This window comes from Herbiconiux ginsengi, assembly GCF_900107435.1.
GTDB lineage: Bacteria > Actinomycetota > Actinomycetes > Actinomycetales > Microbacteriaceae > Herbiconiux > Herbiconiux ginsengi.
On record NZ_FNPZ01000002.1, the window covers coordinates 168,907 to 225,926 of the forward strand.

Annotated in this window: 50 protein-coding genes and 4 tRNA genes (2 of these 54 only partly in view); 36 read left to right on the forward strand and 18 right to left on the reverse strand. The window is 68.2% G+C overall.

Translation table 11 applies throughout. The features are described from left to right. Positions 1-707 carry the 3' end of a hypothetical protein gene (locus BLW00_RS09095; protein WP_092552646.1) on the forward strand. 745 nt of this gene lie to the left of the window's left edge, so only the last 707 of its 1,452 coding nucleotides appear in the window; the start codon falls outside the window, past its left edge; the stop codon is at positions 705-707. Here BLW00_RS09095 and sucB read toward each other — a convergent pair. The 3 genes from sucB to BLW00_RS09110 form a co-directional block, all read right to left on the reverse strand. After that, positions 704-2,164, reverse strand: coding sequence for a 2-oxoglutarate dehydrogenase, E2 component, dihydrolipoamide succinyltransferase (sucB, locus tag BLW00_RS09100; protein WP_092552649.1), 1,461 nt, complete (start codon positions 2,162-2,164; stop codon positions 704-706). The two genes, BLW00_RS09095 and sucB, sit on opposite strands and share 4 nt — an antisense overlap. 49 nt (positions 2,165-2,213) lie before the next feature. Then, complete coding sequence (lpdA, locus tag BLW00_RS09105; protein ID WP_092552652.1) at positions 2,214-3,587, reverse strand: dihydrolipoyl dehydrogenase; 1,374 nt, start codon at positions 3,585-3,587, stop codon at positions 2,214-2,216. A gap of 89 nt (positions 3,588-3,676) precedes the next feature. Continuing rightward, complete coding sequence (locus BLW00_RS09110) at positions 3,677-5,230, reverse strand: leucyl aminopeptidase (RefSeq protein WP_092552655.1); 1,554 nt, start codon at positions 5,228-5,230, stop codon at positions 3,677-3,679. Between the two features lie 120 nt (positions 5,231-5,350). Between BLW00_RS09110 and BLW00_RS09115 the strand changes: the two genes are divergently transcribed. The 5 genes from BLW00_RS09115 (at position 5,351) to BLW00_RS09135 (ending at position 11,173) form a co-directional block, all read left to right on the forward strand. After that, positions 5,351-6,283: a proteasome assembly chaperone family protein gene (locus BLW00_RS09115; protein WP_092552658.1), complete on the forward strand. Its 933-nt coding sequence runs from the start codon at positions 5,351-5,353 to the stop codon at positions 6,281-6,283. Positions 6,284-6,319: 36 nt separating this feature from the next. Further along, positions 6,320-7,636 (forward strand): MFS transporter, encoded by a 1,317-nt coding sequence (locus BLW00_RS09120; RefSeq protein ID WP_092552661.1) that lies wholly within the window; start codon positions 6,320-6,322, stop codon positions 7,634-7,636. A gap of 201 nt (positions 7,637-7,837) precedes the next feature. After that, positions 7,838-9,148 (forward strand): RNA polymerase sigma factor, encoded by a 1,311-nt coding sequence (locus BLW00_RS09125; RefSeq protein ID WP_245741484.1) that lies wholly within the window; start codon positions 7,838-7,840, stop codon positions 9,146-9,148. Positions 9,149-9,152: 4 nt separating this feature from the next. Beyond that, a complete protein-coding gene (locus tag BLW00_RS09130) occupies positions 9,153-10,442 on the forward strand; it encodes a MurT ligase domain-containing protein (protein ID WP_092552667.1) in 1,290 nt (429 codons plus the stop codon). Beyond that, positions 10,439-11,173, forward strand: coding sequence for a type 1 glutamine amidotransferase (locus tag BLW00_RS09135; RefSeq protein ID WP_092552670.1), 735 nt, complete (start codon positions 10,439-10,441; stop codon positions 11,171-11,173). The genes BLW00_RS09130 and BLW00_RS09135 overlap by 4 nt, the downstream gene beginning before the upstream one ends. Before the next feature lie 78 nt (positions 11,174-11,251). Here the strand turns inward: BLW00_RS09135 and BLW00_RS09140 are convergent, their stop codons facing one another. After that, positions 11,252-13,339, reverse strand: a complete 2,088-nt coding sequence (locus tag BLW00_RS09140) for a DNA gyrase/topoisomerase IV subunit B (RefSeq protein WP_092554614.1) — start codon at positions 13,337-13,339, stop codon at positions 11,252-11,254. A gap of 209 nt (positions 13,340-13,548) precedes the next feature. Here BLW00_RS09140 and BLW00_RS09145 point away from each other — a divergent pair, with 209 nt between their 5' ends. Next, positions 13,549-13,782 carry a DUF7455 domain-containing protein gene (locus tag BLW00_RS09145; RefSeq protein WP_092552672.1) on the forward strand — a complete coding sequence of 78 codons (234 nt, stop codon included), beginning with the start codon at positions 13,549-13,551 and terminating at the stop codon, positions 13,780-13,782. Positions 13,783-13,851: 69 nt separating this feature from the next. Here the strand turns inward: BLW00_RS09145 and BLW00_RS09150 are convergent, their stop codons facing one another. Beyond that, the gene (locus tag BLW00_RS09150; protein ID WP_092552674.1) at positions 13,852-16,329 is read right to left on the reverse strand and encodes a DNA gyrase/topoisomerase IV subunit A; all 2,478 of its coding nucleotides are present in this window, start codon (positions 16,327-16,329) and stop codon (positions 13,852-13,854) included. 98 nt (positions 16,330-16,427) lie between these two features. On the opposite strand from BLW00_RS09150, the gene BLW00_RS09155 reads away from it, so the two are divergent. Further along, positions 16,428-17,579, forward strand: coding sequence for an alkaline phosphatase family protein (locus BLW00_RS09155; protein ID WP_092552677.1), 1,152 nt, complete (start codon positions 16,428-16,430; stop codon positions 17,577-17,579). Positions 17,580-17,630: 51 nt separating this feature from the next. Here BLW00_RS09155 and sepH read toward each other — a convergent pair whose 3' ends face one another. Then, positions 17,631-18,851, reverse strand: coding sequence for a septation protein SepH (gene sepH / locus BLW00_RS09160; protein WP_092552680.1), 1,221 nt, complete (start codon positions 18,849-18,851; stop codon positions 17,631-17,633). Positions 18,852-19,052: 201 nt separating this feature from the next. Here sepH and BLW00_RS09165 point away from each other — a divergent pair, with 201 nt between their 5' ends. Next, positions 19,053-19,346: a DUF4193 domain-containing protein gene (locus BLW00_RS09165; RefSeq protein WP_022897746.1), complete on the forward strand. Its 294-nt coding sequence runs from the start codon at positions 19,053-19,055 to the stop codon at positions 19,344-19,346. Here BLW00_RS09165 and BLW00_RS09170 read toward each other — a convergent pair. Then, positions 19,343-19,795 carry a DUF3093 domain-containing protein gene (locus tag BLW00_RS09170; RefSeq protein ID WP_092552683.1) on the reverse strand — a complete coding sequence of 151 codons (453 nt, stop codon included), beginning with the start codon at positions 19,793-19,795 and terminating at the stop codon, positions 19,343-19,345. The genes BLW00_RS09165 and BLW00_RS09170 overlap by 4 nt on opposite strands. Positions 19,796-19,834: 39 nt before the next feature. Between BLW00_RS09170 and dut the strand changes: the two genes are divergently transcribed. From dut to dxs, 6 genes are all read left to right on the forward strand, one after another. Beyond that, complete coding sequence (dut, locus tag BLW00_RS09175; RefSeq protein ID WP_092552686.1) at positions 19,835-20,293, forward strand: dUTP diphosphatase; 459 nt, start codon at positions 19,835-19,837, stop codon at positions 20,291-20,293. Continuing rightward, complete coding sequence (locus tag BLW00_RS09180) at positions 20,290-20,979, forward strand: DUF3710 domain-containing protein (protein ID WP_092552689.1); 690 nt, start codon at positions 20,290-20,292, stop codon at positions 20,977-20,979. Before dut ends, BLW00_RS09180 begins: the two co-directional genes overlap by 4 nt. Then, the gene (locus tag BLW00_RS09185) at positions 20,976-21,755 is read left to right on the forward strand and encodes a DUF3159 domain-containing protein (RefSeq protein WP_092552692.1); all 780 of its coding nucleotides are present in this window, start codon (positions 20,976-20,978) and stop codon (positions 21,753-21,755) included. Before BLW00_RS09180 ends, BLW00_RS09185 begins: the two co-directional genes overlap by 4 nt. Before the next feature lie 22 nt (positions 21,756-21,777). Next, on the forward strand, positions 21,778-24,171 hold the full coding sequence (locus BLW00_RS09190; RefSeq protein ID WP_092552695.1) for an HAD-IC family P-type ATPase: 2,394 nt from the start codon (positions 21,778-21,780) through the stop codon (positions 24,169-24,171). A 130-nt stretch (positions 24,172-24,301) separates the two neighbouring features. Next, positions 24,302-27,139, forward strand: coding sequence for an aconitate hydratase (locus BLW00_RS09195; RefSeq protein WP_092552697.1), 2,838 nt, complete (start codon positions 24,302-24,304; stop codon positions 27,137-27,139). Between the two features lie 62 nt (positions 27,140-27,201). Beyond that, the gene (gene dxs / locus BLW00_RS09200; RefSeq protein ID WP_092552700.1) at positions 27,202-29,181 is read left to right on the forward strand and encodes a 1-deoxy-D-xylulose-5-phosphate synthase; all 1,980 of its coding nucleotides are present in this window, start codon (positions 27,202-27,204) and stop codon (positions 29,179-29,181) included. Here dxs and BLW00_RS09205 read toward each other — a convergent pair. From BLW00_RS09205 to BLW00_RS09225, 5 genes are all read right to left on the reverse strand, one after another. After that, positions 29,163-29,702 (reverse strand): dihydrofolate reductase family protein, encoded by a 540-nt coding sequence (locus BLW00_RS09205; RefSeq protein WP_092552703.1) that lies wholly within the window; start codon positions 29,700-29,702, stop codon positions 29,163-29,165. The genes dxs and BLW00_RS09205 overlap by 19 nt on opposite strands. A 118-nt stretch (positions 29,703-29,820) precedes the next feature. Next, entirely contained in the window at positions 29,821-31,965 is a 2,145-nt protein-coding gene (locus BLW00_RS09210) for a 3-hydroxyacyl-CoA dehydrogenase NAD-binding domain-containing protein (RefSeq protein ID WP_092552706.1), read from the reverse strand. Beyond that, positions 31,962-33,176: a thiolase family protein gene (locus tag BLW00_RS09215; protein WP_092552709.1), complete on the reverse strand. Its 1,215-nt coding sequence runs from the start codon at positions 33,174-33,176 to the stop codon at positions 31,962-31,964. The genes BLW00_RS09210 and BLW00_RS09215 overlap by 4 nt, the downstream gene beginning before the upstream one ends. Before the next feature lie 72 nt (positions 33,177-33,248). Beyond that, positions 33,249-34,469 (reverse strand): ribonuclease D, encoded by a 1,221-nt coding sequence (locus BLW00_RS09220; protein ID WP_245741487.1) that lies wholly within the window; start codon positions 34,467-34,469, stop codon positions 33,249-33,251. Next, positions 34,462-35,058 (reverse strand): DUF3000 domain-containing protein, encoded by a 597-nt coding sequence (locus BLW00_RS09225; RefSeq protein ID WP_092552712.1) that lies wholly within the window; start codon positions 35,056-35,058, stop codon positions 34,462-34,464. Before BLW00_RS09225 ends, BLW00_RS09220 begins: the two co-directional genes overlap by 8 nt. 73 nt (positions 35,059-35,131) lie before the next feature. Here BLW00_RS09225 and BLW00_RS09230 point away from each other — a divergent pair, with 73 nt between their 5' ends. Then, positions 35,132-36,313, forward strand: a complete 1,182-nt coding sequence (locus BLW00_RS09230; RefSeq protein WP_245741488.1) for an alpha/beta hydrolase family protein — start codon at positions 35,132-35,134, stop codon at positions 36,311-36,313. A 77-nt stretch (positions 36,314-36,390) separates the two neighbouring features. On the opposite strand, the gene BLW00_RS09235 is transcribed toward BLW00_RS09230, so the two are convergent. Beyond that, the gene (locus tag BLW00_RS09235; RefSeq protein ID WP_092552715.1) at positions 36,391-36,828 is read right to left on the reverse strand and encodes a SufE family protein; all 438 of its coding nucleotides are present in this window, start codon (positions 36,826-36,828) and stop codon (positions 36,391-36,393) included. A gap of 26 nt (positions 36,829-36,854) precedes the next feature. Then, positions 36,855-37,757, reverse strand: a complete 903-nt coding sequence (locus tag BLW00_RS09240; protein WP_092552718.1) for a sulfurtransferase — start codon at positions 37,755-37,757, stop codon at positions 36,855-36,857. 106 nt (positions 37,758-37,863) lie between these two features. Between BLW00_RS09240 and zapE the strand changes: the two genes are divergently transcribed. Then, positions 37,864-38,898 carry a cell division protein ZapE gene (gene zapE, locus BLW00_RS09245; RefSeq protein ID WP_092552721.1) on the forward strand — a complete coding sequence of 345 codons (1,035 nt, stop codon included), beginning with the start codon at positions 37,864-37,866 and terminating at the stop codon, positions 38,896-38,898. 245 nt (positions 38,899-39,143) lie between these two features. Further along, the gene (locus tag BLW00_RS09250) at positions 39,144-40,382 is read left to right on the forward strand and encodes an ammonium transporter (RefSeq protein ID WP_092552724.1); all 1,239 of its coding nucleotides are present in this window, start codon (positions 39,144-39,146) and stop codon (positions 40,380-40,382) included. A gap of 26 nt (positions 40,383-40,408) precedes the next feature. Here the strand turns inward: BLW00_RS09250 and BLW00_RS09255 are convergent, their stop codons facing one another. Then, positions 40,409-41,197, reverse strand: coding sequence for an EI24 domain-containing protein (locus BLW00_RS09255; protein ID WP_092552727.1), 789 nt, complete (start codon positions 41,195-41,197; stop codon positions 40,409-40,411). Positions 41,198-41,354: 157 nt separating this feature from the next. Further along, positions 41,355-41,427 (reverse strand) — tRNA-Val (locus BLW00_RS09260). 77 nt (positions 41,428-41,504) lie between these two features. Here BLW00_RS09260 and BLW00_RS09265 point away from each other — a divergent pair. The 4 genes from BLW00_RS09265 (at position 41,505) to BLW00_RS09280 (ending at position 42,344) form a co-directional block, all read left to right on the forward strand. Next, positions 41,505-41,933, forward strand: coding sequence for a DUF4190 domain-containing protein (locus BLW00_RS09265; protein ID WP_092552730.1), 429 nt, complete (start codon positions 41,505-41,507; stop codon positions 41,931-41,933). Positions 41,934-42,036: 103 nt separating this feature from the next. After that, positions 42,037-42,108, forward strand: a tRNA-Gly gene (locus BLW00_RS09270). A gap of 56 nt (positions 42,109-42,164) precedes the next feature. Continuing rightward, positions 42,165-42,238 (forward strand) — tRNA-Cys (locus tag BLW00_RS09275). A gap of 31 nt (positions 42,239-42,269) precedes the next feature. After that, a tRNA-Val gene (locus tag BLW00_RS09280) sits at positions 42,270-42,344 on the forward strand. 193 nt (positions 42,345-42,537) lie between these two features. On the opposite strand, the gene BLW00_RS09285 is transcribed toward BLW00_RS09280, so the two are convergent. Next, the gene (locus BLW00_RS09285; protein ID WP_092552733.1) at positions 42,538-43,143 is read right to left on the reverse strand and encodes a GNAT family N-acetyltransferase; all 606 of its coding nucleotides are present in this window, start codon (positions 43,141-43,143) and stop codon (positions 42,538-42,540) included. A gap of 29 nt (positions 43,144-43,172) precedes the next feature. Here BLW00_RS09285 and BLW00_RS09290 point away from each other — a divergent pair, with 29 nt between their 5' ends. From BLW00_RS09290 to BLW00_RS09355, 14 genes are all read left to right on the forward strand, one after another. Next, positions 43,173-43,511 carry a PGPGW domain-containing protein gene (locus BLW00_RS09290; protein ID WP_092552736.1) on the forward strand — a complete coding sequence of 113 codons (339 nt, stop codon included), beginning with the start codon at positions 43,173-43,175 and terminating at the stop codon, positions 43,509-43,511. 68 nt (positions 43,512-43,579) lie between these two features. After that, positions 43,580-43,987: a hypothetical protein gene (locus tag BLW00_RS09295; RefSeq protein WP_092552739.1), complete on the forward strand. Its 408-nt coding sequence runs from the start codon at positions 43,580-43,582 to the stop codon at positions 43,985-43,987. 108 nt (positions 43,988-44,095) lie between these two features. Beyond that, positions 44,096-46,030, forward strand: a complete 1,935-nt coding sequence (gene thrS, locus BLW00_RS09300; protein WP_217634363.1) for a threonine--tRNA ligase — start codon at positions 44,096-44,098, stop codon at positions 46,028-46,030. Further along, positions 46,030-46,638 (forward strand): HIT family protein, encoded by a 609-nt coding sequence (locus BLW00_RS09305; protein ID WP_092552745.1) that lies wholly within the window; start codon positions 46,030-46,032, stop codon positions 46,636-46,638. The genes thrS and BLW00_RS09305 overlap by 1 nt, the downstream gene beginning before the upstream one ends. Before the next feature lie 90 nt (positions 46,639-46,728). Next, on the forward strand, positions 46,729-47,628 hold the full coding sequence (gene pdxS, locus BLW00_RS09310) for a pyridoxal 5'-phosphate synthase lyase subunit PdxS (RefSeq protein ID WP_092554620.1): 900 nt from the start codon (positions 46,729-46,731) through the stop codon (positions 47,626-47,628). A 7-nt stretch (positions 47,629-47,635) separates the two neighbouring features. After that, positions 47,636-48,238: a pyridoxal 5'-phosphate synthase glutaminase subunit PdxT gene (gene pdxT, locus BLW00_RS09315; RefSeq protein WP_092552748.1), complete on the forward strand. Its 603-nt coding sequence runs from the start codon at positions 47,636-47,638 to the stop codon at positions 48,236-48,238. Between the two features lie 46 nt (positions 48,239-48,284). Then, entirely contained in the window at positions 48,285-49,046 is a 762-nt protein-coding gene (locus BLW00_RS09320; RefSeq protein WP_092552751.1) for a YebC/PmpR family DNA-binding transcriptional regulator, read from the forward strand. A 63-nt stretch (positions 49,047-49,109) separates the two neighbouring features. Next, positions 49,110-49,748, forward strand: a complete 639-nt coding sequence (gene ruvC, locus BLW00_RS09325) for a crossover junction endodeoxyribonuclease RuvC (protein WP_092552753.1) — start codon at positions 49,110-49,112, stop codon at positions 49,746-49,748. After that, on the forward strand, positions 49,745-50,374 hold the full coding sequence (ruvA, locus tag BLW00_RS09330) for a Holliday junction branch migration protein RuvA (protein ID WP_092552756.1): 630 nt from the start codon (positions 49,745-49,747) through the stop codon (positions 50,372-50,374). Before ruvC ends, ruvA begins: the two co-directional genes overlap by 4 nt. Continuing rightward, the gene (gene ruvB, locus BLW00_RS09335; protein ID WP_092552759.1) at positions 50,371-51,405 is read left to right on the forward strand and encodes a Holliday junction branch migration DNA helicase RuvB; all 1,035 of its coding nucleotides are present in this window, start codon (positions 50,371-50,373) and stop codon (positions 51,403-51,405) included. Before ruvA ends, ruvB begins: the two co-directional genes overlap by 4 nt. Before the next feature lie 77 nt (positions 51,406-51,482). Beyond that, positions 51,483-51,893, forward strand: coding sequence for a preprotein translocase subunit YajC (gene yajC, locus BLW00_RS09340; RefSeq protein ID WP_092552762.1), 411 nt, complete (start codon positions 51,483-51,485; stop codon positions 51,891-51,893). 94 nt (positions 51,894-51,987) lie between these two features. After that, entirely contained in the window at positions 51,988-53,673 is a 1,686-nt protein-coding gene (gene secD, locus BLW00_RS09345) for a protein translocase subunit SecD (RefSeq protein WP_175494210.1), read from the forward strand. Further along, entirely contained in the window at positions 53,673-54,665 is a 993-nt protein-coding gene (secF, locus tag BLW00_RS09350; RefSeq protein WP_092552768.1) for a protein translocase subunit SecF, read from the forward strand. Before secD ends, secF begins: the two co-directional genes overlap by 1 nt. Before the next feature lie 56 nt (positions 54,666-54,721). Continuing rightward, positions 54,722-56,977 (forward strand): RelA/SpoT family protein, encoded by a 2,256-nt coding sequence (locus BLW00_RS09355; RefSeq protein WP_092552771.1) that lies wholly within the window; start codon positions 54,722-54,724, stop codon positions 56,975-56,977. A 34-nt stretch (positions 56,978-57,011) separates the two neighbouring features. Here BLW00_RS09355 and BLW00_RS09360 read toward each other — a convergent pair whose 3' ends face one another. Further along, positions 57,012-57,020, reverse strand: the 3' portion of a protein-coding gene (locus BLW00_RS09360; RefSeq protein WP_092552774.1) for a hypothetical protein. 561 nt of this gene lie beyond the right edge of the window; 9 of the gene's 570 nt are visible here — the last part of the coding sequence; the start codon falls outside the window, past its right edge — the gene reads right to left on this strand; it ends in the stop codon at positions 57,012-57,014.

Below are 57,020 nucleotides of genomic sequence, written 5' to 3' on the forward strand. Positions count from 1 at the left end.
GGACCGACGGTGCGGTGGAGGAGCCCGGCCACGAGCTCGCCTTCCTCGAGACGGTGGAGCCCGCGGTGCTCGCCCTCCGCGAGAGCGCGGCCGCGCTGCGGGGCCTGGTACGACGTCGCTCGGCGGGGGCGATGGCTCCACGGCGGAGGCGAATCCTGGCCGCCGCCGGAGTGCTCGTGGTGGCCGCCGCCGTCGCCGGCTGCCTGCTCATCCCGGCGAACGGGCACGCCGCCGCAGAGGCGGGCGACGAGTCGTCGGCAGCGGAGTCGTCGGCCCGAGGAGAGGCGCCCGGGGTCACGGGCTCGCCGAGTGGCGTCACGCTCCAGGGCGAAGAGGCCGGCTCCGCAGGGCCACCGTCGGCCATCGAATCCGATGATCCGGTCCGCGCCGCGTCGGCGCTCCTCGATCGGCGACGGGAATGCCTGCGAACCGATGAGCCGCGATGTCTCGACGCTGTCGATCAGTGGAACGCGCCGGCTCTGCTCGCCGACCAGGAGATCGCGCGAGCGACCGCGCCATCCGACGACCCGCTCGCTTCGATCACGGGGGTCGAACTGGTCGAGCGGATCGGCGCCACCGCCCTGCTGCGCGGCACGATCGAGGGCGCGAGCCCCCCGGAGACGACGAAGCCGGTCTCGCTCCTCGTGATGAGGGGCGAGACCGGCTGGAGGCTTCGGTCGTACCGCGTCGGGCGGGGGCCCGACTAGATGCCGAGGTCGGCTTCGAACGATCCGTCTTCGAGGCGGCTCTTCACAGCCGTGAGGAAGCGTGCCGCGTCGGCGCCGTCGACGATCCGGTGGTCGTAGCTGAGCGCCAGGTACACGATGGACCGGATGGCGATGGCCTCGCCGCCGTCGACCTTCACCACGGCGGGCTGCTTCACCACGACGCCGGTGCCGAGGATCGCGACCTGCGGCAGGAACACCAGCGGGGTGTCGAAGAGCGCGCCCCGCGAACCGGTGTTGGTGAGCGTGAACGTGCCGCCGGCCAGCTCGTCGGGCTTCAGCTTGTTGTTGCGGGTGCGGTCGGCGAGATCGGCGATCTGCGTGGCGAATCCGGCGATGTCGAGGTCGCCCGCGTTCTTCACCACGGGGGTGAGGAGGCCGCGCTCGGTGTCGACCGCGATGCTGATGCCCTCGTGGTCGGGGTAGACGATGTTCTCGCCGTCGACCGTGGCGTTGATGATCGGGTACGCCTTCAGTGCCTCGGCGGCCGCGAGGGCGAAGAACGGCAGGAAGGAGAGCTTGGTGCCGGTCTTCTCGAAGAAGCGGCCCTTCACCTGGTCGCGGAACGCGGCCACCTTCGTGACGTCGACCTGCACCACCGTGGTGAGCTGCGCCGACGCCTGCATCGAGGCGACGGCTCGTTCGGCCACGACCTTGCGCAGTCGCGACATCGGCTGCGTCGTTCCACGCAGCGGCGAGATCTCGAGCGGAGCGCGCGTCGACGGAGCGGCGGAGGCGGCCGGAGCCGACACCGCGGCGAGCACATCTTCTTTGCGGATGCGGCCACCGACGCCCGAGCCGGAGACGGTCGCGAGGTCGATGCCACGGTCGTGTGCGAGCTTGCGCACGAGGGGGGTCACGTACCCGGCGTTGCCGGCGCCGGCAACGGGCGCCTCGGCAGCCGGAGCCGGGGCGGAGGGAGCCGGAGCAGCAGCGGGTGCGGGTGCCGCGGCCGGTGCGGCGGCGACCGGTGCGGGGGCCGCAGCGATCGGCTCGGGAGCAGCAGCAGGCGCTTCCTGCACCGGTGCGGGAGCCGCGGCCGGTGCAGGCTCGGCGGGTGCCGGCGCCTCGGTCGACGGCGTCACGACCTGAACCGGAGCCTCCTGCGCGGGGGCGATAGGCTGGGCAGCGGCGACGGGTTCCGGCGCGGGAGCCTCGGTGGCGGCCGGTGCCGGAGCCTCGGCTGCCGGGGCGGCGCCCGATCCGTCTCCGATCGTCACGAGAGCCGTTCCGACCTCGACCGTCTCGTCCTCCTGGACGAGAATGGCCTCGATCACGCCCGCGACGGGCGACGGGATCTCGGTGTCGACCTTGTCGGTCGAGACCTCGAGCAACGGCTCGTCGACCTCCACCCGGTCGCCGACGTTCTTGAGCCAGCGGGTGACCGTACCCTCCGTGACACTCTCACCGAGTGCGGGAAGGTTGACGGATTCGCTCATGACCTTGTCTCCTTATGGAACCGTTCGTTGATACGCCGTGTTGGCAGGACTAGATGGCGTGCAGGGGCTTGCCGGCCAGCGCGAGGTGCGCCTCGCCGAGCGCCTCGTTCTGGGTGGGGTGCGCGTGGATGAGCGACGCCACGTCTTCGGGGTAGGCCTCCCAGTTCACGATGAGCTGGCCCTCGCCGATCAGCTCGCCCACGCGGGCGCCGATCATATGGATGCCGATGACCGGCCCGTCGTTGACGCGCACGACCTTCACCGAACCCGTGGTGCCGATGATGTGGCTCTTGCCGTTGCCCGCCAGGTTGTAGTCGTAGGCCGAGATCTTGTCGGCGCCGTACTTCTCGGCCGCCTTCGCCTCGGTGAGCCCGACCGACGCGACCTCGGGGTCGGAGTAGGTGACCTTCGGGATGTTGACATCTTCGACGATCTGGGGGTTGAGTCCCGCGATCTCCTCGGCCACGAAGATGCCCTGCTGGAAGCCGCGGTGCGCGAGCTGCAGGCCGGGAACGATGTCGCCCACGGCGTAGACGCCGGGAACGCTGGTCTCGAGGCGGTCGTTGGTGATGACGAATCCGCGGTCGATGGTGACACCGGCCTCTTCGAAGCCGAGGCCCTGGGTGGCCGGGCCGCGGCCGACGGCCACGAGCAGCAGCTCGCCGTCGAAGGTCTTGCCGTCTTCGAGCGAGACCACGACGCCGTTCTCGTTCTGGGTGACGCCCGAGAACCGGACGCCGAGGTTGAAGTTGATGCCGCGCTTGCGGAACGCGCGCTCGAACTGCTTCGAGATGGCCTCGTCTTCGTTCGGCACCAGGTGGGGGAGCGCCTCGACGATGGTGACGTCGGCTCCGAACGACTTCCAGACACTGGCGAATTCGACGCCGATCACGCCGCCGCCGAGGATGACGACCTTCTGCGGAACGTAGTCGAGCGTGAGTGCCTGCTCCGAGGTGATGACCCGTCCGCCGATCTCGAGACTGGGGAGGGTGCGCGAGTAGGAGCCCGTGGCCAGCACGATCTTCTTGCCGACGATCGTGTCGTCACCGACCTGCACGGTGGTGGGGGAGGTGAGGCGGCCGGTGCCGGCGATGGTGGTGATGCCGCGGGCCTTCACGAGGCCCTCGAGGCCCTTGAACTTGCTGGAGACGATGCCCTCGCGGTAGGCGGTGACCGCCGCGATGTCGATGCCGCCGAAGGTGGTGTTGACGCCGTACTTGGCCGACTCGCGCGACACGTCGGCGACCTCGGCCGAGTGCAGGAGCGCTTTGGTGGGGATGCAGCCACGGTGGAGACAGGTGCCGCCGACTTTGTCCTTCTCGATCATCGCGACCGAGAATCCCAGCTGGCTGGCCCGCAAGGCGGCCGCATAGCCACCGCTGCCGCCGCCGAGAACCACAATGTCAAAATTCTGTTCCGACACCAAGCAACTCCCTCGTGCATCAGGATTCCGCCTCGCATCGTTCCGATGCTGACGGAGATGGGCGAGATTTTTTCGCCCATACGACCTTACTACGCGCGGGAGGACCGCTCGGCAAATCGGAGCAGGGTGCGCACGGTCACGCCGGTCGGTCCCTTTCCGGTGAAGCCGTAGCCCGCATCCTTGTTCTGCGCGGCGCCGGCGATGTCCAGGTGAACCCACGGGATGCGTTCGCCTTCGTCGTCCTTGCCGACGAACTCCTGCAGGAAGACGCCGGCCACGAGCATCCCGCCCGCCGTGTTGCCGGGCTTGACGTTCGCGATGTCGGCGATGTCGGAGGCGAGCAGAGGACGGAGCTCGGCCGGCAGCGGCATGTGCCAGAGCGTCTCGCCCACCTCGCGCGCGGCCCCGAGCACCTCGGCCACCAGCGCCTCGTCGCCCATCGTGGCCACATAACGGTTGCCGAGGGCCACCACTGCGGCGCCGGTGAGGGTGGCGACGTCGATGATGGCGTCGGGCTTCTCCTCGCTCGCCGCGACCAGGCCGTCGGCCAGCACGAGCCGGCCCTCGGCATCCGTGTTCAGCACTTCGACGGTGCGTCCGCCGCGGATGGTGAGCACGTCACCCGGACGGATGGCGTCGCCCGACGGCATGTTCTCGGCGAGGCACAGCCACGCGGTGAGGTGGACGGGCAGCTCGAGTTCGGCGGCGGCGAGCACCGTGGCGAGCACGGTCGCCGACCCGGCCATGTCGTACTTCATACCGATCATCGAGACCGGCGGCTTCAGGGAGAGCCCGCCCGTGTCGAAGGTGATGCCCTTGCCCACCAGAGCGACGTGACGCGTCGCGCCGGCGGGGGAGTAGTCGACCCGCACCAGGCGAGGCGGCCGGGCGGAGCCCTGCCCGACTCCGGCGATGCCGCCGAAGCCCTCGGCGACGAGCTCCTGCTCGTTCCAGACCTTCACGGTGAAGGGCCGTCCCTCCGCGAGCCGCTGCACGCGCTCGGCGTAGTTCGAGGGGTAGAGATCGAGGGCGGGGATGTTCACGAGGTCGCGCACCAGTGTCACGGCGTCGACGGATGCGCGTGCCCGGCGGAGCGCGCGGGCGTCGGCCTCGGCGTCGCCCGCGCCGATCACCGCGATCTCACGGGGCTCGCCCGAGCCGGAAGCGGAGCGGGTGCCGGAACCGGCCTCTGCGCCCGGCGTCGCGGCTGCGGCATCCTCGCGCCCCGCCCCCCGGTAGTCGCTGTAGTCGTACGCTCCGAGTCCGGCGCCTTCGAGCACTGCTTCGAGTTCGGTGGCCGAGGTGACCCCGAAGTCGAGCACGAGTCGCTCGCGCCCACCGAGCCGGCGAGCGGCGACGCCGGCGGCGTAGCGGAGCTCGTCGGCGCCCGCCGTCGCGGTGCCCAGACCGACGACCGCGATGCTCGCCGCAGTCGCACCGGCCGGTGCCGGAAGCCGCACCAGCTCGTCCTTCTTGCCCGTGAATCCGACGGCGCGCAGCGATTCTGCGAGCCCGTCGAGAACGTCGCCGCGCACCGCGGCCGTCTCCGCGCCGCGTTCGCCGCTCACGGATGCGGCGACGACGAGGAGATCGGTGGTGAGGGGCTCGGCGGTGAAGAGGAGGGAGACGGTCGCGGAGGTCATTCGGCCATGTTAGGGCGACCGGACGATTCCGGCCCGAAGCCCGCCTATTCCCGATCCGTGTTCGCTCTCGGCATGCCAGGGGAGCCGGACGGTTCGAGGGCACCGGTTTAGAGTTGATGCATGGAACAACCGAGCGGACTCTATGAAGTCGTGGCCGACGCCGGTCTCGTTCCCGACGGGCTGAACCTCGTCGCGGCTCTCACCGGATTCACGGATGCGGGCGGCGCGGTCGCCCAGCTGGGCGAGTACCTGCTCGACAACCTCGACAACACCGTGGTGGCCGAGTTCGACGCCGACACCCTGCTCGATTACCGCGCCCGCCGGCCCATCATCACCTTCGATCAGGATCATCTGAGCGATTACGAGCCGCAGAGCCTGCGCCTCTACCTGATGAGCGACGAGCTGGGGCAGCGCTTCCTCTTTCTCAACGGCTTCGAGCCCGACTTCCAGTGGGAGCGGTTCAGCGCGGCCGTGATCGAGCTGGTGCAGCGTTTCCACGTGAAGACCACCACCTGGGTGCACGCCATCCCGATGCCCGTTCCGCACACGCGGCCGATCAGCGTCACCGTCAGCGGCAACCGCATCGAGCTGATCGATGCCATGTCGGTCTGGCGCCCGAGCACACAGGCGCCCGCCAACGCCCTGCACCTGGTGGAATACCGCCTGCAGGAACTCGGGCATCCGATCGCCGGATTCGTGCTGCTGGTGCCGCACTACCTCGCCGACACCGAGTTCCCGAGCACGGCCCTGGTCGCGCTGGAGAGCATCAGCTCCGCCACCGGACTCATCTTCCCGACGGATCGGCTCCGTGAGGAGGGCCGGGTGTTCATCGGCAAGATCGACGAGCAGGTGGAGTCGAACGCCGAGCTGGGTCGTCTCGTGCACACGCTCGAAGAGCGGCACGACACCTATATGGAAGGCAACGGCCTCCGTTCTCCGCTCACCGACATCGACGGTGAACTGCCCTCGGCCGACGAGATCGCCGACGAACTGGAACGCTTCCTCGCGGGCAACCGCCCGGGTGACGACCCGACCGACGGTCGGCCGCGCTGATCGAAGGCCCCGCCGGGCGCGAGTAAGCTGACGGCAGTGAACTCCCGTCGCTCCTGGCTCGTCTTCGCCGTCGGCGTGTTCGCCTACATGGCGGCGGTGCTGCAGCGCACCACGCTGGGCGTGGCGGGCGTCGACGCGGCCGATCGCTTCGACACGACGGCGGCGCTGCTCTCCAGCCTCGCCGTGGTGCAGCTGATCGTCTACGCGGCACTGCAGATCCCGATCGGGCTCCTCATCGACCGGGTCGGGCCGAAGCTGCTGATCTGCACCGGCAGCGCGGTGATGGTGGTCGGCCAGACGATCCTCGCGTTCGCACCCGACATCTCCATCGCGATCATCGCCCGCATCCTGGTGGGGGCGGGTGACGCGGCCGTGTTCATCTCGCTCATCCGGTTGATCAACTCCTGGTTCCAGGGGCGACTGGTGCCGCAGCTGTCGCAATGGACGGGAAACGTCGGCGCGATCGGCCAGATCCTCTCGGCGCTGCCCTTCGCCTGGATCCTGCACCAGGCGGGGTGGTCGGTCGCGTTCTCGGCGGCGGCGTCGGTCTCTTTCGTGGGCTTCGTGCTCGGCGTCGTGCTGCTGGCGAACCGGCCGGCGCACGTACCGGAACCCCCGCGCGCGGCGTCGGTGAAAGAAGCGCTGCAGGGGCTCGCCCAGACCATCCGTCGCCCCGGAACGCAGCTCGGGTTCTGGTCGCACTACACCACGCAGTCCTCCGGAACCGTGTTCGCCCTGTTCTGGGGATTCCCGTTCATGGTGTCGGCGCTCGGCTTCGACCCGGGGTTCGCCTCGTTCCTGCTCGTGCTGATCGTGCTCTCCGGTTTGATCGCCGGGCCGGTGCTCGGCATCCTGACCGCCCGTTTCCCGCTGCGCCGCTCGAACCTGGTGCTCGGGATCACCGCCATCCTGGGTCTCGTCTGGGCGGTGCTGCTGCTCTGGCCGGGCGTGCCGCCGACCTGGCTCGTGATCGTGCTGGTCGTGGCGATGGGCATCGGCGGTCCGGGATCGCTCATCGGCTTCGACTTCGCGCGCTCCTTCAACCCGATCCGCTCACTCGGATCGGCCAACGGCATCGTGAACGTCGGCGGGTTCACCGCGAGCTTCGTGACCATGTTCCTGATCGGTGTGCTGCTCGACCTGCAATTCGACACCGGAGTCAGTTCGAGCCTCTACGATCTCGACGCATTCCGGCGTGCATTCACCGTTCAATACCTCGTGATCGGCTTCGGTGTCGTCATGTTCGTGCGCGCCAGGCGCCGCACCCGGCGCAAGCTCGAGGAGGACGAGGGAATATCCGTGGGCCCCATCTGGGTTGCACTGTACAGAGCATGGAGGCGCCGGGGGGCCTGACGGCGTTCTGACCGGTCATTCCATGCAATAATTGATAATCAAGACCCGTTCTTGTGCACGGATGCAGCATCTCTTTTCGGCTGCGAAAACCCGGCACTTGACATGGGTCTTAGTAATGTCCAAAAACATCTTCACGTGACGGGAATCTTGCCCGGGACCTTGCACCTCCCACCCCGGTCGCGTGGCATGAAAGGTGAAGTAATGGCCACCCCCAAGTCCGCAGACATCCTCGAGAAGGCAACGGCGCCTGACGAGGTCGAGTCGGCAGCGCAGCGCCCCACGGCCAAGCGCGCGCCGGCCAAGAAGACCGCAGCGAAGGCTGCCCCGAAGAAGGCCACCAAGGCGACCGCGAAGAGCGACGACTCCGACGACATCGAGCCCGATGACGAGGTCGTCGTCGTCGACGACGACGCGGTCGAAGAGGTCGCCGACGACGTCGAGGTGGTCGTCGACGACAGCGACTCCGACGACACGGATGCCGACGGCGACGACAAGCCCGCCAAGCCGGCCGCCGCCGAGGCCCCGCTGCCGAGCGGTGCCCTCGTGCTCTCGCTGGTCGACGACGAAGACGACGTTCCCGTCTACTCCTCCACGATCACGGGCGCCACGGCCGATCCGGTCAAGGACTACCTGAAGCAGATCGGAAAGGTCGCGCTCCTGAACGCGGCCGAAGAGGTCGAACTCGCGATGCGCATCGAGGCGGGTCTGTTCGCCGAAGACAAGCTGGCGAACAGCGACAACCTGACGCCGACGCTCAAGCGTGAGCTGCAGTGGGTGGCGAAAGACGGCCAGCGGGCCAAGAGCCACCTGCTCGGCGCGAACCTGCGCCTCGTGGTCTCGCTCGCCAAGCGCTACACCGGTCGCGGCATGCAGTTCCTCGACCTCATCCAGGAAGGCAACCTGGGTCTCATCCGTGCCGTCGAGAAGTTCGACTACACCAAGGGCTTCAAGTTCTCGACCTACGCCACCTGGTGGATCCGTCAGGCGATCACGCGTGCGATGGCCGACCAGGCGCGCACCATCCGCATCCCGGTGCACATGGTCGAGGTCATCAACAAGCTCGCCCGTGTGCAGCGCCAGATGCTGCAGGATCTCGGCCGTGAGCCCACGCCCGAAGAGCTCTCGCGCGAACTCGACATGACCCCGGAGAAGGTCGTCGAGGTGCAGAAGTACGGCCGTGAGCCCATCTCACTGCACACCCCCCTGGGTGAAGACGGCGACAGCGAGTTCGGCGACCTGATCGAAGACACCGAAGCGGTCGTCCCGGCCGACGCGGTGGGCTTCACGATGCTGCAGAAGCAGCTGGAATCGCTCCTCGACTCCCTCTCGGAGCGCGAGGCCGGCGTCATCCGGATGCGTTTCGGTCTCGGCGACGGCATGCCCAAGACCCTCGACCAGATCGGCGACACCTTCGGCGTGACGCGCGAGCGCATCCGTCAGATCGAGTCGAAGACGATGGCCAAGCTCCGTCACCCCTCGCGATCGCAGTCGCTGCGCGACTACCTCGAGTAGGCCGGTGGGGCTCCGCACTGCCACGGCCGTTCTCGTCGGGCGGGCCGTCCGTGTCGCCGCGCGCCTGCGCGGCGGCGGGTCGGCGATCCCCGGCAACATCGCGCTGAAGATCGATCCCGGGTTTCTCGAGCGCACCATCGCCCGCATTCCCGATGGCGTCGTCGCGGTCTCCGGATCGAACGGCAAATCGACCACCACGAACATGCTCGCCGCCATCATGCGGCAGCACGGCCTGACGGTCTTCACCAACCCGTCGGGCGGCAACCTCCCTCAGGGCATCGCGTCGGCGTTGCTCTCGGAGGTGTCGGTCAGCGGCCGGCTCGACTCCGACATCGCGATCCTCGAGGTGGACGAGGGCTACGGAACCCGGCTCGCCGAGTTGCTGAAGCCGCGTACGGTGCTGCTGCTGAACATCCAGATCGACCAGCTGAACCGCTACCACGAGCCCGATCGGGTGGCCGCGATGCTCGGCCGGGTCGCCGCCTCCGCCACCGAGGGTCTCGTGCTGAACCGGGAAGACAACTTCCTGGTCGACCTCGATCAGCGCATCCCGGCTCGCGACGGCCGGGCCGTGTCGTTCTTCGGCGGTGTGCCCGCGCTCGTGGACGCCGCGAGCCACGGCGTGGCGTCGGCCGACCGCTTCGGTGACTCCACCGTCGCACCCGGGTCGCGGCCGGCCGCGGTCGAGGTCGTCGCGCTCGAGGGCGCCCGGGCGGCGCTCGACATCGACGGCACCCTGGTCTCGGTGAAGCTGCCCGCCCGCGGCATGCACTACGCCCTCGATGCCGCCGGTGCCGCAGCTGCGGCACGCAGCGTGCTGGGCGATCGCTTCAAGCCGGAGTTGGTCACCCGTGCCCTCGACACCCTCGAGACGGTCTACGGTCGCGGCGAGTTGCTCGAGGTGGAGGGCGAGCAGATCGAGATCATCATGATGAAGAACCCGGCGAGCCTACAACTCAACCTCGACTCGCTCGAGGGCGCCCCCGAGCAGGTCTTCATGGCGGTCGACGAGGGCACCCCCGATCCGTCGTGGATCTACGACATCGATTTCTCGGCGCTCGACCACGTCGACGGGATCACAGGATCGAAGGCCTGGCAGTTCGCGGTGCGCTTCGGCTACCTCGGCATCCCGGTCGGCTCCGTAGACCTCGACGTGAAAGCCGCTTTGAAGGCCTTTCTCGCCCTGCCCGCTCCCACCACCGGCCACAAGGTGATGATCCTGAACTACGAGCAGATGATGCTGATCCGCAAGATCCTGGGCTTCAAGGAGCTCGAGGGCGGGGGACAACCGTGACTCTGCGCATCCTGCACCTCTTCCCGCGCCTCCTCGGCCTGAACGGAGAGAGCGGTAACGTCGAGATCCTCCGGCTCCGATCGGAGTGGCGCGGGCTGCCGGTCGAGGTCATCAGCTACGACGGGGGCGATCCGCTCCGCTTCGACGAGGCGGACCTCGTGTTCATCGGCAGCGGCCCCGTCTCGGCCGAGGTTCGCGCGCATCCGCTCGTGCTCGGCATCGGTGCCGAATTGCGGGCTCTGGCTTCTGACGGCGTGCCGTTCCTGGCGATCGGCGCCGGCTTCCAGCTGCTCGGCGAGACTGTGACGCTCGAGGGCGGCGAGGTGCTCGAGGGCGCCGGCGTCTTCCCGGTCACCACCCGCCACGGCGGGATCCGGGTGGTCGGCGACTTCGTGGTGGAGTCAGCGCGGCTCGGCACAGTCGTGGGCTTCGAGAACCGCGGCTCGTTCGTCGACGTGGGAGGGCATCGGACGCTCGGCCGAGTCGTCTACGGGCGCGGCAACACCGAGACCCCCGGCGAGGAGGGCTTCTGGGAGGACAACCTCCTCGGCACCCACCTGCACGGCCCCGTGCTGGCGAACAACCCCGGCCTCGCCGACTCCCTGCTCGACACCGCTCGCTCGCGCCGCGGCCTGTCGTACATCGACGCCGCCCCCGAGGCCCTGCGCGTGGTCGACGATCGGGCCCGCCACGCTCGGGAGACGATTGCGGCGGCCCCGCTCAGCGAATAGCAGCTAGAAATTACGCAAATAGTGAGGACCGACCCCATATAGGGCGTCGGTCCTCACTATTTGCGTAATAACTAGCAATCAGACGTCGATGCGGTCACGCGACATGTTGTCGGAGCCGGCGATGATGAACTCCTTGCGCGGGGCCACGTCGTCGCCCATCAGCAACTCGAACATCTTCTCCGCCACGGCGGCGTCGGCCACGCCCACCCGGCGCAGGGTGCGGAAGCGCTTGTCCATGGTGGTGGACGCGAGCTGGTCGGCATCCATCTCGCCGAGACCCTTGTAGCGCTGGATCGGGTCTTGGTACTTGCGGCCCGACTTCTTGAGCGCGGCGAGCACGGCGTTCAACTCGGCCTCGGAGTAGGTGTAGATCGTCTCGTTCGGCTTCGAGCCCGGGTTGATCGCCACCACCCGGTGCAACGGCGGCACGGCGGCGTAGACCCGGCCGTCTTCGATCAGTGGCCGCATGTAGCGGAAGAACAGGGTGAGTAGGAGGGTGCGGATGTGCGCACCGTCGACATCCGCGTCGCTCATCAGGATGATCTTGCCGTAGCGCGCCGCCGACAGATCGAAGGAGCGGCCGGAGCCCGCGCCGATGACCTGGATGATCGAGGCGCACTCGGCGTTCGAGAGCATGTCGGCGATCGACGCCTTCTGCACGTTGAGGATCTTGCCGCGGATGGGGAGCAGCGCCTGGAACTCGCTGTTGCGCGCGAGCTTCGCGGTGCCGAGGGCCGAGTCGCCCTCCACGATGAACAGCTCGCTCTGTGCCACGTCGGAGGATCGGCAGTCGACGAGCTTTGCCGGCAGCGTGGATGACTCGAGCGCGTTCTTGCGGCGCTGCGTCTCCTTGTGGGCGCGCGCCGAGATGCGCGACTTCATCTCGGCCACGACCTTGTCGAGCACGAGCGCCGACTGCGCCTTGTCGTCGCGTTTGGGAGAGCCGAAGCGGTCGGCCAGGCCCTTGGTGACCACCTGCGACACGATGGCGCGCACGGCCGGGGTGCCGAGCACCTCCTTGGTCTGGCCTTCGAATTGCGGTTCGGGCAGGCGCACGGTCAGCACGGCGGTGAGACCGGCGAGCACGTCTTCCTTGTCGAGCTTGTCGTTGCCGACCTTGAGGCGGCGGGCGTTGGCCTCGACGGCCTGCCGCAGGAACTTCAGTAGCCCGGCCTCGAAACCGGCCTGGTGGGTGCCGCCCTTCGGCGTCGAGATGATGTTCACGAAGCTGCGGAACTCGGTGTCGTAGCCGATGCCCCAGCGCATCGCGAGGTCGACCGCGCACTCGCGCGAGAGCTCGGTGGGCACCATCGCGCCGTGCTCCGAGAGCACCGGAACGGTCTCGGTGAACGTGCCCGTGCCCTGGATGCGCCAGGTGTCGGTGATGGGGGAGTCGGGAGCCAGGTGCTCCACGAACTCCGAGATGCCGCCCTCGAAGCGGAACGACTCGTGGCGCGGCTCCTCGCCCCGCTCGTCATCGATCGCGATCTTGAGTCCGGGCACGAGGAACGCGGTCTGACGGGCGCGCACGGTCAGCTCGTCGGTCTGGAACTCGGCACCGCGCGTGAAGATCTGGCGATCGGCCCAGTAGCGCACACGCGTACCGGTCTTGGCACGGGCCACCTTGCCGACCACCCGCAGTTCGCTCTTCTTCTCGAACGGCGTGAAGGGCGCATCCGGGCTCGCCGGGCCGCCCTTGTCGTCGAAGATGCCGGGCTCGCCCCGGTGGAACGACATGGCCCAGGTCTTGCCGTCGCGGTCGACCTCGACGTCGAGGCGCTCGGAGAGGGCGTTGACGACGGAGGCGCCGACACCGTGCAGACCGCCGGAGGCCGCGTACGATCCCGAACCGAACTTGCCGCCGGCGTGCAGCTTGGTGAAGACCACCTCGACACCGGAGAGCCCGGTCTTCGGCTCGATGTCGACCGGGATGCCGCGGGCGGTGTCGCGCACCTCGACGCTGCCGTCGTCGTGCAGCACCACGTCGATGTCGGTGCCGAACCCGCCGAGCGCTTCGTCGACCGAGTTGTCGATGATCTCCCAGAGGCAGTGCATCAGACCGCGGGAGTCGGTGGAGCCGATGTACATGCCGGGCCGCTTGCGAACCGCCTCGAGGCCTTCGAGAACGGACAGGTGCCGGGCAGAGTAGTCGGACGGTGATGCCACCGGGTCTCCTTCGGGAATCGCGAGGGAACGCACGGGCGTTCCGATCTCCAAGGCTAACCGCCCCGGATGGGCTCACCGGCGTACGACACCCTCGGTGTATTCCCGGTACGCGCACAGCGAAACACAGCGGATTGTGGCTTGGCCGTTACAGAACAGTGCTTTGATGTGACTACCAGCCAGTTCACGTTCGAGTCGCTAAGGAGCCGAAGATGCAGTCAGTTGCAGCAGAAACCAGCGCTGTGTCCGATCTGGAGAACGCCTATCAGCTCACAGCGGCCGACCGTTGTGACAGTTGTGGTGCCCAGGCCTACATCCGCGTCGACATGCCCTCGGGTGGCGAGCTCCTGTTCTGCGCCCACCACGGGCGCAAATACCAGGAGAAGCTCTCCCAGGTGGCCACCGGATGGCACGACGAGTCAGCGAAGCTGAACGAGCGCCCCTAACCGGATTCCGAAAAGGCCCCACTGCGATCTGATCGCGGTGCGGGCCTTTTTCGTTCGGCGGGGCCGGGGCTAGACGCGCGCCGTGCCGATCGAGCCCACCACGCCGCTGAGCGCCACACCGGAGGCGTCGCGCTTGGCGCCGGCGTCCGGGAGCGTGCGGGCTGCGCCATCCGTTCCCACGGCCAACGCGGGTGCGCGACCCGCCCACGCCACGGTGAGCACGTCTTCACCCTTCAGGAAGCGGTGCGCGCGCACGCCGCCGGTGGCCCTGCCCTTCGGCGGGAACTCGGCGAAGTCGGAGACCTTGCCCGATCCGGCATCCGTGCCCGCGAGGGTCGAGGTGCTGCCCGAGACGGTCACCACCACCGCGTCGTCGCCGTCGGGCACCGAGCCGAACCAGATCACGGATGCACCCGGCCCGAGGTTGATGCCCGCCATGCCGCCCGCGGCCACGCCCTGGGGCCGCACGCTCGCCTGGAAGAAGCGCAGCAGCTGCGCATCCGAGGTGATGAACACGAGCTCGTCTTCCTCGGCGTGCTGGGCGACCCCCACGACGGAATCGCCGGGCTTCAAGGCGATGACCTCGAAGTCGGGTCGTGCCGGATAGGCGCCGGGCGTGACCCGCTTGACCACGCCCTGGGCGGTGCCGAGCGCGATCGGCACGCTCGAGGTGAGCGAGACGAGCCCCACGATCTTCTCGCGCTTGGTGTCGATGGCGAGGTAGTCGCCCACCTTCACGCCGGCACCGAGCTGCACCGAGTTCGCGGGCACCGCGGGCAGGTCCATCACGGGCATCCGGATGAGCCGGCCCGTATCGGTGATCGCGCCCACCTCCGAGCGGCGGGTGGTGTCGACCTGGCTGCGGATGGCATCGTGCTTGCTGCGCCGCACGGTGACCGTCGGTCCGTCGCCCCGCTCCTCGTCGCTCTCTTCGCGGTCGACCCGCACCACGCGCCCGGTGGTGCTGAGGAGCACGGTGCAGGGAACGTCGGCGACCTCCAGAACGGGCTGCGCCTTCTTCGACGTGGCGGCGAGGGAGGGTCTGGCCTCGGTGAGCAGGGTGCGCCGCGGAGTGCCGTACTTCTCCGCCACCTCCTCCAGCTCGTTGGACACGGTGGCCCGGATGAGCGCGGGGTCGGCGAGCAGGGCCTCGAGCTGTGCGATCTCCTCGCGCAGCTTGTCGCGCTCGGCCTCGAGCTCGATCCGCGAGAACCGGGTGAGCCGGCGCAGCCGCAGCTCGAGGATGTAGTCGGCCTGCAGCACGCTGAGCTCGAAGACGTCGATCAGTCGCACCCGTGCCTGATCGGTGTCGTCGCTCGTGCGGATGACCTGGATCACCTCGTCGATGTCGAGGATCGCGATGAGGAGGCCCTCGACCAGGTGCAGCCGCTCCCGCCGCCGCTCGAGACGGAAGCGGGTGCGCCGGGTCACGACCTCGATGCGGTGGTTGACGTAGACGATGAGCAGGTCGCGGAGTCCGAGGGTGAGCGGACCGCCGTCGACTAGGGCGACGTTGTTGATGTTGAAGCTGTCTTCGAGCGGGGTGAGCTTGTAGAGCTGCTCGAGCACGGCCTCGGGGTTGAACCCGGTCTTGATGCCGATCACGAGGCGCAGCCCGTGCGTGCGGTCGGTGAGGTCGGTGACGTCGCTGATGCCCTGGATCTTCTTCGACGTCACGCCGTCTTTGATCTTGGCGATCACCTTCTCGGGGCCCACGAGGTAAGGCAGCTCCGTCACCACGAGGCCGGTCTTGCGGGCGCTCAGGGTCTCGACCGAGACCTTCGCCCGCGTCTTGAAACTGCCGCGGCCGGTCTCGTAGGCGTCGCGCACACCGGCGAGACCCACGATGGTGCCGCCGCCCGGCAGGTCGGGCCCGGGGATGAACGACATCAGGTCGTCGAGGGAGGCATCCGGGTTCTCGATCAGGTAGCGCGCGCCGGCCACGACCTCGATCAGGTTGTGCGGAGCCATGTTCGTGGCCATGCCGACCGCGATGCCGCTCGCACCGTTCACCAGGAGGTTCGGGATGGCCGCGGGCAGCACATCCGGCTGCACGAGCTGGTTGTCGTAGTTGGGGACGAAGTCGATGACGTCTTCGTCGATGTTCTCGACCATCGCCATCGCGACCTGATCGAGGCGGGCCTCGGTGTAGCGGGAGGCGGCCGGTCCGTCGTCGAGGGAGCCGAAGTTGCCGTGGCCGTCGATCAGCGGAACCCGCATCGTCCAGGCCTGGGCCAAGCGCACCAGGGCGTCGTAGATCGCGGTGTCGCCGTGCGGGTGGAGCTTTCCCATCACCTCGCCCACGACGCGAGCGCTCTTCACGTGACCGCGGTCGGGGCGCAGGCCCATGTCGCTCATCATGTAGAGGATGCGCCGCTGCACGGGCTTCAAGCCGTCGCGGGCATCGGGCAGCGCGCGGGAGTAGATGACCGAGTACGCGTATTCGAGGAACGAGTCCTGCATCTCCGTCGAGACGTCGACGTCGAGGATCTTCTCAGCGCCCGCGCCAGCATCGGTGGACGTGGGATCGTTCGTGGCAGCTGTCATTCCTGTGTTTCTCGAGCGTGTCGGGGTGGTTCCGGATGATTCCGGTCGGCGCGGAGGGCATCGGGCGACGACGAGGGTCGTGTGCCAGACTGGGCCGAATGTCCACCATGCTACCGACGCGGGCGGCCGAGGAGCCCACGCTCGCCGACGTGTTGCCGAGTTGTGTGTCGTCGCTGGGTGGTGAACCGAACCGGTTCGAGCTGCCGCCGGCCGAGCGCGTCGTGGTGGTGCTGGTGGACGGGTTGGGCTCAGCCGCCCTCCGCGCGCGCGCTGGCCATGCCCGCGCCCTGAACGCGGGGCTCACGAAGCGCACCACCATCTCCAGCGGTTTCCCCACCACCACGGCCGCCGCGTTGGCCACCCTGACCACCGGTGGCCGCCCCGGCGAGCACGGGATCGTGGGCTACACCGCGCTCGTGCCCGAGCTCGGCGAGGTGGTGAACCAGCTCTCCGGTTGGTCGGAGGCGATGCCGCCCGCCACGTGGCAGCGGCTGCCGACCGTCTTCGAACGGCTCCGCGCCGCCGGGGTGCCGTCGAACACGATCGGCCCGGCGAAATACGCCGGCTCCGGACTCACCAAGGCCATCCTGCGGGGTGCCGACTACGTCGCGGCCGGATCGATCGCCGAACGCTTCGCGGCCGCACGACGCCTCTTCGACGAAGGCGGCCGCCGTCTCGTCTATCTCTACGTTCCCGAACTCGATCAGCTCGCGCACGCCCGCGGCTGGCAGTCCGATCGCTGGCTCGCGACGCTCGAGCTGCTCGACGCCGAGTACGCGCGCTTCACCTCGACCCTCCGCCGCGGCGAGGGGCTGCTGCTCACCGCCGACCACGGCGTGGTGGATGTTCCGGTGACCGGTCACATCCTGTTCGGCGAGACGCCCGAGCTGGTCGACGGCGTGGTGAAGGTCGGCGGCGATCCGCGCTGTCTGCAGCTCTACCTCGGTGCGGAGGCGACGACGGATGCGCGTACGCGGCTGGCCGAGACGTGGCGCGCCCGCGAAGGGCAGCGCGCCTGGATCGCCACGCGCGAGGAGGCGATCGACGCCGGCTGGTTCGGACCGGTCGACGCCGAGGTCGAACCGCGGATCGGCGACGTCATCGTGGCGGCGCGCAAGCTGGTCGCCTACTACGACGGGCGCGAGGGCGACACGACGGGTCGCTCGATGATCGGCCAGCACGGCTCGATGACGCCGGAGGAGACCTTGGTGCCGCTCCTACGGGCCGGGGCCTACCGCCTGGCGCAGTGATGCGTCGAGCGCCTCGGACGCGCTGACGACACGACCCAGGGCTGCGCGAGCCTATGCCGGATCGTCGTCCGACCGGGCACCGAAGACGATCTCGTCCCAACTGGGCATGGCAGCGCGCTGACGCTTGGGCGCGGACTGCTTGCCCGCCGAACCGACGGAGGCGGGTGGAGACGACACCGAGGAGCCCGGCTGGATCACCGGGGGCACCATGATCTCGGGCTCCAGGCCCTCGAGGGGGGTGTCGACCGGATCGATCGGAACCGGACGCGGCCCGCCGAACACCGGCTCCTCGTCGTGCGCCGGTTCGAAGGCCGCCGCTTCGCGCTCTCCGCGCCGACGCCGCAGCGCCTCGAGCAGGTCGGCGGTCTGGTTGTGGTCGGCCGTGTCGGCGGTGTCGGGAGCGCGCTTCACGGCGAATCCGTCGTAGGGGCGCTGCGCCTCCTTCGCCGGGCGGCCCGGGGCGAAGAGGGTGGCCGGCGATGCTGCACCCGCGGAGCCGGAGGCCGAGGCGGCGGGCTCCGCGACGGGCGCCGGGTCGCCGGAGCGCGCATCCGTCGTCTCCGCAGCGGGACCGGACTCGGCGAGGGCGGGCGACGGGCCGGCGGGGGACGTCACCCGTTCGAGCGGCGTGAACGACCCGCTGTCGAAGCGTTCGTCGCCGGCCTCGGCGGGAGTGGACACCGCGCGGAGCCTCGGGATCAGCCCTTCGCTCAGCTCGCCGTGCCGCGACAGCGTGGTGGCCTCGTTGTTCAGCGGCGTCAGCGCGTGCCGCTTCGGGTCGAACTGCCAGCGGGCATCGTGCTCGATCTCGCGGGAGCTGAAGGTGAGCTTCACGATCCAGCCGGTCTCGTCTTTCCAGCTCGCCCAGCGCACGTCTCTCGCGTCGAGACCCTCCAGGCGCTCCTCGAGGGCGTCGCCGAAGGTCGAGAGCGGTTCTTCGCCGAGCGGATCGGCGGGAGCGGTGGGTTGCACGGGAACACGGAGGGCGGAATCGACCATGAACTGGCGCTCGGCGACCACGGGGCCCTCGAAGCGCTCGACGTATTCGACCGACGCCCCGGTGAGCTCTGCCACCTCGAACGCCGAGAGTCCGGCCCGGATGTGGGTTTGGATCTCGCGCGGCGAGACCTTCTTGCCGCCGGCCTGTGCGGCCACTCCCTGACGGAGTCGCGATTGGAGGACGTCGTCGATCACGATCCGAAAACGTTCGCCGCCGTCGCTCGACACGAGCAACGCGCCGTTCTCGACTCCGATTACCGTCAAATCCTGCATGGTGAAAGGCCTCCAGAGGTCACTGTTCGCTGACAGGATGCCACGGAGACGCCCCGGAAACCGGGAATGTTCCGGGCGTGCCGCAAGTTGCAAGGGCCGTGAGTAATAACTGCTCATGCGACGGTTTGCTATTCCCGCCCGTTTGATGCAAACTAACGCCGCCGATTTCGTTAATGGGCTGTATTCAAGAAGTGGATGGGCATGGCGACTGATTACGACGCACCGCGTAAGACCGATGACGATTCGGATTCGATCGAAGCGCTGAAGGAGCGAGTTCCGGACAAGATGTCCGGCGTCGTAGATGTCGATGACGCCGACAACCCCGGTGGTTTCGAACTGCCGGGCGCCGACCTCTCCGACCTCGATCTCGACGTGGTCGTCCTGCCTCCGCAGGCCGACGAATTCACGTGCATCAGCTGCTTCCTCGTGAAGCACCGCTCGCAGATCGATCACGAGGAGAAGCTCGGCGCGATCTGTGTGGAGTGCGCCTCCTAGCGCTGCGACGCCGTCACCGCATCGATGAAATCGCCGGGACGCCGGGTCGACACCAGCCAGTAGGGTGTCGGATCCTGCGGATCGGCGATTTGCATTTTCACGACCGGATCGATCCAGCCCCGGATGCAGAGCCAGGCGCGCGCATCCGCCAGCCGGCCCCGCTGCTCCCGGGCTTCTTCGCCCCGGTAAGCCGTGCATTCGCCGAGAAGATCGGCCGGGATGGTGGCACGCCCGACCCGCACGATGCCCGACGTCACGTCGAGCACCGGCGCCATCGCCCAGATCGTGCCGATGAGCCCGACGTAGAGCACGACGCCCACCACCGTGCCGACCAGCCAGCCGTCGATCGTGGTCAGAGGGGCGAAGACGATGATGCTCGCCGGGATCACGAGGGCGATCGAGACGAAGACCCAGAGGGAGGGAGTGAGCTTCTCCCGATAGTGCGACATGCCTCTATTCGATCATCCTTTCTGCACTACCCTCGACTCGTGACTTCTTCCATCGAGATCCTGATCAGTGCGCAGAACGTGCCGAGCTACGCCCATCCGGGCGATGCGGGCGCGGATCTGCTCTCCAGCGAAGACGTCACGCTGGCGCCGGGGGAGCGCCGGATGGTCGGTACCGGCGTCTCGATCGCCCTGCCCGACGGTTACGTCGCCTTCGTCGTGCCCCGCAGCGGCCTGGCCGCCAAGCACGGCATCACCGTGGTGAACTCACCGGGAACCGTCGACGCGGGCTACCGCGGCGAGATCAAGGTCATCCTCCTGAACACCGACAGCCAGGTGCCGTACGATATCGCCGTCGGCGACAGAATCGCGCAACTGATCGTGATGCCGGTGACGCGAGCCGTGTTCGTGCCCGTCGAGACGCTCCCCGGGAGCCATCGGGGCGAGGGCGGGTTCGGCTCCACCGGATATTCGTCGCCTACGAACGGAAACCAGTCATGAGCGACAACGACATCGTCCCCGGCGACGAGCAGCCCGACATCGAGAACGCCGACAGCGAACTGGTCGAGGCCGCGGATGCCGGCTCCGACATCGACCGCGACGCGAAGTCCGCGCCGGCCGACCGCGAGACCGACGGCCCCTTCGACGCCACAGAGGCGAACCCCGCCCGCCCCTACGTCGATCTCGGCGGCCTGAAGATCCTGCCCCGAGAGGGGCTCCACCTCCGCCTGGAGGTCGAAGAGGGCACCAACCGGGTGGTGGCAGTCGGCCTCGACTATGCCGGGTCGACCCTGCAGGTGCAGGCCTTCGCCGCCCCGCGCTCGACGGGCCTCTGGCACGAGATCCGCGAGCAGATCGAAGACCAGATCCTCAAGCAGGGCGGTCAGAGCACCGCGCAGATCGGCGTGTTCGGGCCCGAGCTCGTGGCCGGGGTGCCGGCCACCGCGCCCGACGGAACGCAAGGTCTCCGCATCGCCCGCTTCATCGGGGTCGACGGTCCGCGCTGGCTCCTCCGCGGTGTGATCGCCGGCGACGCCATCACGAACCCCGCCGCCCAGACGGCGCTCGAAGACCTGTTCCGCAGCGTCGTGGTGGTGCGTGGCTCGCAGCCGATGCCGCCGCGCGACCTCATCCCGCTCACCATTCCGAAGACCGCGGCCTCGGGTGGCGCCGCCCCGGCCTCGTGACGACGCCCGACGACCGCGACGCGAGCGCCGCAGCGTCACCGGGCGGGTCGGATGCCGCGGGCGACTCCGCGGCGCAGCAGCCGCTCACGTTCCACGAAGCCTTCGCCCAGGCCGCCCGCAACTCCGGCATCGGCGCGGTGACGCCGGGCGAGACTCCGACGAGTTCCTCGCTGCTCAAGGCCATCGGCGGCGTGCGGGGGCTGATCGAGTCGATCCTGCCCGGCCTGGCCTTCCTCGTCATCTTCACCGTCACCAAGAACCTGGTGCTCTCGGTTTCCGCTCCGGTGGCGCTGTCGGTGGTCTTCGTGATCATCCGGCTGGTCACCCGCAGCGCGGTGATGACCGCCGTGGCCGGCCTCCTCGGGGTGGGGGTGTCGGCCGGCCTCGCCCTGTTCACGGGGCGCGCCGAAGACAACTTCGTGCTCGGCATCGTGATCAACGTGGTCTGCCTCGCGGTGCTGCTCGTCTCCCTCATCGCCCGCCGCCCCTTGATCGGCATCATCGTGAGCCTCCTGGTGAACGATCCGGGCGGCTACCGCACCGATCGCGCCAAGGGCCGTGTGGTGCTGGTGGCGACGTGGTGCTGGGTCGGTCTGTTCGCGACGCGCCTGGCCTTCGAGGTGCCGCTCTACCTCACCGCGCAGACCGAGCTGCTCGGGTACATCAAGCTGATCCTCGGGGTTCCGCTCTACGCGGCGATGCTCTGGGTCACCTGGCTGCTGGTGCGGGCCGCGTATTCGAAGACCCGGCCTGCGGCATCCGCCGAGCCGTCCTGATCCGGGGCCCGGGGGAGCGAGGATGGGAGACGGGGGTCTCACCGAGGCGGAGGTGGCCGATCGGGTCGCGCGCGGCCTGACGAACGTCGCCGACACCTCGACCTCGCGGTCGGTCGGCAGCATCCTGCGGGAGAACGTCTTCACCTTCTTCAACGCCATCCTCACGGTCTGCTTCCTCGCGGTGGTGCTGCTCGGAGACCTCGGCGACGGGTGGTTCTTCGGCATCGTGATCGTGAACTCGCTGATCGGCATCGTGCAGGAGCTGCGGGCCAAAGCCAGTCTCGAGCGCCTCGCCCTGCTCGCGGCCCCCGAGACCGCGGTGCGTCGCGGCGGCGAGGTCGTCGTGATCGCCCCGGAGCAGGTGGTGCTCGACGACCTCATGCTGTTGCGCCCCGGCGACCAGGTCACCGCCGATGCGCAGCTGGATGCCGTGGCCGATCTGCTCGTCGACGAGTCGATGCTCACGGGGGAGTCGGAGCCCATCGCGAAGCGGCCCGGCGACACCCTCCTCTCCGGGTCGCTCGTGGTCTCGGGCACCGCGGAGTGCCGCGTCACCGCCGTGGGAGCGCAGTCCTACGCCAACACGCTCACCCGGGAGATCAAGCGGCACACCCTGGTGCACTCCGAACTGCGGGCGGCGACCACGCGCATCCTGGTGTACCTCAGCTGGTTGCTCATCCCGGTCATCCTGATCGTGATCGTCGGCCGGGTGCTCGTCTACGGCGCGATCGGCCCCGACGGCGTGTTCGAGCTCTCCGACCTGGGGCAGGTGCCCTCCGCGTCGTGGCGGCTCGCGGCGCTCGACACGGTGGCGAGCGTGGTGGGCATGATCCCGGAGGGGCTGGTGCTGCTCACCAGCCTCGCGTTCGGCGTGGCCGTCATCCAGCTCGGCCGGCAGAAGGTGCTCGTGCAGGAGCTCGCCGCGGTGGAGGTGCTCGCCCGCGTCGACGTGCTCTGCCTCGACAAGACCGGCACCCTCACCACCGGCGAGATCGGCTTCGAGCGGCTGGTGACGCTCGACGACGGATTCCGCGACGACGAGCTCGACGCCGTGCTCGGCCTCATCGCCCATGACGTGGCGGCCAACCAGACCGCACTGGCCCTGCGCCCGCACTTCGGGGCCGACGACTCGGCCGTGCTCGAACGCCTGCCGTTCAGCTCCCGCCGGGCCTTCAGCGCCATCACCTTCGAGCGCGACGGCCGGCCGCAGACCTGGCTGCTCGGTGCGCCCGAGCGATTGCTGAGCGGCGCTCCGGATGCGCTCCGCCAGGCCACCGAGATCGCCGCGTCGGGCCGCCGCTCACTCGCCCTCGGGCTGGGAGCGGGACTCGCGGGCGACTACGCCGACACCGAGTCGCCCGGCGCCGGGTTCCGCCCCGCCGCCATCGCCGTGTTCCACGAGTCGGTGCGGCCGGATGCGCGGCCCACGCTGGAGTACTTCGACGAGCAGGGTGTGCGGGTCGTCGTGCTCTCGGGCGACAACCCGGTGACGGTGGGTGCGATCGCGGGGGAGCTGGGCCTGCCGGGCGCGGCCGTCGATGCCAGCGCTCTGACCTCAGACGGTTCCGTGGTCGAGGCGCTCGGTGTATCGAGTGTGTTCGGCCGGGTCGCCCCGGAGCAGAAGCGCAACGTCGTGCACGCGCTGCAGGCGCAGGGGCGCACGGTGGCGATGACCGGCGACGGCGTGAATGACGCGATGGCCATCAAAGACGCCGACCTTGGTATCGCCATGGGCAACGCGACGCCCGCCACGCGAGCGGTGTCGCGCATCGTGCTGCTCGAAGGCCGGTTCGACCGGCTGCCGACCGTTCTCTCCTACGCCCGCCGTGTGATCGCGAACGTCGAGCGGGTGTCGAACCTCTTTCTCACCAAGACCGTCTACGGCATCGTGCTCGCCTTGGTCAGCGCCGTGCTGCTCTGGAAGTTCCCGTTCCTGCCCCGTCAGATGACACTGGTGTCGTCGCTGGCCATCGGCATCCCCTCGTTCTTCCTGGCCCTGGCCCCGAACCGCCGGCGCTATCAGCCCGGGGTGCTGAAGCGGGTTCTCGCCTTCTCGGTGCCGACCGGTCTGGTGGCCGCGGCCGCCTGCGTGGCGAGCTTCGCGGTGCTCCGCGAGAACCTGGCGTTGGGCGAGGCCAGGAGCCTCGCCACGGTCACCCTCTTCGTCGTCTCGCTCTGGGTGCTGAGCGTGCTCGCACGCCCCTTGAGCGGCTGGCGGATCGGCATGGTCGTCGCCGTCACCGGGGTCTTCCTGCTCGCCTACCTGGTGCCGCTCGCCCGCGACTTCTTCGCGCTCGAGGTGCAGAGCATCCCCGCGCTCCTCTATGCGGTCGCCGTCGGCGTCGCGGGAGCCCTGGGGGTGGAGGCGTGGTACCGGATCGCACGGCGTCGCGGACTCGTCTCCGACCGGGAGTGAGCGACATCCTCGAGTGCTATATTTATCTTGACGTCAAGATAAATGCGCGCCACCGGTAAGGAGAGCCTTGCTAGCCTTCCACCCCCGGCGCGAACCAAGATTGTGGTGAATCAGCGAAGGTGAGGTCGACGTGTCGGCAGTGAACAGTTTCGGATCGAAAGACACTCTGAAGGTCGGAGACGCGTCTTACGAGGTCTACAGAATCGACAAGGTCCCCGGCTACGAGAAGCTCCCGTTCAGCCTCAAGGTGCTGCTCGAGAACCTCCTTCGCACCGAAGACGGCGCGAACATCACCGCGGAGCACATCAAGGCGCTCGGCGGCTGGGTGCCCACGGCCGAGCCCGACACCGAGATCCAGTTCACCCCGGCGCGCGTGGTGATGCAGGACTTCACCGGTGTGCCCTGCATCGTCGACCTCGCCACCATGCGCGAAGCGGTCGGCGCCCTCGGCGGCGACCCCACCAAGATCAACCCGCTCGCTCCCGCCGAGCTCGTGATCGACCACTCGGTCATCGCCGACCTCTTCGGTACCGAGAACGCCCTCGAGCGCAACGTCGAGATCGAATACGAGCGCAACGGAGAGCGCTACCAGTTCCTCCGCTGGGGCCAGACGGCGTTCGACGACTTCAAGGTCGTTCCACCCGGAACCGGCATCGTGCACCAGGTGAACATCGAATATCTGGCACGCGTCACCTACACCCGCGAGGTCGTCGACTCCTTCGGCCAGACGGTGCTCCGCGCCTACCCCGACACCTGCGTCGGCACCGACTCGCACACCACCATGGTCAACGGCCTGGGCGTGCTCGGCTGGGGCGTCGGCGGCATCGAGGCCGAGGCCGCGATGCTCGGGCAGCCGGTCTCCATGCTCATCCCGAAGGTCGTCGGCTTCAAGCTCTCCGGCTCCATCCCGGCCGGTGTCACGGCCACGGATGTCGTGCTCACCATCACCGAGATGGTGCGCAAGCACGGTGTGGTCGGCAAGTTCGTCGAGTTCTACGGCGAGGGCGTCGGCGCGGTTCCGCTGGCCAACCGCGCCACCATCGGCAACATGAGCCCCGAGTTCGGCTCCACGGCCGCCATGTTCCCCATCGACGACGTCACACTCGACTACCTGCGCCTCACCGGCCGGAGCGAGGAACAGGTGGCTCTCGTCGAGGCCTACTCGAAGCTGCAGAAGCTCTGGCACGACCCGGCCCAGGAGCCCGTGTTCAGCGAGTACCTCGAGCTCGACCTGGGCACCGTCGTGCCGTCGATCTCCGGCCCGAAGCGCCCGCAAGACCGCGTGGAGCTGAGCGTCGCCAAGTCGACCTTCATCCGCGACCTCGAGAACTACGCCAACGCCGATCAGGATCTCTCTCGCGTCGACGCGTCGCTCGAGGGCACGTTCCCGGCATCCGACCCGCTCGGCTTCACCGCGCAAGACGAGGATTCGGCGCACGAGATCTCGCACACCCACGTGAGCCACGCCCCGGGCGCGCTCTCGCGGCCCACCGCGGTGACGACCGCCGCCGGCGACAAGTACACCCTCGACCACGGCGCCGTCGCGGTTGCCGCGATCACCTCGTGCACCAACACCTCGAACCCGAGCGTCATGCTCGCCGCCGGCCTCCTGGCCCGCAACGCGAACAAGCTCGGCCTGAAGGCGAAGCCCTGGGTCAAGACCACGCTCGCACCGGGCTCGAAGGTCGTCACCGACTACTACGAGAAGGCCGGCCTCACCGGCGACCTCGAGGCCCTCGGCTTCTACACGGTGGGTTACGGATGCACGGTCTGCATCGGCAACACCGGCCCGCTGATCGACGAGGTGTCGTCGGCCATCAACGACAACGACCTCGCCGTCACCGCCGTGCTCTCGGGCAACCGCAACTTCGAGGGCCGCATCTCGCCCGACGTGAAGATGAACTACCTCGCCTCACCGCCTCTGGTCATCGCCTACGCGCTGGCCGGCTCGATGAACTTCGATTTCGAGGTCGACGCGCTCGGTCAGGACAAAGACGGCAACGACGTGTTCCTGCGCGACATCTGGCCCGACGCGGCCGAGGTGCAGCAGACCATCGACACCTCGATCAACACCGAGATGTTCACCCACGAGTACTCGAGCGTGTTCGAGGGCGACGAGCGCTGGCGTTCGCTGCCCACGCCCACCGGCCCGGTCTTCGAGTGGGACTCGGAGTCGACCTACGTGCGGAAGCCCCCGTACTTCGACGGCATGACGCTGGAGACCACCCCGGTCTCCGACATCGCCGGCGCCCGGGTGCTCGCGAAGCTCGGCGACTCGGTCACCACCGACCACATCTCGCCGGCCGGCAACATCAAGGCCGACAGCCCGGCCGGTCACTACCTCGACGCGCACGGGGTCGACCGCAAGGACTACAACTCCTACGGTTCGCGCCGCGGCAACCACGAGGTGATGATCCGCGGCACCTTCGCGAACATCCGTCTGAAGAACCAGCTGCTCGACGGAGTCGAGGGTGGCTACACCCGCGACTTCACGCAGCCCGAGGGCCCGCAGTCGTTCATCTACGACGCCTCGCAGAACTACCAGGCGCAGGGCACCCCGCTGGTGATCTTCGGCGGCAAGGAGTACGGATCGGGTTCGTCGCGCGACTGGGCGGCGAAGGGCACGTCGCTCCTCGGCGTGAAGGCCGTCATCGTCGAGAGCTTCGAGCGCATCCACCGCTCCAACCTCATCGGCATGGGCGTCGTTCCGCTGCAGTTCCCCGCCGGCGAGAGCTGGGCCTCGCTCGGTCTCGACGGCACCGAGGTGGTCTCCATCTCGGGCATCGAGGAGCTGAACGAGGGCCGCACCCCGAAGACCGTGCACGTCGTCGCCGCTCCGAGCGAGCACTCGCCCGCCGGCAAGGAGACGATCGAGTTCGACGCGGTGGTGCGCATCGACACCCCTGGTGAGGCGGACTACTACCGCAACGGCGGCATCCTGCAGTACGTGCTGCGCAGCCTGGTCTGAGCGGTTTAACGGCCGGCCCGGCGTAGAGTGAAAGATCACGCTGCCATGGGAAGGTGGATGGTATGAGTCTGCTTGGAGGGATCAACGATCCCCGCGATCTCGACGCACTCTCGCCCGCCCAGCTGGAGACGCTGGCGGGCGAGATCCGCGCTTTCCTGATCGCGGAGGTCTCGAAGACCGGTGGTCACCTCGGCCCCAACCTGGGCGTGGTGGAGACCACCATCGCCATCCACAAGGTGTTCGATTCGCCGCGCGACGCGATCGTGTTCGACACCGGGCACCAGTCCTACGTGCACAAGCTGCTCACCGGCCGTCAGGACTTCTCCGGTCTTCGGCAGAAGGGCGGACTGGCCGGCTACCCGCAGCGCTCGGAGAGCCCGCACGACGTCGTGGAGTCGTCGCACGCCTCCAGTTCGCTGTCCTGGGCCGACGGCATCTCCCGCGCGTTCGAGATGACCGGCCAGAACGACCGGCACGTCGTGGCCGTGGTCGGTGACGGTGCGCTCACGGGCGGCATGACCTGGGAGGCGCTCAACAACATCAGCGACGACAATTCGCGCAACCTCGTGATCATCGTCAATGACAACGGCCGGTCCTACGCCCCGACCATCGGCGGCATGGCGCGCTACCTCAACACCGTGCGCACCAAGAAGGGCTACCACGACCTGCACCAGTCGAGCCGCAAGCTGTTCGACCGCCTGGGCGCCCCGGCGCGAGCGCTCTACCGCGGTGCGCGCGGTGGTCTGCACGGGTTCCTCAGCCGGGTCACCAACAACTCCTCGCTCTACGCGAACCTCGACATCAAGTACCTCGGCCCGGTCGACGGACACGATCTCGGGGCCATGATCGAGGCCCTGCAGCAGGCGAAGCAGTACGGCGCGCCGGTGATCGTGCATGCCATCACCGAGAAGGGCCGCGGCTACCAGCCGGCCCTCACAGATGTGGCCGACCAGTTCCACGCGGTCGGGCAGATCGACCCCGAGACGGGCGAGCCGATCTCAGCGCCCTCCGGTGCCCCGTCGTGGACCGGCGTCTTCGCCGACGAGATGGTGCGCCAGGCCGAGCAGGACGAGACGATCGTGGGCATCACCGCCGCGATGCTCCGCCCCACCGGTCTCCACAAGTTCGCCGAGCGGTTCCCGACGCGGGTGTTCGACGTCGGCATCGCCGAGCAGCATGCCGTGACCTCGGCCGCGGGCCTCGCGTTCGGCGGCTTGCATCCTGTGGTGGCGCTCTACGCCACCTTCGTCAACCGCGCCTTCGACCAGGTGCTGATGGATGTCGGCCTCCACCAGGCCGGCGTCACCTTCGTTCTCGACCGGGCCGGTGTCACCGGGCCCGACGGCGCGAGCCACCACGGCATGTGGGATCTCGCCATCCTGCAGGTGGTGCCGCGCATCCGCCTCAGCGCCCCGCGCGACGCGGAGCGACTGCGCGAAGAACTCGCCGAAGCGGTGCGAGTGACGGATGCCCCCACAGTCGTGCGCTTTCCCAAGGGCAACGTGGGCCCCGACATCCCGGCCATCCGGCGCACCGTCGACGGCGTCGACGTGCTCCGCGAAGACGCGCAGAAAGACGTTCTCATCGTGGCCGTCGGCCCGATGGCCGAATTGTCGCTGGAGGTCGCCGAGCTGCTCGAGGCGCAGGGCATCGGCAGCACCGTGGTCGATCCGCGCTGGGTGGTGCCCGTGCCGTGGAGCATCATCGAGCTCTCGGATGCGCACCGCATCGTCGTGACCATCGAAGACGGCGTGCGCGTGGGCGGGATCGGCACGCGCATCCGGCAAGACCTGCGCGAGGCCGGCGTCGACACCGCGGTCACCGAGCTGGGCCTGCCCGACGAGTTCCTCGAGCACGCGAGCCGCTCCGAGATCCTGCAGCGCGTGGGGCTCACTCCCGAGCAGATCGCCGAGGATCTGGTGGCGCAGGTGCGGGGCAACAAGATCCCGATCGCCCGGCCCCTGAGCGACGCCGGTCACGCCGCCGCCTACCCGTCGCTGAAGAACAGCGACACCGACACGCTTCACCGCCTGGTGCGGTAGACGGCTCCGATCGCGCCGCTCGGGAAGAGCTGCGTGCTCACGAGGTCGAACACGCCAGAGGTTCCCGACAGCGGCAGTATCGGTGCGCCCGCGCCGAGTACCACCGGCATGGTGGTGAGCAGGATCTCGTCGAGCAGGCCGGCGTCGGCCACCTGAGCGGCGACCAGGCCGCCTCCAACGATCCAGATTTTCTTGTCGCCGGCTGCCTCGACCCACTCCTCGTGCAGTTCGGTGACGTCGCCTCGGGCCATCCGGATGTCTCCGCCCGGTATGAGCGGAAGCACGCGGTTCGTGAGAACCCAGGAGACGTGATCGGGATACGGCCACTTCTCGGGGTTGTCGTCGAGCAGGAATTCGTAGGTGCGCGACCCCATCACCACGACTCCGACCCCGGCGATGAAGGCCTCGTAGTCGGCGGTGAACTCCTCGAACCCGAACTGCATCAGCCAGTCGAGCCCGTTGTCGCGATCGGCGATGAACCCGTCGATGCTGGCGGCCACGTAGTACTGCGTCTTGGTCATGCCGTGACGCTACCGCCATCCACCGACACCGACACCGAACGTTGGAAATCGCAAACGTGGCGCCGACCGAGCCGTATACGGCTGCGGCCGGCGCCACGTTTGCGATTTTGAACGACTGCTACTCCACGCCGCGGATGACCGGGTGGTGGAAGGTGTCGCCGAACACGCGCTCCGAGGCGCCCACGCGGTCGAGGTAAGGCGTGAGGCCCCCCATCTGGAACGGGTAGCCCGCGCCGAGGATGAGGCAGAGGTCGATGTCCTCCGCCGCGTGCACCACGTCGTCCTGCAGCATCCGGTGCACCTCGTCGGCGAGACCGTCTTCGACGCGGCGCAGGATCTCGGCCTCGGTCATCGGCTTCGCCTCGCCCTTCGGCGGCGCGACGATCTTCACGGCCTCCTTGTCGAAACCGGTGATCTTGCCCTTGGCGTCGCGGTCGAAGATCTTGCCGTGCTCGGCGAGCTTGTGCAGGTTCGCGCTCTCGAAGAAGCGATCGGGGAACGCGGCGTGGTGCGTGTCGAGCACGTGCGCGCCCACCTTGAGCCCCACGAGCTCGAGCAGCTCGAACGGCGTCATCGGCAGCCCGAAGGGGTCGAGCGCCCGGTTCATCACCTCGAAGGAGGTGCCGGTGTCGACGGCGTGCATCGCCTCGCCCAGCACCTTGGCCAGGATGCGGTTCACCACGAATCCGGGGGTGTCGCGCGTGATGACCGCGTTCTTCTTGAGCTTCGCGGCGGTGACCATCGCGGTCGACAGCGTCGCCTCATCCGTCGCCGGCGCGTTCACGACCTCGACCAGGGGCATGACCGCCACGGGGTTGAAGAAGTGGAAGCCCACCAGGCGCTCCGGATGCGCGAGCTTGGCACCGATCTGCTCCACCGAGAGCGACGAGGTGTTCGTCGCCAAGACGGCGGTGTCGGAGACGTGCTTCTCGATCTCAGCGAAGACGTCCTGCTTCACGCCCAGCTCCTCGAACACGGCCTCGATCACCCAGTCGGCGTCGTTGAACTCCGCCTTGTCGGTGGTGCCGTGGATCAATGCGTTGAGGCGGTTCGACTCGTCGGGCGAGATGCGACCCTTCGACAGCAGGGTCGCGATCTCGCCGCGGATGTAGTCGAGCCCCTTGTCGACACGCGCCTGGTCGAGGTCGGTGATGACCACGGGCACCTGCAGTCGGCGCACGAACAGCAGGGCGAACTGCGAGGCCATCAGGCCCGCACCGATGATGCCCACCTTCGTGACGGGCTTCGCGAGCGCCTTGTCGGGCGCCCCGGCCGGCCGCTTGGCACGCTTCTGCACCAGGTCGAAGGCGTAGATCGACGCACGGAACTGATCGCCCGCGATCAGCTCGGCCAGGGCCTCGTCCTCCCGCTCGAAGCCCTCCTCGGGCGTACCCGATTTGGCCGCCTTCAGCAGGTCGAGGGCCGCGTAGGGCGACTTCGCGACGGTGCCGATGCGCGACTCGAGCATCTTGCGGGCGATGCCGATCGCGACATCCCACTTCACCATCCGCTCGATCTTGCCGGGCTCGTTCGGCCGCTTCACCTTGATGCGGCCGGTGAGCACGCCGTCGGCCCAGACGAGCGAGTCTTCGAGGTAGTTCGCCGGCCCGAAGATGGCGTCGGCGATGCCGAGGTCGAACGCCTCCTGGCCCTTCAGCATGCGGTTGTTCTTCAGCGGGTTCTCGATCACGATCTTCAGGGCGTTCTCGATGCCGATGAGGTTCGGCAGCAGGTAGGCGCCGCCCCAACCCGGGATGATGCCGAGGAAGACCTCGGGCAGCGCGAGTGCGGGGGTCGAGGAGTCGATGGTGCGGTAGTCGGCCGCGAGAGCGACCTCCACACCGCCGCCGAGAGCGAGGCCGTTGACGAAGGCGAAGGAGGGCACACCCACCTTCTTCATCTTGCCGAACACGAAGTGGCCGAGCTGGGCCATCTTCTTGGCGACCTCTTTGCTCGGGATCTCGCCCACCTTGCTGAGGTCGGCGCCGGCCGCCAGGATATACGGCTTGCCGGTGACGGCCACGGCGTCGATCTCGCCGGCCGCCGCCCGGGCGGTCAGCGCATCCAGTGTCGCTCCGTACTCGGTCAGCGTGACCGGGCCCAGCGTGTTCGGCCGGGTGTGGTCGCGCCCGTTGTCGAGCGTGATGAGGGCGAGCGTCTTGCCGCTCGGCAGGGGGATGTCACGCACGTAGGAGTGCGTCACGACCTCGTCGGCCGACAACTCCTCCAATCCGCTGAAATCGATGGTGGAGTAGTCGGTCATCGTGCCGCCTTCTTGCTTGCCTTCTTGTTCCAGTTCGGGTTCTCCCAGATGACCGTGCCGCCCTGCCCGAGGCCGATGCACATCGCGGTGACGCCGTAGCGCACCTCCGGGTGCTCCTCGAACTGCCGCGCGAGCTGGATCATGAGCCGCACGCCCGAGGAGGCGAGCGGGTGGCCGATGGCGATCGCGCCGCCGTATTCGTTCACCCGGGGGTCGTCGTCGTCGATGCCGAAATGGTCGAGGAACGACAGCACCTGCACCGCGAAGGCCTCGTTCAGTTCGAACAGGCCGATGTCGTCGATCGACAGGCCGGCCTTGCGCAGTGCCTTCTCCGTGGAGGGCACCGGGCCGATGCCCATGATCTCCGGCTCCACGCCCGCGAAGGCGAAGGAGACGAGCCGCATCTTGATCGAGAGACCGAGTTCCTTCGCCATCGACTCGCTCGCGATGAGCGACGCGGTGGCGCCGTCGTTCAGTCCCGAGGAGTTTCCGGCCGTCACCCGGCCGTGCGGCCGGAACGGGGTGCGGAGACCGGCGAGGCCCTCCATCGTCGTCTCGGGGCGCGGCGCCTCGTCGCGGGTGGCGAGCCCCCAGCCCTCGGCGCTCTTGGTGGCCACCGGGATGAGGTCGGGCTGGATCTTGCCCGCCTCATAGGCCGCGGCGACCTTCTGCTGGCTGCGCATCGCGTAACGGTCGGAGCGCTCCTTGGTGAGTTGCGGGAAGCGGTCGTGGATGCGCTCGGCCGTGTTGCCCATGTTGAGCGCCTCCGCGCTCACCAGCTTCTCGGCCAGGAAGCGCGGGTTGGGATCGGCGTTGAAGCCCATCGGATGCCGGCCCATGTGCTCCACGCCGCCCGCGATCGCGAGATCGTAGGCACCGAAGGCGATGGCGCCCGCGGTGGTGGTGACGCTCGTCATCGCCCCCGCGCACATCCGGTCGATCGCGTAGCCCGGCACAGAGAGCGGCAGACCCGAGAGCAGGGCCGCCGTGCGGCCGAGGGTCAGACCCTGGTCACCCTGCTGCGTCGTGGCGGCGATCGCCACGTCGTCGATCAGGTCTTTCGGCACCTTCGGGTTGCGTTCGAGTAATCCGATGATCGCCTTGACGACCAGATCGTCTGCTCGCGTCTGCCAGTACATGCCCTTTTCGCCCGCACGCCCGAACGGGGTGCGTACACCGTCGACGAAAACGACTTCAGATCTTTCGGCCACTATGCCTCCTGGGATTGGATCGGGTTCGAGTCTAGAACCGCCCATTCCACGACTGGAATCGATTGATTCTTCCTACGAATCGACTTCCACCGGGTTCTCGGGGCTTTGGTGGGGATCTACAAAGGCCTGCAGGATCGGCTGTGCAGTCAGTTCAATCTGCCAGGGCCGTGCGCCCAGCTCGCGAAGACCGTCGGAGACGCTCTCGATCGTCAGCGGATCGGGCGCGTTCCACGCGATCCGCCGCAGGAAGTCAGGGGTGAGCAGGTTCTCGAGCGGGATGTCGTGCTCGGCCGAGACGGCGCTGAGCGCGGCCCGCGCGGCCTTCAGTCGGGCATCCGCCTCGGGATTCTTGTCCGACCAGCTGCGAGGGGGCGGCAGGGTGTCGGTGGCCCGCTTCTGCACCGGGATGTCGTCGGTGGTGAGGGCGCGTTCGATGGCGGCCCACCAGCGGTCCAGTTCGGATCGGCTGGCGCGGCCGGAGAACTGCTTGAGCGCCGCGAGTTCGCGGCGCGAAGCCGGCAAGGCACGTGCGGCCACCAGAAGCGAGGAATCCGGAACCAGGCGACCCGGCGCCGTGTCGCTCTCGCGGGCGAGTTCGTCGCGCGCCAGCCAGAGTTCGCGGGCCGCCGCCAGATGCCGGTCGGCGCGGAGAGCGTGGATGCCGCTCAGTCGGCGCCAGGGCTCGGCGAGCGGCGCCTTCTCCTCCTTCGCCACCACGGCGGCGAACTCCTGCGCCGCGATCTCGAGCTTGCCCTGCTCCTTCAGCAGCACGGCCATCGAGTCGCGCAGATCGATCAGAAGCTCCACGTCGAGAGCGGCGTACTCGAGCCAGGAGGCGGGCAGCGGCCGGGTCGACCAGTCGGCGGCGGAGTGCTCCTTGGCGAGGTGCACGCCGAGCAGTTCCTCCACCACGGTGCCGAGACCGACCCGGGGGATGCCGAGCAGCCGGGCGGCGAGTTCGGTGTCGAAGACGGTGCGGGGATCAAGGCCCACCTCGCGGAGGCAGGGCAGGTCTTGGCTGGCGGCGTGCAGCACCCATTCCACGTCGCCGATCACCGACTGCAGAGGAGCGAACTCCTCGATCGCCGGAGGGTCGATGAGGAAGGTGCCGGAGCCGCGCCGGTAGAGCTGGATGAGGTAGGCCCGTTGGGAGTAGCGGAAACCGCTGGCCCGTTCGGCGTCGACCGCCACCGGGCCCGTGCCGAGGGCCAGTGCCTCGACCGCGTCGTGGAATTCGTCGACCGTGCTGATCACGGTGCGTTCTGGTACTTCGATCAGTTCTTCTTCACTCACGTTTGGCTCGCCTGGTCTGCAACATCGTCACGCCATCGACGACGGGTGGCAGACCGGCCAGCATGCAGAGGAGTTCGCTCCAGCCCTCGACATGGGCCTGGAGGTTGTGGTCTGTAGGGGTCCAGGATGCCCGCAACTCGATCTGAGCGCCATCACCCTGGCTCGACAGCTCGCCGAAACCGGTCGAGATGATCTTGGTCGCGGTGCCGGAGGCGCTCGTGTAGTTGGCACCACGAGCATCCAATGCGTCGACCAGCCACGACCAGGCGACGTCGGCGAGGAAGGGGTCGAGGCCGATCTCGGTCTCCAGCGGAGCCTGCGCGAAGCAGACCACCCGGAACTCGCCTCCCCAGGCCTCCGGCCGATCCTCGTCGTAGAGCAGGATGAAGCGTCCGGTGCCCAGTTCCGAGTCGGCGCCGTGCCGCGCGGGCGTGACATCGGCGGCGAGAGCCACGGCGTGCGGAGCGAGGTTCGCCGGGGCGGGGATCTCGTGCACCACGAGCTCGGCGCGCGTGTCGGCCCGGCGCAGCGAGTCGAGCGCTGCGCCGAAGGCCGCCGGGACGTCCGGCGTGAAGGGGGAATCGGCCACGTCTGCAGACTAGAGTTCTTTACGTTCCGGCGGGCGAAGGCACGCCGGATGGAAACGTGGAGGGACGGGAAACGTGAGTCCGAGAGCATCCGAACCGGCCCGCGTTCCTGCCTGGGCCGTCGTCGCGCTGGCCGCGGGCACCGTCGCCACGCTCGCCGCGGCGGGCGGCGCGGTGCTCACCGCGCTGATGTCGCGCGCCATCGTCATCCCCTCGCTCCCGGTCGACGACGTGCGCATCCTCGGTTACGACGAGGAGTACGGCACCGTGGCGCTCTCGGTCAGCGCCGACTCGATCCTGCCTGGTCTTTACAGCCTGCGGTTCTCCGGCGACACCGGCCACGCCCGGCTCGGCGAGGTGCTGAGCGTCTCCGACGGCATCGTGGTGCGCTCGGTCATCCAGGTCGACTACGGCGACCTCGGGCGAGCACGTAACGGGCGCATCAGCGGGTGGTACTACATCCACCCCCGCGAACTCGACGTGCCCGTCGACGAGGTCGAGGTGTTCACCTCGGTCGGGCCGGCGCCGGCGTGGTTCGTGCCGAGCGTCGACGGGTCACGGTCGAAGTGGGTGATCCAGGTGCACGGGCGGGGAGTGCGGCGGGGTGAGACCATCCGCGCCATCCCCGTCTTCCGCGAGCGCGGTTACAACACGCTGAGCATCTCCTACCGCAACGACGGAGAGGCTCCCCGTTCCTCCGACGGCCGGTACGCCCTCGGCGACACCGAGTGGCAGGACCTCGACGCCGCCATCACCTACGCCGTCGATCACGGCGCCACCGACATCGTGCTGATGGGCTGGTCGATGGGCGGCGCGATCGCCCTGCAGGCGATGGGGCGCGCGGTGCACCGCGACCGCATCCGGGCCATCGCGCTCGAGTCGCCGGCGGTCGACTGGCGCGACGTGCTGCGCTACCACGGTCGCGCCCGGCACGCGCCCGAGCTCGTGGGCGATGCGGCGTTCGCCACCGTCACGCATCCGTGGGGCCGCGTGGTGACGGGGCAGGACCAGCCGCTCGACCTCGACCGGCTCGACTTCGTGAAGCGCTCCGACGAGGTCGACGTGCCCGTGCTCATCCTGCACTCCGACGACGACGGATACGTGCCCTCGACCGGGTCGCGCAAGCTCGCCGAGGCGCGCCCCGACCTGGTGACGTTCGTGCCGTTCTCGGTGGCGCGCCACACCAAGCTCTGGAACTACGATCGCGCCAAGTGGACCACCGCGATCGACGGCTGGCTCGCGGCCAACGCGCTCTGACCGTTCGAAACCGCAAACGTCGTGCCGCCAGGCGCGTCATACGCCGCGGATGCCGCGACGTTTGCGGTTTCGAACGATCAGGCGGCGAGACGCTCGCGGATCTGGCGTTTGGTGCGGCCGAGCATGGCCGTCATGCCGCGGATGCGCAGCGGCGACACCGCCTCGGTGAGCCCGATCGTGTTCGGGAAGTCGTCGGGGATGCCGAGCACCTCGTCGACCGGGAGCCCGTCGATGCCCTGCACGAGGATCGACGCGAAGCCGCGCGTCGTGGGTGATTCCTTCGGCGCGGTCGCGAACAGGTGAACCACGCCGTCGGTCACCTCCACGAAGATGAACACCGGCGACTGGCACTCCACGACGCGCTCGAAGAGGTCCGGATGCTCCTGGTAGCGCGCCGGGAGCTCCGGAAGCTCGTTCGAGAACTCCAGGAGCATCTCGAGGCGGTCGCGCTGCTCGAGCGCGAGGAAGTCGTCGCGGATCTCGGCCAGCGACGCGGGAAGAGTTGACTCGGTCATCCCTTCCAGTATCCCTCGCGTTCGGACTACCGTGCCGCGGGTACCTCGCCGCGCTCGGCTCCGCGAACGATCGGCACGCGCACCGTGCTGCCCCACTCGGTCCAGGAGCCGTCGTAGTTGCGCACGTTCTCGAAGCCCAGCAGGTGAGTGAGCACGAACCAGGTGTGGCTCGACCGCTCGCCGATGCGGCAGTAGGCGATCACGGGTTCGCCGTCGACGAGACCCGCCTCGCCGCGGTAGATCGCGTCCAGCTCGACGACCGGCTTGAAGGTGCCGTCTTCGGCGGCCGCGCGGGCCCACGGCACGTTCGCCGCGCTCGGGATGTGGCCGGCGCGGAGCGCGCCCTCCTCGGGGTAGGCGGGCGCCGTGGTGCGCTCTCCGCTGTACTCCTCGGGGGAGCGCACGTCGATCAGGGGGTGGCCGAGGTGGGCGAGCACGTCGTCCTTGAACGCGCGGATCTCCTCGTCGCGGCGTTCGACGACCGGATAGTCGACCGGTGCCGGCGCCGGGCGATCGGTCGTGATCGGTCGGCCCTCGGCGATCCACTTGTCGCGACCGCCGTCGAGCAGACGCACGTCCTCGTGACCGAAGAGGGTGAACACCCAGAGCGCGTAGGCCGCCCACCAGTTGTTCTTGTCGCCGTAGATCACCACGGTGTCGTCGCGCGAGATCCCCTTGCCGCCGAGCAGGGCGGCGAAGCCGGCGCCGTCGACGTAGTCACGTTCGACCGGGTCGTTGAGGTCGGTGTGCCAGTCGATCTTCACCGAACCGGGGATGTGCCCGGTCTCGTAGAGCAGCACGTCTTCGTCGCTCTCGACGACCACGAGGCCGGGTTCACCCAGATGGGCTTCGAGCCAGTCGCCCGACACCAGGCGTTCGGGGTGGGCGTATCCGGCGAACTTCTCGGCGGGATCGGTCTCGACAGTCATTTCACAACCTCCAGTTAGGGTAGGTACAACCCCAGAAGAATCTAAGTCTTCCCGACTCCCCGCTGCACATCGCGGGTCACATCTCGACACACAACAGGATCAGCAGATGACAGGTGAGCGGCAGGCTGTCGCCCCGCGCTTGACCGAGCGCTCCCCATCGATCTCCGGCACCGAACTGGCCGGCACCCTCGTGCCCCCGCGCCAGTTCGACACGGCGTCGTTCGAGAACTACCGCCCCGATCGCGACTACCCGTCGCAGGGTGAGGCTCTCGCCAAGATCCGGCACTTCGCGGAGGGGTGGAAGCCCGCCAAGGCCGGAGGGTTCTTCGGTCGCGGCAAGAAGACGCCGGCGGCGAAGCCCGGCATCTACCTCGACGGCGGGTTCGGCGTGGGCAAGACGCACCTGCTGGCCGCGCTCTGGCACGCCGCGCCCGGCCCGAAGTACTTCGGTACCTTCATCGAGTACACCGCTCTCATCGGCGCGCTCGGGTACGCCAACGCCGTGCAGCTGTTCGCCGGCGCGAAGTTCATCGCCATCGACGAGTTCGAGCTCGACGACCCGGGTGACACGATGCTGATGACCCGGTTCCTCGGTGAGCTCGTCGCGAAGGGCACGCGCCTGGCCGCGACCTCCAACACGCCGCCGAACGCCCTCGGCGAAGGGCGGTTCGCCGCGAGCGACTTCCTGCGCGAGATCCAGGCCATCGCCGATCGATTCGACATCGTGCGCATCGACGGTCTCGACTATCGTCGCCGCGACGTCGAGGGTCACGCCGTCGCCTTCGCGACCGACGGCGAACTCGCGGAGGCCGTGGAGGCGCGGGCCGCAGCGGGGGAGCGCATCACGAGCGACGAGTTCGATCAGCTGGTCCACCACCTCGGCACGATCCATCCGTCCCGCTACGTCAAGATGGTCGACGGGCTCGACGTGATCGCGCTGAGCGGCGTCACGCCCTTCGCCAACCAGACGGATGCGCTCCGTTTCGTGGCCTTCATCGACCGCGTGTACGACGCGCAGATCCGCATCCTCGCCTCGGGCACGCCGCTCGACGAGGTGTTCGCCGGTGACATGCTGAACGGCGGATACCGCAAGAAATACCTGCGTGCGGTGTCGCGGATGATCGCTTCCGCGACCCTCTGACCCCTGACTGCCGCCCCCTCGGACGGGGGTGGCGGTTCCCGACGGATTCTCCGCCGGCCGAAACACGATGTTTACAAACGCGCTCACCGTGTAACACGACGTACACAAAGTACGTCGCCCCGCGAAACCTCTCTTGGGCAGACTGCCCCTTGCCTGCAATTGCGCCTACGGCCCCGTGCTAGCCGTGACCAACACAGCAATTTCAGACTTACCCGCCAGCACGTTCTAGAGAGGTAACCATTCATATGGAAGAAGTAACCGGCAACCTGAACTCACTGTGGTTGCTCGTTGCAGCCGCCCTCGTGCTCCTGATGACCCCCGGCGTCGCGTTCTTCTACGGCGGCATGGTCAAAGCGAAATCGGTCATCTCCATGATGATGATGAGCTTCGGAGCAATGGGCCTCGTCGGCGTCCTCTGGGTGCTGTACGGGTACGGACTCGCATTCGGTACTCCGCTCATCCCCGGCATCGTCGGAAACCCCTTCGACGGTTCGATCGGCCTCGGCAGCCTCCTCGGCATCGGCGAGGGCGGAGCGATGGACCCGGATCTGGCCGGACTCGCGTTCGCCGGATTCCAGGCGACCTTCGCCATCATCACCGTCGCCCTGATCTCCGGTGCGATCGCCGATCGCGCGAAGTTCGGCGCGTGGATGCTGTTCGCCGGCATCTGGGTCACCGTGGTCTACTTCCCGGTCGCCTTCATGGTCTTCAACCTGGCTGAGGGCTGGGCTCCGGTCTGGGGCGTCAACGACTTCGCCGGTGGAACCGCGGTTCACATCAACGCCGGTGCCGCAGCTCTCGCCCTGGCCCTGGTGCTCGGCAAGCGCGTCGGATTCCAGAAGGGCATCCAGAAGCCGCACAACGTTCCGCTGACGCTGCTCGGCGCTTCGCTGCTGTGGTTCGGCTGGTTCGGCTTCAACGCCGGTTCCGAGGCCGCTGTCGACGGCGTCGCCGCCATCGCCTGGATCAACACCCTCGCCGCTCCCGCCGCTGCCATCATCGGCTGGCTGATCGTCGAGAAGATCAAGGACGGCAAGCCCACCTCGATCGGTGCCGCGTCGGGTGCCGTCGCAGGCCTGGTCGCCATCACCCCGGCGTGTAACATCCTCACCCCGGGCTGGGCGATCGTGCTCGGCATCCTCGCCGGTGCGGTCTGCGCCCTGGCCATCGAGCTCAAGTTCAAGCTCGGCTTCGACGACTCGCTCGACGTGGTGGGCATCCACCTCGTCGGTGGTCTGATCGGAACGCTCTACATCGGCATCTTCGGTGCCGGCATCGGCCTGCTCGACACCGGTTCGGGAGAGCAGCTGCTGAAGCAGTTCGTGGCGGCCGTGGTCGTGATGGTCTACTCCTTCGTGATGGCGTTCATCATCGGCTGGATCATCCAGAAGACGATGGGCTTCCGCATCAAGAACGAGGACGAGGTCGCCGGCGTGGACACCACGGTTCACGGCGAAGAAGGCTACGTGCTCGAAGCCGTCTGATCCTCGGCACAACCGTCAGCGGGGCGTCATCCTTCGGGATGGCGCCCCGCTTCCGTGTGCGCCAAGGCTGCGTCGTGGTCTCCGATCGCGCTCCGAGCCAGCGCCGTGGCGCCCGCGACAGCCGCCGGCATCGCGAACACCGCGCCGAGTGGGATGAGGAAGAGCAGGTAGGTGGCCACGCCGAAGCCGAGGGTGCGGGCGCGCCGGGCGCCGAGCATCCGTCGCCGGTCGCGCAGACGCAGCTCACGCGCGTCGAAGGCGAACCCGGTGAGCTCCAGGGCGAGCACCCAGCCGCCGAAGAGCGCGGCGAGCACCGGCACCGCGATCTGGCCGGCCACGGGAACGAGACCGACGACGAACAGCAGCAGCCCGATCAGGATCGTGAGGGCGAGGATGCGCAGCCCGGCGCCGACACCGCGCGCCAGGAGTCGCCAGAAGCGTCCTGCGGGCTCCGCGGGAGCGTTTCCGAGGGTGAGCTCGGTCTCGCGCCAGATGCGCTCATAGAACGGATCTCCGACCGCGAGCGTGATGGCGGTGAAGGTGAAGACGACGAGCAGGATGCCGACGCCGACCAGGGCGATGGCCGCCGATACCCGGGTGATGGTTCGCCAGGGTTCTGTCCACCCCTCGGCGAAGGGCGTCGCCCAGGCGGCGAGGTCGGGGGAGAAGACCGCGAGCACCACGATCCCGGCCAGGTAGACGACGGCGACGATCAGGGCCGGCAGAGCGCCCAGGAGCATGAGCTTCGGTCGCGTCGCCCACAGCCCGAGCCCGCGCCCGAGCAGGGCGACCCCTCCGAAGAACTCGCGAATCATCTCCAGAGAGTACCCGGCGTTCCCTGCGTGGCCACCAGCCTCGGCGCCGAGGGTCCGGCGTTCTCTCTCACGTCGTGGGCGCCGAAGGGTGCCGTGTGCGGTCTCCGGCCATCAACGACGAAGGGCCCCCGCTCGCGGGGACCCTTTCAATTACGCGTGGGCGATACCGGACTCGAACCGATGACCTCTTCCGTGTGAAGGAAGCGCGCTACCAACTGCGCCAATCGCCCTGGGACAGTTATCGATAGTAGCGGACGCGGGAAGCTCTTGGGTGCACACCGGGTCGGCGAGGTTCTAGAGTTCAGAAATGAGCACTCCGTATTCGCCGTATCCTCCCGGTTTCGCGCCCTATCCGGGGCCCGTTCGACCCGGCGACAAACGGCCGGTCACGGCCGTCATCTCGCTCGTGCTCGGCGTGGTCGTCTTCGGCGGCACGATCGTCGCGAAGCTCGGCGCGGCCGCGGTCACCGACACGCCCGACGGCGTGATCTCGAGCCTCGGGGTCGCCTCGTTCTTCGGCCTGCTACTGATCGTGCCGGCCGTCGTGCTCGGGCATCTGGCCGTCGGCTCGACCGCGAAAGGCGCCCGGGTCGGCCGCGGGATGGCTGTCGGGGCGCTGGTGCTCGCCTACGTCGACCTCGTGCTCTTCCTGGTGCGGTTGCTGGCCGCGGCGATCGCCACCGCCGTGCTCGGCGACCCGAGCGCTTTCTTCTACAACGTGTTCTTCTGGGTGTGACACGCCGCGTTCCCGGTGAATTCACGTCGTCGGCGTGTCCTGGTTTGGCAATCGTCGAGCGAGTCGGATAGAGTCTCATCCGCACGCAGAAATGCGAGCGAATGCGGATGTGGCGCAGTGGTAGCGCATAACCTTGCCAAGGTTAGGGTCGCGAGTTCGAATCTCGTCATCCGCTCGAGTGAAGTTACTCGTTTGTGGCAACCCCCGCGGTTTACACGAAAGCACGAACTGGGTGGCGTGGCCGAGAGGCGAGGCAGCGGCCTGCAAAGCCGTCCACACGGGTTCAAATCCCGTCGCCACCTCCACTCACAACACCGCAGGGGATAACACTCCAATGGGCGATTGGCGCAGCGGTAGCGCGCTTCCCTGACACGGAAGAGGTCACTGGTTCGATCCCAGTATCGCCCACCACCTGAAGGCTCCGGATATGTTCCGGGGCCTTTCGTCTTGGGGAACCAGGACCCACGAATCGCGTCGAAAGCGGTGCTTTCGCCCTCAGCGATTCGTGCTGGTTCGATCCCAGTATCGCCCACCACCTGAAGGCTCCGGATGTGTTCCGGGGCCTTTTGTCTTGGGGAACCAGGACCCACGAGGCCCGTCGCGCTCAGAAGTCGATGCGGTAGACGCGGCGACGCGGAGTGGGAGCCGTGACCTCGGTGAATCCCGCCGCGGCGAAGATCGAGACGGTGCCGACGTACAGCTCGCCCCAGGTGATCTCGGCGCCCTCCGCCACCACCATCGGATACCCCTCGAGAGCCCGTGCGCCTCGCGAGCGGGCGAACCCCGGCGTCGCCGCAGCGAGCGCCCGGCTCACTCCGCGCCGCCGGAAGCCGGTGCGCACCACGAAACAGGTCACCGCCCAGACGCCGTCGTCGCTCTTGTCCTCGTCGCGCCCGGCCCAGGGCACGCGCTTCCGGAGCAGCCGGCGATACGCCGTGCGTGGCTCCACGGCGCACCACCCGGCGGGTTCACCGTCGAGGTACGCCACGAGTCCGCTGGTCGATGAGGCCGACGGATGCCCGCATCCGCTCTGTGAACGCAAGCGCGTAGCGCGCTCCTCGAGCGGCACGTCGCGCCACTCCGAGTCGCGGTATGTGAACCACTGGCAGCGGCAGCGCGCCGGCTCGCCCCGCTGTCCGAACACGGCGTCGAGCTCTTCCGGGCTCGCCTCGTTCGCCGGCACCACCGTGATCGTCGCGATTTCGGCCATATCCCAGTAAACCGCCCTACGGTCGGAGCATGGAAGCCACACCAGCCGACGACCAGACCGCCGGCGGACGCCTGCCCGGGCCGGCGGCGCGTACGCGGGCCTTGATCCGCCGCCATCCCACGGCGAACCGGGTGTACCGCACCGGTGTGGGTGTGGCGGGCGCCGGCACCGTCGCCCTCGGCGCCGTGATGATCCCGTTGCCCGGCCCCGGCGCCCTGATCGCCATCGGCGGGCTGGCTCTGCTCGGAACCGAGTTCGAGTCGGCGAAGAAGGTCAGCACCAAGGCGAATGCGGCCGCCAAGAAGACCTACGCGGCGGCGAAAGCGAAGGCGGCCGAACGGAAAGCCGCCCGACGCGCCGCCGGCTGACCCGCGGCGGTCGGCCGGGTTCATCGAACGAGTCACCCGAACGGGGGATCTTCCGCTAAGTTCGACACATGGAGATCAACGAGACGACCGAACTCCCGTCGCGCCGCACGGCGCTCAAGATCGGCGCCTGGAGCGTTCCGGTGGTCGCGTTAGCCGTCGCGACGCCGACTGCCGCAGCGAGCAACGAGACGAGCACGAACATCGTCTACCAGTCGTACGCGGGCTGGACGGGCGGCAATTTCGTGCTCGAGGCCTACATCCGCACCCGGGCCGACAACACGCCCGTGGCGGGCGTGCAGGTCACCTGGACCGTGGTCGAGACCGGCCAGGTGTTCTCGGCCACCACGTCGAGCAGCGGATTCGCGCGCGTCGATGCCCCGCCGAGCACGGTCGTCGGCACCCCGGGTTTCGTCGACATCGCCTCGCTGGACGCGACCCACCGTCTCCAGGTTCAGGGCGAGCGCCCGCCGGTCTGATCCGGGCCGCCACGTCGATAGGATTGGTGGGTTCGATTCGACGGAAACAGGAGCACCTCACCCGTGGCAACAGGATTTGATCTCTTCACTGACCGGGCCGTCGTGGCCATGCGCGTCAACGGTGAACTGAAAGACCTGGCCACCACGGTGACCGACGCCGACACCGTCGAGCCCGTCACGATCGACAGCCCCGATGGGCTGGCCATCCTCCGGCACTCGGCCGCGCACGTCGCCGCGCAAGCGGTGCAGCAGATCAATCCCGAGGCCAAGCTCGGCATCGGGCCGCCGATCACCGACGGCTTCTATTACGACTTCGACGTGGCCGAGCCCTTCACCCCCGACGACCTCAAGGCCATCGAGAAGGGCATGGAGCGCATCATCCGCCAGGGACAGCGCTTCGTGCGTCGCGTGGTGACCGAAGACGAGGCGCGCGCCGAACTGGCGCACGAGCCCTACAAGCTCGAACTCATCGGCCTCAAGGGCGGCAGCGACGGCGATGCCGAGCTGAACGCCGACAACGAGTCGGTCGAGGTCGGCGGCGCCGAACTCACCATCTACGACAACGTCGACCCGAAGACCGGCGAGACGCTCTGGAAAGACCTCTGTCGCGGCCCGCATCTGCCGAGCACCCGCATGATCGGCAACGGCTTCGCGCTCACCCGCCTCGCCGCCGCCTATTGGCGTGGTTCGGAGAAGAACAAGCAGCTGCAGCGCCTCTACGGCACCGCCTGGCCCACCAAAGACGAGCTGCGCGCCTATCAGACCCGCATCGAAGAGGCCGCGAAGCGCGACCACCGCAAGCTCGGCAACGAGCTCGACCTGTTCTCGTTCCCCGACGAGATCGGTTCGGGCCTTGCCGTCTTCCATCCGCGCGGCGGCATCATCCGTGCGGAGATCGAGAACTACCTGCGCAGCCAGCTGATCGCGCACGACTACGAACTCGTGAACACCCCGCACATCACGAAGAAGCACCTCTTCGAGACCAGCCAGCACCTCACCTGGTACAAGGACGGCATGTTCCCGCCCATGCACCTCGACGAGGAGACCGACGCCGAGGGCAACATCACCCGTCAGGGCCAGGACTACTACCTGAAGCCCATGAACTGCCCGATGCACAACCTCATCTTCCGGGCCCGCGGCCGCAGCTACCGCGAGCTGCCGCTGCGCCTGGCCGAGTTCGGCACCGTGTACCGCTACGAGAAGAGCGGCACCCTCTCCGGCCTCACCCGAGTGCGGGGCCTGACGCAGGACGACGCGCACATCTACGTCACCCCCGACCAGGTGAAGGACGAGCTGGCCCGCCAGCTCGACTTCGTGCTCGAGACCCTGCGCGGCTACGGCCTCGACGACTTCTACCTCGAGCTCTCCACGAAAGACCCCGAGAAGTCCGTCGGCGACGACGCGCTGTGGGATGACGCGACCGAGACGCTGCGCCAGGTGGCCGTCGACTCCGGCCTCGAACTCGTGCCCGATCCCGGGGGAGCGGCGTTCTACGGCCCGAAGATCTCGGTGCAGGCGCGGGACGCGATCGGCCGCACCTGGCAGCTGTCCACGGTGCAGCTCGACTTCAACCAGCCCGAGCTGTTCGAGCTCGAGTACACGGCGCCCGACGGCTCGCGCCAGCAGCCCGTCATGATCCACCGCGCGCTGCTCGGCTCGATCGAGCGCTTCTTCGCCATCTTGCTCGAACACTACGCTGGCGCCTTCCCGGTGTGGCTCGCCCCTGTGCAGGTGGTGGGCATCCCCATCTCCGACGAGCACGCCGACTACCTCGCCGAGGTCGTGCGGCGGCTGAAGAAGCGCGGCATCCGCGCCCAGCTCGACGACTCGGCCGACCGGATGCAGAAGAAGATCCGCACCCACACCAAAGACAAGGTGCCGATCCTGCTCATCGCCGGCGCCGACGACTCCGCTGCGGGCTCGGTGAGCTTCCGCTTCCGCGACGGGTCGCAGGAGAACGGCGTGCCGGTCGACGACGCGATCGAGCGGATCGTGGCGAGTGTCGAGAAGCACCTGCAGGTGACCACGGCCGGTCAGCTCTGATGAGCGACGGCGAAGGCCTCGAGACGGGCCGGAACGCGCCCGGCGCGAACTACGGTCCGCACGAGTTCGACGACTTCGCAGTCGAGCAGTCCGGCGACTTCGCCGCGGTTCCGGATGCTTTCCAACGGCTCTGGACGCCGCACCGGATGGTCTACATCCAGGGCGGCGAGCAGCCGCACATCGACGAGTGCCCGTTCGATCGTGCACCGACGCTGAGCGACGAGGAGGGGCTCATCGTCGCGCGCGGCGAACACGCCTACGTGCTGCTCAACCTCTTTCCTTACAACTCGGGCCACCTGCTGGTGTGCCCCTACCGTCATGTGGCGACGTACGACCTGGCGACGCCCGAAGAGGTGGCCGAGATCGGCAGCCTCACGCAGACGGCCATGCGCGTGCTCACGGCGGTCTCGCGCTGCGACGGCTTCAACATCGGCATGAATCAGGGCCGGATCGCGGGAGCCGGGGTGGCCGGGCACCTGCACCAGCACATCGTGCCCCGCTGGGCGCTCGACTCCAACTTCTTCCCGATCATCGCCGGTACCAAAGCGTTGCCGCAGCTGCTCGGCGACGTGCGCGCCGAGATCCAGGCCGCCTGGCCCGCGGCCTGAGCCGGCCGAAGTAAGGCCAGAAAAGGCGTATTGGCGGCCGGGCCGCCCAGCGTCGCACGGTAGAATCTTCGGAGTTTCTGAGAGGACATGATGAGCGAGAGCACCACACACGAGTTCGGATCCAACCGCGTCAAGCGGGGCCTTGCCGAGATGCTGAAGGGCGGCGTCATCATGGACGTCGTGACCGCCGAGCAGGCGCGCATCGCCGAGGATGCCGGCGCGGTGGCCGTCATGGCCCTCGAGCGCGTGCCCGCCGACATCCGTTCTCAGGGCGGTGTGGCCCGGATGAGCGACCCCGACCTGATCGAGGCGATCATCGCGGAGGTCTCCATCCCCGTGATGGCGAAGGCCCGCATCGGCCACTTCGTCGAGGCCCAGGTGCTGCAGGCGCTGAACGTCGACTACATCGACGAGTCCGAGGTGCTGAGCCCGGCCGACTACGTGAACCACATCGACAAGTGGGACTTCACGGTTCCTTTCGTCTGCGGCGCCACCAACCTGGGTGAGGCCCTCCGCCGTATCAATGAGGGTGCGGCGATGATCCGCTCGAAGGGCGAGGCCGGCACCGGCGACGTCTCCGAGGCCACGAAGCACATCCGCAAGATCAAGTCGGAGATCGCGGCTCTGTCGTCGATGTCGAAAGACGAGCTCTACGTCGCCGCCAAGGAACTGCAGGCCCCCTACGACCTGGTGGTCGAGGTCGCCGAGACCGGCAAGCTGCCGGTGGTGCTCTTCACCGCGGGCGGCGTGGCCACCCCGGCCGACGCGGCGATGATGATGCAGCTCGGCGCCGACGGCGTGTTCGTGGGCTCCGGCATCTTCAAGTCGGGCAACCCCGAGAAGCGCGCGGCCGCGGTCGTGAAGGCCACCACCTTCTACGACGACCCGAGTGTCATCGCCGAGGTCTCGCGTGGCCTGGGCGAGGCGATGGTGGGCATCAACGTCGCCGACGTGCCCGCACCGCACCGTCTCGCCGAGCGTGGCTGGTAAAGGCTCTTTGCCCCAGCAGCCGGTCGGGGTGCTCGCCCTGCAGGGCGACTTCCGAGAGCACGTCGCGGTTCTGCGGAGCCTCGGCGCCGACGTCATCACGGTGCGCTGCCCCGAGGAGGTCGCGACGATCTCCGGTCTCGTCATCCCCGGTGGCGAGTCCAGTGTGATGGACAAGCTTGCTCGCTCCTTCGGAGTGGCGGATGCGCTGAAAGAGCGCATCGCAGGCGGGCTTCCGGTCTACGGCACCTGCGCCGGCCTGATCATGCTCGCCGATCGCATCGTCGACGGCATCCGCGGGCAGCAGAGCTTCGGTGGGCTGGACGTCGCGGTGCGCCGCAACGCCTTCGGGGCGCAGACGGAGTCGTTCGAGGCCGATCTCGACGTTCCGGTGCTGGGGGAGCCGCCGATGCACGCGGTCTTCATCCGCGCGCCCGTGGTCGCCGAACTCGGCGCGAAGGCGACGGCTCTCGCCACGCTCGAAGACGGCACGGTCGTGGCCGTGGAGCAGGGCGATCTGATCGGCACCTCCTTCCATCCCGAGATGACGGCCGACTACCGGTTCCACCAGTACTTCTTGGACAAGGTCGCCGCGCGGTCCTCCAGCCTCTGACGGCGGGCTCGCGTAGACTTGTCATCGATTCCTGAAGGAGATTTTCGTGTCCGGACACTCTAAATGGGCCACGACCAAGCACAAGAAGGCGATCATCGACTCGCGCCGTGCCAAGTCGTTCGCCAAGCTGATCAAGAACATCGAGGTCGCCGCCAAGATCGGCGGCGCCGACCTGTCGGGCAACCCGACCCTGGTCGACGCGGTGCAGAAGGCGAAGAAGACCTCTGTTCCCAACGACAACATCGATCGGGCGATCAAGCGCGGCGCCGGCCTCACCGGTGAGTCGATCGACTACCAGACCATCATCTACGAGGCCTACGGGCCGAACGGCATCGCGATGCTGGTGGAGTGTCTCACCGACAACAAGAACCGCGCCGCAGCGGATGTGCGCACCGCGATGACCCGCAACGGCGGCACCATGGCCGACCCGGGCAGCGTCGCCTACAACTTCAGCCGCAAGGGCGTCATCACCGTGGCCCACAGCGAGGGCGTGAGCGAAGACGACATCCTGCTCGCCGTGCTCGACGCCGGTGCCGAGGAGGTCACCGACCGGGCCGAGTCGTTCGAGGTGCTCACCGACCCGTCGCACATGGTGGCCGCCCGCACGGCGCTCCAGGAGGCCGGCATCGACTACGACTCGGCCGATGTCGAGTTCGTCGCCAGCCTGCAGGTCGAAGCCGATGCCGAGACGGCGCGCAAGGTGTTCCGCCTGATCGACGCACTCGAGGAGTCCGACGACGTGCAGAACGTCTACACGAACATCGACATCACGCCTGAGGTGCAGGCCGAGCTCGAAGAAGACGATTGATCGTGCGGCCGGGTCGCGTGCCCGGCCGACGGCTTTTCCGGAACGACGAGGGGCGGTGAACGGATGCGCGTGAAGCCCCTGCGGGTTCTGGGCATCGATCCCGGGCTCACCCGCTGCGGCGTGGGCATCGTCGACGTGGCGACCACCCGCACGCCGACCCTCGTGCACGTCTCGGTCATCACGACCGGTGCGGAGTTGCCGCTCGAGGAGCGGCTGCTCATCATCGCGGCCGGAATCGAAGCACTGCTCGACGAGCACCGGCCCGACAGCGTCGCTGTCGAGCGGGTGTTCGCTCAGCACAACGTGCGCACCGTGATGGGCACGGCGCAGGTCAGCGGCATCGCGTTGCTCGCCGCGGCCCGCCGCTCGTTGGCGGTCGGCCTGCACACGCCCACCGAGGTCAAGGCGGCGATCACCGGCTACGGGCAGGCCGACAAGAAGCAGGTCGGCGCGATGGTGGCGAAGGTGCTGCGGCTCGAGAGCGTGCCACGGCCGGCGGATGCCGCCGACGCGCTCGCGCTGGCGATCTGCCACGCGTGGCGCACCCCGCTCGGCAGCGCGGTGACCGGGGCGACCAGCGGATCCACCGCGCCCCGCGCATCCGTCGACCCGTCGTCTGTGCTCACCCCGGCACAGCTCGCGTGGCGCGCCGCCGAGCAAGGCACGGCCCGTTGCCCGGCGGCGCATAGGCTGGCCAGATGATCTCTGCGTTGCGCGGCTCCGTCCTCTCCGTCGCCGGCGGGAACGCCGTGATCGACGTGGGGGGAGTGGGCTTCTCCGTGGCGGTCACGCCCCGGCACGCGCTCACCATGCGGGTGGGCGCCGAGACCAGTGTGCTGACCACGCTGATCGTGCGGGAGGACAGCCTCTCGCTCTTCGGATTCCCGGATCAGGATTCGCTCGACATCTTCTCGCTGCTGGTCGGCGTGACCGGTGTGGGCCCGAAGTCGGCCCTCGGGGTGCTGGCCGAGCTGACGCCGGGCGAGGTCGCTCTCGCAGTCGCTCGCGAAGACGACGCGGCCTTCCGGAGGGTGACCGGGATCGGTCCGAAGACGGCGAAGCTGATCGTGGTGTCGATGGCGGGCAAGATCGCCGCGACGCCCCAGGATTCCGGATCGGCGGCCGGCAAGGCAAGCCCGTCGCGGGTGGTGCGTGACAACGTCGAACGCGCCCTGGTGGGCCTCGGCTGGCCGGAGCGCAACGCGACCTCGGCCGTCGACGAGGCACTCGAGTCGGCCTCCGCCGCCGATGCCGCCAACGTGCAGTCGCTGCTGCGGCTCGCTCTCGCCGTGCTCGGTCCTGCCCAGAACACCGGAGGCTCGCGATGACCGCCTTCGACGGGGAAGATCTGGTGAACCCCGAGGTGGAGTCGGAGGCCGAGGTCGCGTTCGAAGGCGCCCTGCGGCCGAAGTCGCTCGCCGAGTTCGTGGGTCAGCGGAAAGTGCGCGGCCAGCTGCAGCTGCTGCTCGATGCCGCCGCCATCCAGTCGCGCACGCCCGACCACATCCTGCTCGCCGGCCCGCCCGGGCTCGGAAAGACCACGCTCGCCATGATCGTGGCGCACGAGAGCAACCGGCCGCTGCGGCTCACCAGCGGCCCGGCCATCCAGCACGCGGGCGACCTCGCCGCCGTTCTCTCTTCGCTCGTGCCGGGCGAGGTGCTCTTCATCGACGAGATCCACCGGATGGCGCGCTCCGCCGAGGAGATGCTCTACCTCGCGATGGAGGACTTCCGGATCGACATCATGGTGGGCAAGGGCGCCGGCGCCACGAGCATCCCGCTCGACCTTGCGCCGTTCACCCTCGTGGGCGCCACCACGCGCTCTGGTCTGCTGCCGAATCCGCTGCGCGACCGCTTCGGGTTCACCGCGCACCTGGAGTTCTACGAGACCGAGGAACTCGTTCAGGTGATCCACCGTGCGGCCCAGTTGCTCGCGGTCGAGATCGACCGGGAGTCGCTGCGCGAGATCGCATCGCGTTCCCGTGGCACCCCGCGTATCGCCAACCGCCTGCTCCGCCGCGTGCGCGACTACGCCCTGGTCGACGGGCGAGGCGCCTCGCTCGAGGCCGTCCGTGCCGCGCTCGAGCTCTACGACGTCGACGAACTGGGCCTTGACCGCCTCGACCGCGCGGTGATGTCGATCATCCTGGAACGCTTCGACGGCGGCCCCGTGGGTCTCAACACCCTCGCGGTGTCTGTGGGCGAGGAGTCCGAGACGATCGAGGCGGTGGTGGAGCCGTTCCTGGTGCGGATCGGCCTGCTCTCGCGCACGCCGCGCGGCCGCATCGCCACCAAGGCGGGCTGGGCTCACTTCGGAATCCCTCGCAATGCGGACGCCCTCTTCGGGGATGACCTATAATTCAAGCTGGTCTTCAGCACTCGTCTATATGATGAGGTCCTGCTAACACCCCCACCCACCTGGAAGGCGCCTTTTTCATGGCCATCGATCCGTTAACAATCATCATGCTGGTCGTTCTGGCCGTGCTGGTGTTCTTCATGTTCCGCAACAGCCGCAAGCGCAAGGCGCAGGCCGAGGAGCTGCAGAGCAAGGTGGCGGTGGGCGCCGAGATCATGACGAACTTCGGCCTCTACGGAACGATCCTCGAAATGGATGACGAGGAGAACCAGGTGCTGGTGGAGACGACTCCCGGCACCGTGCTCCGCGTGCACCGCCAGACCGTGACCCGCGTGGTCACCCCGTCGCCGCTCGCCCCCCTCGAGGAGTCGATCGACCACAGCGACGACGGCGCGCCCGCGTACGGCGAGCGGATCGACGAGACCACGGCGGATGCCCCGGCCGCCGGCGAGTCCACCGTCTCGAAGACCGAGAAGAAGGACGACGAGTAACCTCTCGTTTCCTTTCCTGATCTACGCTCTCCGCGATGGCGCACGGGCGGCACAGAAAGCTGAGTAACTGGTGGCACAAACTACCCCGGTCAAGATGGCGGCTCGCACCCTCATCTGGCTCCTCGTCATCTTCGGCGTGCTCACAGCGACGCTCGCGGGGGGTGTCCTCTGGGGAGGCGCATCCTGGACTCCGAAACTCGGTCTCGACCTCGAGGGCGGAACCCAGGTAATCCTGGCGCCAAAGCTCGAAAGCGGAGCCGAGGTCACGACGGAACAGCTCGACCAGGCGGTCGCCATCATCCGTCAGCGGGTCGACGCGAGCGGTGTCTCCGAGGCCGAGATCAGCACCCAGGGCGCGAACAACATCGTGGTCGCCATCCCGGGCACGCCCGACAAGGAAACGCTGAACCGGATCCAGTCCTCGGCAAAGCTCGAGTTCCGGCCGGTGCTCCTCGCCGACGTCGCCTCCACCACCGCCACCTCGAGCCCCGGCGCGACGCCGACGCCCGATCCCAATCTCTCCACCACTCCCACTGCCAGTCCCACCAACGCCAGCGACCTCGCCTGGGTGACACCGGCGTTGCAGAGCGAGTTCGACAACTTCGACTGCAGCACCGCCGGCACGTCGCCCGAGCCGGCACCGGCCGATCAGCCTCTGGTGACCTGCGACTCCAACGGGGTGAAGTACGCGCTCGGCCCGGTCGAGATCGAGGGCGCCGACATCGCCGACGCGTCCAGCGGTGTCGCCACCACGCAGAACGGATCGTCGACAGGCCAGTGGGTCGTGGACCTCAGCTTCAACGACAAGGGCACCAAGGAGTTCGCCGACGTCACGACCCGGCTCTTCGGCCTCACCGGCGTGCAGAACCAGTTCGCCATCGTGCTCGACGGCAAGGTCATCACCGCGCCGACCACCGGTGGCGCGTTCACCGACGGCCGTGCGCAGATCTCCGGCTCGTTCACCCAGGAGTCGGCGAAGACCCTGGCCGACCAGCTGAAGTTCGGTGCTCTGCCGATCGGCTTCACGGTGCAGAGCTCCGACACCATCTCGGCAACGCTCGGGTCGACCCAGCTGATGAGCGGGCTGATCGCCGGAATCATCGGCCTCCTGCTCGTTGTCGTCTACTCGCTCATCCAGTACCGCGCGCTCGGCCTCGTGACCGTGGCGTCGCTCATCATCGCCGGTGCCATGACCTATCTGGTCATCGCGCTGATGTCGTGGCGCATCGACTTCCGTCTGTCATTGGCAGGTGTGGCGGGTCTGATCGTCGCGATCGGATTCACGGCCGACTCGTTCATCGTCTACTTCGAACGAATACGTGACGAACTGCGAGACGGCCGCACCCTCGGGGGCGCCGTCGAGGCGGGCTGGAAGCGCGCGAAGCGCACGATCTACGCGGCCAAGGCCGTGAACCTGCTGTCGGCGATCGTGCTCTACGTACTGGCCGTCGGAAACGTGAAGGGCTTCGCCCTCACCCTGGGTGTCACCACCATCATCGACGTGATCGTCGTGATCATGTTCACGCATCCGATCCTCCGGCTGCTGGCCGCGACCCGCTTCTTCCAGAGCGGGCGGCCGATCACCGGTCTCGATCCGACGGCGCTCGGCGCGATCTACCGCGGGCGGGCAGAGTTCCGCAAGCCCGTCGACGTCTCCGCTCCCAAGCGCACCGGCAGCAACCGTGAAGCGGTGCGCCGGCAGACGATCGCCGAGCGGAAAGCGGCGCAATTGACGATGGAACGACCCGGCGATACGTCCGACGATCGGAAGGACGACTGATGCCCAGTTTCGCCAAGTTCGGCAACGACCTCTACACCGGCGAGCGGTCGTTCGACTTCATCAAGCAGCGCAAGATCTGGTACGCGATCGCGATCGTACTGATGATCGCGTCGATCCTCATCCCGGTCATCCGCGGCGGCTTCAACTTCGGTATCGAGTTCCGCGGTGGTTCGCAGTTCGTGATCAGCGGTGTCACCGAGGTCGACCAGCCCAAGGCGCAGGCCGCTGTCGACAGCGTCGAGCCGAACGCGGTCCCGCGCGTCTCCGCCCTGGGGCAGGACGGCATCCGCGTTCAGACCGACCAGCTGACCGACGAGCAGAGCGACGAGGTGCGCCAGGCCCTGGCCGACGCCTACGGAGTTCCGGTCGACGAGATCGCGGCGTCGTTCATCGGCGCCTCCTGGGGTGCGGATGTCACGTCTCAGGCCGTCAAGGGCCTGGTGGTGTTCCTCGTGCTCGCGGCGATCGTGATGGCCCTCTACTTCCGAACGTGGAAGATGTCGGCCGCCGCCATGATCGCCCTGCTGCACGACCTCATCATCACGGCGGGCGTCTACGCGGCCACCGGTTTCGAGATCACCCCCGCCGCGGTCATCGGCTTCCTGACGATCCTCGGCTACTCGCTGTACGACACCGTCGTGGTGTTCGACAAGATCCGGGAGAATACGGCGAAGCTCACCGACGGATCGCGGTACACCTTCTCCGAGTCGGTGAACCTCGCGGTGAACCAGACTCTGGTGCGATCGATCAACACGGCCGTGGTCGCCGCATTGCCGGTGGCGTCGATCCTCTTCATCGGTGCCTTCATCCTCGGTGCCGACACCCTGCGCGACATCTCGCTCGCGCTGCTCGTGGGTATCGTCGTGGGAACGTATTCGACGATCTTCATCGCCGCACCGCTCTACGTCGATCTTCGCCGGCACGAAGCGCGGTTCACGAAGCACGATGCGCGGGTTCTGGCCGTTCGGGAGAAGTCCGAGGTCAACGCCTGAAGCGAACGGTCGTCATCGCCCGCGATGGCGGGGGATAATCGTGGTGGAGGCCTGACATGACGGAGACCAGCGCGACGTCGACCGCTACGCTGCGCCGATTGGTGCCGCGTCTGTTCTCGCGTGCCCAGCCGGCGGGCGCCGTCGACACGCTGATCCGCACGGTGCGCGCCAACCACCCGAAGGCCGATCTGACGATCGTCGAGCGCGCGTACACCGCCGCCGAGAAGGCCCACGACGGGCAGAAGCGCCGCAGCGGCGAGCCGTACATCACGCATCCGGTGGCCGTCGCGCAGATCCTGGCGGAACTCGGTCTCGGCTCGAAGGCCGTGGCCGCCGCGCTGCTGCACGACACGGTGGAGGACACCGACTACTCGCTCGACATGGTGCGCCACGACTTCGGAGACGAAGTGGCGATGCTGGTCGACGGCGTCACCAAGCTCGACAAGGTGAAATACGGCGACAGCGCGCAGGCCGAGACCGTTCGCAAGATGATCGTGGCGATGTCGCGCGACATCCGCGTGCTCATCATCAAGCTCTGCGACCGCCTGCACAACGCCCGCACCTGGGGCTTCGTGCCCACGGAGTCGGCGCAGCGCAAGGCCAAGGAAACCCTCGAGATCTACACGCCGCTCGCGCACCGACTGGGCATCCAGTCGATCAAATGGGAGCTCGAAGACCTCTCCTTCGCGGTGCTCTACCCGAAGCTCTACGTCGAGATCGAGAACCTGGTGCGCCAGCGCACACCGCAGCGCGAGGAATACGTGCAGCAGGTCATCGACGCAGTGGGCGAGGACCTCAAGGCCGGCAAGATCCGCGGCAAGGTGGCGGGGCGGCCGAAGCAGTACTACTCGATCTACCAGAAGATGATCGTGCGCGGCCGCGAGTTCGACGAGATCTACGACCTCGTGGGCATCCGCGTGCTCGTGAACACCGTACGCGACTGCTACGCCGTGCTCGGTTCGATCCACGCGCGCTGGAACCCGATCCCGGGGCGGTTCAAGGACTACATCGCCACGCCCAAGTTCAACCTCTACCAGTCGCTGCACACCACGGTGATCGGTCCCGGCGGGCGACCGGTGGAGATCCAGATCCGCACGCACGAGATGCACCAGCGCGCCGAGTACGGCGTGGCGGCGCATTGGAAGTACAAGGAGCGGATGAACGGGGGCAAGGCCGCGACCTCGAACGCCTCGTCGTCGGACACCGACATGGCGTGGCTGGCCCGTATCTCCGACTGGCAGGCCGAGACCGTCGACCCGGGCGAGTTCCTCGACTCGCTGCGCTTCGAGATCGGCGCCAAAGAGGTCTACGTGTTCACCCCCAAGGGCAAGGTGGTCGGGCTTCCGGCCGGCGCCACCCCGGTCGACTTCGCCTACGCGGTGCACACCGAGGTCGGGCACCGCACGATGGGCGCGAAGGTGAACGGGCGGCTGGTGCCGCTCGACTCGACGCTCGGTTCCGGCGACGTGGTGGAGGTCTTCACCTCGAAGAACCCCGACTCCGGTCCGTCGCAGGACTGGCTCAGCTTCGTGCAGAGCCCCCGCGCGCGCAACAAGATCCGCCAATGGTTCACCAAGGAGCGCCGAGACGAGGCCATCGAGCAGGGCCGCGACGCGATCGCCCGTGCCATGCGCAAGCAGAATCTGCCGTTGCAGAAGCTGATGAGTCAGGACTCCATCGCCGACGTCGCGTCGCAGTTGCACTACGACAACGTCTCGGGGCTGTACGCGGCCATCGGCGAGGGGCACATCTCCACCCAGTCGGTGATCGAGAAGGTCATCGCCTCACTGCAGACCGAGGTCGAGAGCGAGGATTCGGACCTCGACGTCTTCGTGGGCAACCGGCCACGGGTCACGCACAGCGATTCGGGAGTGCTCGTGCGCGGTGCGCCCGACATCCTGGTGAAACTCGCGAAGTGCTGCACGCCGGTGCCGGGCGACGACATCGTGGGCTTCGTGACCCGCGGCTCGGGCGTCTCGGTGCACCAGGCCGACTGCCACAACGTCGCCGCCCTGCTCAACGAGCCGGAGCGGATGATCGAGGTCGAGTGGGCGCCGTCGTCGAAGAGCGTCTTCCTGGTGCAGATCCAGGTCGAAGCCCTCGACCGCTCGGGGCTGCTGTCGGATGTCACGCGCGTGCTCTCCGAGCACCACGTCAACATCCTCTCGGCCTCGGTGAACACCTCGAGCGACCGCCTGGCGATCAGCCGCTTCGTCTTCGAGATGGGCGACACGACGCACCTCGATCGCGTGCTCAACGCGGTGCGCCGTATCGACGCCGTCTACGACGTCTATCGCGTCTCCGGCGGCTGACCGCACTCCTCGTGCCGGCTGAAGGCGGCTGAGCTCAGCGCGG

What these genes read in the sequence shown, in the direction of transcription:
- BLW00_RS09150 (WP_092552674.1), bottom strand. Translation starts at nt 16,329, where the DNA reads ATGACAGCTGCCACGAACGATCCCACGTCCACCGATGCTGGCGCGGGC.
- BLW00_RS09250 (WP_092552724.1), top strand. Translation starts at nt 39,144, where the DNA reads ATGGAAGAAGTAACCGGCAACCTGAACTCACTGTGGTTGCTCGTTGCA.
- sucB (WP_092552649.1), bottom strand. Translation starts at nt 2,164, where the DNA reads ATGAGCGAATCCGTCAACCTTCCCGCACTCGGTGAGAGTGTCACGGAG.
- BLW00_RS09240 (WP_092552718.1), bottom strand. Translation starts at nt 37,757, where the DNA reads ATGACTGTCGAGACCGATCCCGCCGAGAAGTTCGCCGGATACGCCCAC.
- BLW00_RS09205 (WP_092552703.1), bottom strand. Translation starts at nt 29,702, where the DNA reads ATGACCAAGACGCAGTACTACGTGGCCGCCAGCATCGACGGGTTCATC.
- BLW00_RS09180 (WP_092552689.1), top strand. Translation starts at nt 20,290, where the DNA reads ATGAGCGACAACGACATCGTCCCCGGCGACGAGCAGCCCGACATCGAG.
- ruvB (WP_092552759.1), top strand. Translation starts at nt 50,371, where the DNA reads ATGACCGCCTTCGACGGGGAAGATCTGGTGAACCCCGAGGTGGAGTCG.
- BLW00_RS09210 (WP_092552706.1), bottom strand. Translation starts at nt 31,965, where the DNA reads ATGACCGACTACTCCACCATCGATTTCAGCGGATTGGAGGAGTTGTCG.
- BLW00_RS09285 (WP_092552733.1), bottom strand. Translation starts at nt 43,143, where the DNA reads ATGGCCGAAATCGCGACGATCACGGTGGTGCCGGCGAACGAGGCGAGC.
- yajC (WP_092552762.1), top strand. Translation starts at nt 51,483, where the DNA reads ATGGCCATCGATCCGTTAACAATCATCATGCTGGTCGTTCTGGCCGTG.
- zapE (WP_092552721.1), top strand. Translation starts at nt 37,864, where the DNA reads ATGACAGGTGAGCGGCAGGCTGTCGCCCCGCGCTTGACCGAGCGCTCC.
- sepH (WP_092552680.1), bottom strand. Translation starts at nt 18,851, where the DNA reads ATGCAGGATTTGACGGTAATCGGAGTCGAGAACGGCGCGTTGCTCGTG.
- BLW00_RS09305 (WP_092552745.1), top strand. Translation starts at nt 46,030, where the DNA reads ATGAGCGACGGCGAAGGCCTCGAGACGGGCCGGAACGCGCCCGGCGCG.
- BLW00_RS09155 (WP_092552677.1), top strand. Translation starts at nt 16,428, where the DNA reads ATGTCCACCATGCTACCGACGCGGGCGGCCGAGGAGCCCACGCTCGCC.
- BLW00_RS09125 (WP_245741484.1), top strand. Translation starts at nt 7,838, where the DNA reads ATGGCCACCCCCAAGTCCGCAGACATCCTCGAGAAGGCAACGGCGCCT.
- thrS (WP_217634363.1), top strand. Translation starts at nt 44,096, where the DNA reads ATGCGCGTCAACGGTGAACTGAAAGACCTGGCCACCACGGTGACCGAC.
- BLW00_RS09290 (WP_092552736.1), top strand. Translation starts at nt 43,173, where the DNA reads ATGGAAGCCACACCAGCCGACGACCAGACCGCCGGCGGACGCCTGCCC.
- BLW00_RS09295 (WP_092552739.1), top strand. Translation starts at nt 43,580, where the DNA reads ATGGAGATCAACGAGACGACCGAACTCCCGTCGCGCCGCACGGCGCTC.
- BLW00_RS09265 (WP_092552730.1), top strand. Translation starts at nt 41,505, where the DNA reads ATGAGCACTCCGTATTCGCCGTATCCTCCCGGTTTCGCGCCCTATCCG.
- BLW00_RS09190 (WP_092552695.1), top strand. Translation starts at nt 21,778, where the DNA reads ATGGGAGACGGGGGTCTCACCGAGGCGGAGGTGGCCGATCGGGTCGCG.
- pdxS (WP_092554620.1), top strand. Translation starts at nt 46,729, where the DNA reads ATGAGCGAGAGCACCACACACGAGTTCGGATCCAACCGCGTCAAGCGG.
- ruvC (WP_092552753.1), top strand. Translation starts at nt 49,110, where the DNA reads ATGCGCGTGAAGCCCCTGCGGGTTCTGGGCATCGATCCCGGGCTCACC.
- secD (WP_175494210.1), top strand. Translation starts at nt 51,988, where the DNA reads ATGGCGGCTCGCACCCTCATCTGGCTCCTCGTCATCTTCGGCGTGCTC.
- BLW00_RS09170 (WP_092552683.1), bottom strand. Translation starts at nt 19,795, where the DNA reads ATGTCGCACTATCGGGAGAAGCTCACTCCCTCCCTCTGGGTCTTCGTC.
- BLW00_RS09255 (WP_092552727.1), bottom strand. Translation starts at nt 41,197, where the DNA reads ATGATTCGCGAGTTCTTCGGAGGGGTCGCCCTGCTCGGGCGCGGGCTC.
- ruvA (WP_092552756.1), top strand. Translation starts at nt 49,745, where the DNA reads ATGATCTCTGCGTTGCGCGGCTCCGTCCTCTCCGTCGCCGGCGGGAAC.
- BLW00_RS09165 (WP_022897746.1), top strand. Translation starts at nt 19,053, where the DNA reads ATGGCGACTGATTACGACGCACCGCGTAAGACCGATGACGATTCGGAT.
- secF (WP_092552768.1), top strand. Translation starts at nt 53,673, where the DNA reads ATGCCCAGTTTCGCCAAGTTCGGCAACGACCTCTACACCGGCGAGCGG.
- BLW00_RS09355 (WP_092552771.1), top strand. Translation starts at nt 54,722, where the DNA reads ATGACGGAGACCAGCGCGACGTCGACCGCTACGCTGCGCCGATTGGTG.
- BLW00_RS09235 (WP_092552715.1), bottom strand. Translation starts at nt 36,828, where the DNA reads ATGACCGAGTCAACTCTTCCCGCGTCGCTGGCCGAGATCCGCGACGAC.
- BLW00_RS09110 (WP_092552655.1), bottom strand. Translation starts at nt 5,230, where the DNA reads ATGACCTCCGCGACCGTCTCCCTCCTCTTCACCGCCGAGCCCCTCACC.
- BLW00_RS09115 (WP_092552658.1), top strand. Translation starts at nt 5,351, where the DNA reads ATGGAACAACCGAGCGGACTCTATGAAGTCGTGGCCGACGCCGGTCTC.
- BLW00_RS09145 (WP_092552672.1), top strand. Translation starts at nt 13,549, where the DNA reads ATGCAGTCAGTTGCAGCAGAAACCAGCGCTGTGTCCGATCTGGAGAAC.
- dxs (WP_092552700.1), top strand. Translation starts at nt 27,202, where the DNA reads ATGAGTCTGCTTGGAGGGATCAACGATCCCCGCGATCTCGACGCACTC.